General features: G+C 37.8%; 47 protein-coding genes, 4 riboswitches and 1 other annotated feature (2 of these 52 only partly in view). Of the genes, 13 read left to right on the forward strand and 34 right to left on the reverse strand.

What is annotated here, in order from left to right; all coding sequences use genetic code 11:
- Window positions 1-196, forward strand: the 3' portion of a protein-coding gene (locus MHH70_RS02650; protein ID WP_066164422.1) for a DUF2619 domain-containing protein. 47 nt of this gene lie to the left of the window's left edge; the window shows 196 of its 243 coding nt (coding positions 48-243); its start codon lies off the left edge, out of view; its stop codon occupies window positions 194-196.
- Window positions 197-200: 4 nt separating this feature from the next.
- Here MHH70_RS02650 and MHH70_RS02655 read toward each other — a convergent pair whose 3' ends face one another.
- The 3 genes from MHH70_RS02655 to MHH70_RS02665 all read right to left on the reverse strand — a co-directional run bounded on the left by MHH70_RS02655 (window position 201) and on the right by MHH70_RS02665 (window position 3,491).
- On the reverse strand, window positions 201-926 hold the full coding sequence (locus MHH70_RS02655; protein WP_342472479.1) for a metallophosphoesterase family protein: 726 nt from the start codon (window positions 924-926) through the stop codon (window positions 201-203).
- Window positions 927-941: 15 nt separating this feature from the next.
- Window positions 942-2,615 carry an arginine--tRNA ligase gene (gene argS / locus MHH70_RS02660; protein WP_107942727.1) on the reverse strand — a complete coding sequence of 558 codons (1,674 nt, stop codon included), beginning with the start codon at window positions 2,613-2,615 and terminating at the stop codon, window positions 942-944.
- 45 nt (window positions 2,616-2,660) lie between these two features.
- Window positions 2,661-2,878 (reverse strand) — a binding site (T-box leader).
- A 43-nt stretch (window positions 2,879-2,921) separates the two neighbouring features.
- Window positions 2,922-3,491: a hypothetical protein gene (locus MHH70_RS02665; RefSeq protein WP_342472480.1), complete on the reverse strand. Its 570-nt coding sequence runs from the start codon at window positions 3,489-3,491 to the stop codon at window positions 2,922-2,924.
- Window positions 3,492-3,658: 167 nt separating this feature from the next.
- Here MHH70_RS02665 and MHH70_RS02670 point away from each other — a divergent pair, with 167 nt between their 5' ends.
- Entirely contained in the window at window positions 3,659-4,123 is a 465-nt protein-coding gene (locus tag MHH70_RS02670) for a hypothetical protein (protein ID WP_066163151.1), read from the forward strand.
- Window positions 4,111-4,404, forward strand: coding sequence for a YxcD family protein (locus MHH70_RS02675; RefSeq protein WP_066163154.1), 294 nt, complete (start codon window positions 4,111-4,113; stop codon window positions 4,402-4,404). Before MHH70_RS02670 ends, MHH70_RS02675 begins: the two co-directional genes overlap by 13 nt.
- Window positions 4,405-4,601: 197 nt before the next feature.
- On the opposite strand, the gene MHH70_RS02680 is transcribed toward MHH70_RS02675, so the two are convergent.
- The 8 genes from MHH70_RS02680 to MHH70_RS02715 all read right to left on the reverse strand — a co-directional run bounded on the left by MHH70_RS02680 (window position 4,602) and on the right by MHH70_RS02715 (window position 17,453).
- Complete coding sequence (locus MHH70_RS02680) at window positions 4,602-6,287, reverse strand: methyl-accepting chemotaxis protein (protein WP_342472481.1); 1,686 nt, start codon at window positions 6,285-6,287, stop codon at window positions 4,602-4,604.
- 377 nt (window positions 6,288-6,664) lie between these two features.
- Window positions 6,665-8,866: a 5'-nucleotidase C-terminal domain-containing protein gene (locus MHH70_RS02685; protein WP_066163161.1), complete on the reverse strand. Its 2,202-nt coding sequence runs from the start codon at window positions 8,864-8,866 to the stop codon at window positions 6,665-6,667.
- A 204-nt stretch (window positions 8,867-9,070) separates the two neighbouring features.
- Window positions 9,071-9,715: an S-layer homology domain-containing protein gene (locus tag MHH70_RS02690; RefSeq protein WP_066163163.1), complete on the reverse strand. Its 645-nt coding sequence runs from the start codon at window positions 9,713-9,715 to the stop codon at window positions 9,071-9,073.
- Window positions 9,716-9,851: 136 nt separating this feature from the next.
- A complete protein-coding gene (locus tag MHH70_RS02695; protein WP_107942722.1) occupies window positions 9,852-11,210 on the reverse strand; it encodes an S-layer homology domain-containing protein in 1,359 nt (452 codons plus the stop codon).
- A 743-nt stretch (window positions 11,211-11,953) separates the two neighbouring features.
- Window positions 11,954-12,454, reverse strand: coding sequence for a DUF3267 domain-containing protein (locus tag MHH70_RS02700; protein WP_342472482.1), 501 nt, complete (start codon window positions 12,452-12,454; stop codon window positions 11,954-11,956).
- A 275-nt stretch (window positions 12,455-12,729) separates the two neighbouring features.
- Window positions 12,730-15,435 carry an aconitate hydratase AcnA gene (gene acnA / locus MHH70_RS02705; protein WP_066163168.1) on the reverse strand — a complete coding sequence of 902 codons (2,706 nt, stop codon included), beginning with the start codon at window positions 15,433-15,435 and terminating at the stop codon, window positions 12,730-12,732.
- Window positions 15,436-15,950: 515 nt separating this feature from the next.
- Window positions 15,951-16,580 (reverse strand): hypothetical protein, encoded by a 630-nt coding sequence (locus MHH70_RS02710; RefSeq protein ID WP_107942720.1) that lies wholly within the window; start codon window positions 16,578-16,580, stop codon window positions 15,951-15,953.
- Window positions 16,581-16,622: 42 nt separating this feature from the next.
- The gene (locus tag MHH70_RS02715; RefSeq protein WP_342472483.1) at window positions 16,623-17,453 is read right to left on the reverse strand and encodes a DUF2785 domain-containing protein; all 831 of its coding nucleotides are present in this window, start codon (window positions 17,451-17,453) and stop codon (window positions 16,623-16,625) included.
- A gap of 210 nt (window positions 17,454-17,663) precedes the next feature.
- Here MHH70_RS02715 and MHH70_RS02720 point away from each other — a divergent pair, with 210 nt between their 5' ends.
- Window positions 17,664-19,559 (forward strand): right-handed parallel beta-helix repeat-containing protein, encoded by a 1,896-nt coding sequence (locus MHH70_RS02720; RefSeq protein ID WP_342472484.1) that lies wholly within the window; start codon window positions 17,664-17,666, stop codon window positions 19,557-19,559.
- Window positions 19,560-19,851: 292 nt separating this feature from the next.
- On the opposite strand, the gene MHH70_RS02725 is transcribed toward MHH70_RS02720, so the two are convergent.
- The 4 genes from MHH70_RS02725 to MHH70_RS02740 form a co-directional block, all read right to left on the reverse strand.
- Window positions 19,852-21,294 carry an MDR family MFS transporter gene (locus MHH70_RS02725; RefSeq protein ID WP_066163176.1) on the reverse strand — a complete coding sequence of 481 codons (1,443 nt, stop codon included), beginning with the start codon at window positions 21,292-21,294 and terminating at the stop codon, window positions 19,852-19,854.
- Between the two features lie 516 nt (window positions 21,295-21,810).
- Entirely contained in the window at window positions 21,811-22,203 is a 393-nt protein-coding gene (locus MHH70_RS02730) for a nucleoside deaminase (RefSeq protein ID WP_107942717.1), read from the reverse strand.
- A gap of 33 nt (window positions 22,204-22,236) precedes the next feature.
- Window positions 22,237-23,358: a radical SAM/CxCxxxxC motif protein YfkAB gene (gene yfkAB / locus MHH70_RS02735; protein WP_066163178.1), complete on the reverse strand. Its 1,122-nt coding sequence runs from the start codon at window positions 23,356-23,358 to the stop codon at window positions 22,237-22,239.
- 61 nt (window positions 23,359-23,419) lie between these two features.
- Window positions 23,420-25,228: a dynamin family protein gene (locus MHH70_RS02740; RefSeq protein ID WP_107942716.1), complete on the reverse strand. Its 1,809-nt coding sequence runs from the start codon at window positions 25,226-25,228 to the stop codon at window positions 23,420-23,422.
- 353 nt (window positions 25,229-25,581) lie between these two features.
- On the opposite strand from MHH70_RS02740, the gene MHH70_RS02745 reads away from it, so the two are divergent.
- Complete coding sequence (locus MHH70_RS02745) at window positions 25,582-26,112, forward strand: GNAT family protein (RefSeq protein ID WP_107942715.1); 531 nt, start codon at window positions 25,582-25,584, stop codon at window positions 26,110-26,112.
- 118 nt (window positions 26,113-26,230) lie between these two features.
- Here MHH70_RS02745 and ribE (MHH70_RS02750) read toward each other — a convergent pair whose 3' ends face one another.
- From ribE (MHH70_RS02750) to MHH70_RS02775, 6 genes are all read right to left on the reverse strand, one after another.
- The gene (gene ribE, locus MHH70_RS02750; RefSeq protein WP_107942714.1) at window positions 26,231-26,695 is read right to left on the reverse strand and encodes a 6,7-dimethyl-8-ribityllumazine synthase; all 465 of its coding nucleotides are present in this window, start codon (window positions 26,693-26,695) and stop codon (window positions 26,231-26,233) included.
- 15 nt (window positions 26,696-26,710) lie between these two features.
- Window positions 26,711-27,898, reverse strand: a complete 1,188-nt coding sequence (locus MHH70_RS02755; protein ID WP_342472485.1) for a bifunctional 3,4-dihydroxy-2-butanone-4-phosphate synthase/GTP cyclohydrolase II — start codon at window positions 27,896-27,898, stop codon at window positions 26,711-26,713.
- Between the two features lie 15 nt (window positions 27,899-27,913).
- Window positions 27,914-28,546: a riboflavin synthase gene (gene ribE, locus MHH70_RS02760; protein WP_342472486.1), complete on the reverse strand. Its 633-nt coding sequence runs from the start codon at window positions 28,544-28,546 to the stop codon at window positions 27,914-27,916.
- Window positions 28,547-28,555: 9 nt separating this feature from the next.
- On the reverse strand, window positions 28,556-29,587 hold the full coding sequence (gene ribD / locus MHH70_RS02765; protein ID WP_342472487.1) for a bifunctional diaminohydroxyphosphoribosylaminopyrimidine deaminase/5-amino-6-(5-phosphoribosylamino)uracil reductase RibD: 1,032 nt from the start codon (window positions 29,585-29,587) through the stop codon (window positions 28,556-28,558).
- A gap of 99 nt (window positions 29,588-29,686) precedes the next feature.
- Window positions 29,687-29,804: riboswitch (FMN riboswitch) on the reverse strand.
- Window positions 29,805-29,887: 83 nt separating this feature from the next.
- Window positions 29,888-30,006: riboswitch (FMN riboswitch) on the reverse strand.
- An 82-nt stretch (window positions 30,007-30,088) separates the two neighbouring features.
- Window positions 30,089-30,206: riboswitch (FMN riboswitch) on the reverse strand.
- 82 nt (window positions 30,207-30,288) lie between these two features.
- Window positions 30,289-30,406, reverse strand: a riboswitch (FMN riboswitch).
- Between the two features lie 196 nt (window positions 30,407-30,602).
- Window positions 30,603-31,145 carry an NADPH-dependent FMN reductase gene (locus tag MHH70_RS02770; RefSeq protein ID WP_235616022.1) on the reverse strand — a complete coding sequence of 181 codons (543 nt, stop codon included), beginning with the start codon at window positions 31,143-31,145 and terminating at the stop codon, window positions 30,603-30,605.
- 272 nt (window positions 31,146-31,417) lie between these two features.
- The gene (locus MHH70_RS02775; protein WP_342472488.1) at window positions 31,418-32,068 is read right to left on the reverse strand and encodes an FMN-binding negative transcriptional regulator; all 651 of its coding nucleotides are present in this window, start codon (window positions 32,066-32,068) and stop codon (window positions 31,418-31,420) included.
- Between the two features lie 117 nt (window positions 32,069-32,185).
- On the opposite strand from MHH70_RS02775, the gene MHH70_RS02780 reads away from it, so the two are divergent.
- On the forward strand, window positions 32,186-33,571 hold the full coding sequence (locus MHH70_RS02780) for a PLP-dependent aminotransferase family protein (RefSeq protein WP_342472489.1): 1,386 nt from the start codon (window positions 32,186-32,188) through the stop codon (window positions 33,569-33,571).
- A 262-nt stretch (window positions 33,572-33,833) separates the two neighbouring features.
- On the opposite strand, the gene MHH70_RS02785 is transcribed toward MHH70_RS02780, so the two are convergent.
- Both MHH70_RS02785 and MHH70_RS02790 read right to left on the reverse strand, forming a co-directional pair.
- A complete protein-coding gene (locus MHH70_RS02785) occupies window positions 33,834-34,874 on the reverse strand; it encodes a serine hydrolase domain-containing protein (protein ID WP_342472490.1) in 1,041 nt (346 codons plus the stop codon).
- A gap of 142 nt (window positions 34,875-35,016) precedes the next feature.
- Window positions 35,017-35,775, reverse strand: a complete 759-nt coding sequence (locus MHH70_RS02790) for a class I SAM-dependent methyltransferase (RefSeq protein ID WP_342472491.1) — start codon at window positions 35,773-35,775, stop codon at window positions 35,017-35,019.
- 1,322 nt (window positions 35,776-37,097) lie between these two features.
- Here MHH70_RS02790 and asnB point away from each other — a divergent pair.
- The 4 genes from asnB to MHH70_RS02810 all read left to right on the forward strand — a co-directional run bounded on the left by asnB (window position 37,098) and on the right by MHH70_RS02810 (window position 41,386).
- On the forward strand, window positions 37,098-38,924 hold the full coding sequence (gene asnB, locus MHH70_RS02795; RefSeq protein ID WP_107942707.1) for an asparagine synthase (glutamine-hydrolyzing): 1,827 nt from the start codon (window positions 37,098-37,100) through the stop codon (window positions 38,922-38,924).
- Between the two features lie 23 nt (window positions 38,925-38,947).
- A complete protein-coding gene (locus tag MHH70_RS02800) occupies window positions 38,948-39,928 on the forward strand; it encodes a C39 family peptidase (RefSeq protein WP_342472492.1) in 981 nt (326 codons plus the stop codon).
- Between the two features lie 117 nt (window positions 39,929-40,045).
- Window positions 40,046-40,255 carry an HTH domain-containing protein gene (locus MHH70_RS02805; protein WP_342472493.1) on the forward strand — a complete coding sequence of 70 codons (210 nt, stop codon included), beginning with the start codon at window positions 40,046-40,048 and terminating at the stop codon, window positions 40,253-40,255.
- 366 nt (window positions 40,256-40,621) lie between these two features.
- Complete coding sequence (locus MHH70_RS02810) at window positions 40,622-41,386, forward strand: hypothetical protein (RefSeq protein ID WP_342472494.1); 765 nt, start codon at window positions 40,622-40,624, stop codon at window positions 41,384-41,386.
- Window positions 41,387-42,001: 615 nt separating this feature from the next.
- Here MHH70_RS02810 and leuD read toward each other — a convergent pair.
- The 10 genes from leuD to MHH70_RS02860 form a co-directional block, all read right to left on the reverse strand.
- Window positions 42,002-42,592, reverse strand: coding sequence for a 3-isopropylmalate dehydratase small subunit (gene leuD / locus MHH70_RS02815; RefSeq protein ID WP_066163205.1), 591 nt, complete (start codon window positions 42,590-42,592; stop codon window positions 42,002-42,004).
- Between the two features lie 13 nt (window positions 42,593-42,605).
- On the reverse strand, window positions 42,606-44,012 hold the full coding sequence (leuC, locus tag MHH70_RS02820) for a 3-isopropylmalate dehydratase large subunit (protein ID WP_342472495.1): 1,407 nt from the start codon (window positions 44,010-44,012) through the stop codon (window positions 42,606-42,608).
- 15 nt (window positions 44,013-44,027) lie between these two features.
- The gene (leuB, locus tag MHH70_RS02825) at window positions 44,028-45,128 is read right to left on the reverse strand and encodes a 3-isopropylmalate dehydrogenase (RefSeq protein ID WP_342472496.1); all 1,101 of its coding nucleotides are present in this window, start codon (window positions 45,126-45,128) and stop codon (window positions 44,028-44,030) included.
- A gap of 106 nt (window positions 45,129-45,234) precedes the next feature.
- The gene (locus MHH70_RS02830) at window positions 45,235-46,776 is read right to left on the reverse strand and encodes a 2-isopropylmalate synthase (RefSeq protein ID WP_342472497.1); all 1,542 of its coding nucleotides are present in this window, start codon (window positions 46,774-46,776) and stop codon (window positions 45,235-45,237) included.
- On the reverse strand, window positions 46,776-47,789 hold the full coding sequence (gene ilvC, locus MHH70_RS02835) for a ketol-acid reductoisomerase (protein WP_107942702.1): 1,014 nt from the start codon (window positions 47,787-47,789) through the stop codon (window positions 46,776-46,778). The genes MHH70_RS02830 and ilvC overlap by 1 nt, the downstream gene beginning before the upstream one ends.
- Window positions 47,790-47,839: 50 nt before the next feature.
- Complete coding sequence (ilvN, locus tag MHH70_RS02840) at window positions 47,840-48,355, reverse strand: acetolactate synthase small subunit (RefSeq protein ID WP_342472498.1); 516 nt, start codon at window positions 48,353-48,355, stop codon at window positions 47,840-47,842.
- The gene (gene ilvB, locus MHH70_RS02845; protein WP_342472499.1) at window positions 48,352-50,106 is read right to left on the reverse strand and encodes a biosynthetic-type acetolactate synthase large subunit; all 1,755 of its coding nucleotides are present in this window, start codon (window positions 50,104-50,106) and stop codon (window positions 48,352-48,354) included. Before ilvB ends, ilvN begins: the two co-directional genes overlap by 4 nt.
- A 369-nt stretch (window positions 50,107-50,475) precedes the next feature.
- Window positions 50,476-52,146 (reverse strand): dihydroxy-acid dehydratase, encoded by a 1,671-nt coding sequence (ilvD, locus tag MHH70_RS02850; RefSeq protein WP_066163223.1) that lies wholly within the window; start codon window positions 52,144-52,146, stop codon window positions 50,476-50,478.
- 326 nt (window positions 52,147-52,472) lie between these two features.
- A complete protein-coding gene (locus MHH70_RS02855) occupies window positions 52,473-53,789 on the reverse strand; it encodes a D-arabinono-1,4-lactone oxidase (RefSeq protein WP_342472500.1) in 1,317 nt (438 codons plus the stop codon).
- Window positions 53,777-54,964 carry an alanine racemase gene (locus MHH70_RS02860; protein ID WP_342472501.1) on the reverse strand — a complete coding sequence of 396 codons (1,188 nt, stop codon included), beginning with the start codon at window positions 54,962-54,964 and terminating at the stop codon, window positions 53,777-53,779. Before MHH70_RS02860 ends, MHH70_RS02855 begins: the two co-directional genes overlap by 13 nt.
- A 621-nt stretch (window positions 54,965-55,585) precedes the next feature.
- Here MHH70_RS02860 and MHH70_RS02865 point away from each other — a divergent pair.
- Window positions 55,586-56,140 (forward strand): isochorismatase family cysteine hydrolase, encoded by a 555-nt coding sequence (locus tag MHH70_RS02865; protein WP_342472502.1) that lies wholly within the window; start codon window positions 55,586-55,588, stop codon window positions 56,138-56,140.
- Between the two features lie 136 nt (window positions 56,141-56,276).
- A complete protein-coding gene (locus MHH70_RS02870; protein ID WP_066163232.1) occupies window positions 56,277-56,534 on the forward strand; it encodes a GlsB/YeaQ/YmgE family stress response membrane protein in 258 nt (85 codons plus the stop codon).
- Window positions 56,535-56,615: 81 nt separating this feature from the next.
- Here the strand turns inward: MHH70_RS02870 and MHH70_RS02875 are convergent, their stop codons facing one another.
- Window positions 56,616-57,326 carry a lytic transglycosylase domain-containing protein gene (locus MHH70_RS02875; RefSeq protein ID WP_342472503.1) on the reverse strand — a complete coding sequence of 237 codons (711 nt, stop codon included), beginning with the start codon at window positions 57,324-57,326 and terminating at the stop codon, window positions 56,616-56,618.
- 204 nt (window positions 57,327-57,530) lie between these two features.
- Here MHH70_RS02875 and mscL point away from each other — a divergent pair, with 204 nt between their 5' ends.
- On the forward strand, window positions 57,531-57,671 hold the start of the coding sequence (gene mscL, locus MHH70_RS02880) for a large conductance mechanosensitive channel protein MscL (RefSeq protein WP_066163236.1). 243 nt of this gene lie beyond the right edge of the window; 141 of the gene's 384 nt are visible here — the first part of the coding sequence; it begins with the start codon at window positions 57,531-57,533; its stop codon lies off the right edge, out of view.

The following is a 57,671-nucleotide window of genomic DNA, read 5'->3' on the forward strand; positions in this document are numbered from 1 at the left end:
ACTTATCATGTACAAGCTTGATAATTTAGAAAAGGCTTTTATTGTCAACACATCACTTGCACTAGTTGGTCCTATTATTTTCATCATTACAACAGGAATTGGCTTAGCTGGCATGCAGGATAAAATTTCACTTCCGAAAATGCTCTGCCTATTCAGTGGGATATTTCTTATTTTTATAAGCTTACGGATGAAGTAATTAATCACTGCTGATAAAATGCTTGTAAAATAAATTCTTTATCAGGTATATTTGTTTGCTTAAAATCCTCTATATATTGAGCATAATCATAGGCAACTTCGATAAAATCCCAATGAATACTTGTATCAATAGTACAAATTGCATATTTAGCTTTATTTTTATTGCTACACCCTAGCGCACCAGGGTTAATGTATATTGTTTTATTATTTTTAAAATAGTGCTGTGGATGGTGATGTCCAAAGCAAATACAATTATATATTGGATAACCCGAAAACATTTTTTCCATATTTTCGAGTGACGGCTCGTGAATTGATGCAAATGGGTCATGATGAAAAGGAATATTTGCTCCTTTTAAGGCATAGTGCGTAAATAAAAAGCGCTGTGAATTTAGCATTCGGTCAAGTGTCCTTGGCAGCTGCTGTAAAAACGGAATGAATGCCGTATCTAGCTGTTGTGCAATCCATTCATGATGCTCCCGAATCGCTGCATGGCTTTTAGGATATGGCTGTTTTCTTGCTATAGCTAACACCCCCTCATCATGATTACCACTGACAATCTCACAATGAGGCAGCATAGATAATAGCTGCAACACTTCATTTGTTTGATGACCGATACCTATGAGGTCCCCTGTGCAATAAATTTTCTCTATCCCGCGCTCTGCAATATTTTGTAAGACTGCTTGTAAAGCTTGAGCGTTGCCATGAATATCTGTCAAAAGTGCAAATTGCATTGGTGTACTGCCTCCTTACATCTCTTCAGGACTTTCAATACCTAGTAGACGCAAGCTTTCGCGTAACACAATCGCTACACAATCTACAACGGCTAAGCGGGCTTGCTGCAAATCGTCGCCACTCAGCAATTTCGTTTGGGCATAGTATTTATTAAAGTTGCGAGCTAATAGCAAGCTATATTTGGCAATTTGTGATGGATCAGCATCATTGAATGCCTTTTCCAAGTAAGCAGGGAAATCTTGCAATTGTTTAATTAGTGGCCAAGCAGTCTCATCTAGATAGCCTAGCGTTGGCTGTTGCGCTATATAAGCACCTTTCTTTAATAATGTTTGGATACGCGCATATGTATATTGTACATATGGACCTGTTTCTCCTTCAAATGTGACCATGTGCTCGATGTCAAAATCAATATCATGCATCCGGTCATTTTTCAAATCATTAAAAATCACTGCACCAATACCGACTTGCTTTGCGACCTGCTCTTTATTTGCAAGTGTTGGGTTTTTCTCCTCGATATTGTGTAATGCTGCGTCCATCGCTTCCTTTAATACATCGGCGAGCAGTACAACTTTGCCTTTTCGCGTCGACATCTTTTTACCAGCAACGAGCATCATTCCAAAAGGAATATGCTGATAATTTTCTGCCCACTGATGCCCCATTTTCTTTAACACTGTAAATAGTTGTTTAAAATGTAATGATTGCTCATTACCTACGACATAAAAAACCTTCGCTGGCTTATATGTTTCCTGACGATAAATAGCTGCTGCTAAATCACGTGTGGCATAAAGTGTTGCACCGTCATTTTTAGTAATCAAGCATGGGGGCATATCTTCTAACGATACGACCATAGCACCATCCGATTCTATTAATAGCTGCTTTGCTTCGAGCTCGACAACAACACTTGCCATTTTATCATTATAAAATGCTTCGCCATTATAGCTATCAAACGCTACACCGAGCAACTCATATATTGATTGGAATTCCTTCAAAGAAGCCTCTCTAAACCAGCGCCATAATGCATGCGTCTTTGCATCACCATCTTCTAATGCCTTAAATGCCTGGCGTGCCTGTTCATTTAATGCTTCATTTTGCTCCGCCTCCTGATGGAAACGGACATAGATTTTTAATAATTCCTCAATGGGATTGGCCTCAATTGCAGCTTTATTTCCCCATAGCTTATAAGCGACAATGAGCTTGCCAAATTGTGTTCCCCAATCGCCTAAGTGGTTAATGCGCTCTGTTTGATAGCCCATTTTTTCAGCAATATTGGCAAGCGCATGACCAATAACTGTTGAACGTAAATGGCCCATCGAAAATGGCTTAGCTATATTTGGCGAGGAAAAATCAAGTGCAATTGTTTCGTTATTTATTGCGCGTGAGCCGTATTTTTGCTGCTCTGCAAGTATTTGTGTGACAATTTGCTGTGCAATTGGTAGTTGTTGCAAATAAAAGTTTATATAGGCGCCCTCCACCCTTACCTCTTGAATAAAGTCTGCCTGAATGTGCTGAGCCAGCTCCGTCGCAATAAGCGTCGGTGCCTTTTTATATTTTTTTGCTAGTGAAAAGCAGGGAAAAGCAATATCACCTAAATGCTCATGCTTCGGCTTTTCAAGTAATGTCATTACCTCCTGCACAGATAAATCTCCCTGCGATGCTGCACTTAATAAAGCTGCTAACTGTTCTTTCATTTGTGTCTCTCCTTTTCTACATAAAAAAAGCCCTCGTCTCTATAAAATAGAGACGAGAGCTATTAATCCCGTGGTACCACTCTAGTTGTCACATGAAGTGACCGCTTTCTTGTTAATAACGGGGTAGCCTCCCCGATTTACCCTACTAGTCTTTCAGGCAATTTCTCCAAAGTGCGCTTCGCTATTCTTCTTGCATTAGGCTCACACCGTCCCTAACTCGCTTCGCATTGCCAAATAGCTACTGTCTTTTTCATCGAATATGAATATTAAAGTTAGGATTCATTCTAGCAACTAAAAAATTATCCGTCAAGCAAAAAAAGGATTGATTTTCTCCATATCCTGTAACACATTTTTACGATTTGCCATAATGCCTTCAAACCAATTTGCAATAATTTGCTGCAAGCTCAGTTCTATCTCTTCCTTACTGTATAGCGTATGTACTACAGCATCAATGAATTCGGTACGCTCCTTATAAAATTTTACGCGCATTTCAAAATCCTTTCCAACTTCTTTTTGAAATAGCTGTCCTAGGCGAAGTACTCCGGTATTCATTAATTGCTCACCGTATAAAGAAGAGCCGACAATCGAAAGCTTTTGTGCAAAGCTAAACGGCGGTTGTGGGAAATACCCATCCATTAAATGCTTTGTACTCATCGTTATTTCTTTCACTCGCTTTAACTGCGTATCTGTTAATTCACGTGTTTGCTCGAATAAAGGCATTATCATATTCAATTCATCCAAATAGTTTTTTGCTGCTTGTAAACGACTTGGATTTGTCTGCACACCAATGCGTTCGTTGATTTTTTCCGCTATATAAATACGTTGTATGTAGGATGTTAAAAGTATAAGACCATTGTATTGCTGCTGTGCTGACATCTCAATTCCCCCTTAAAAATGGTAGACATATTGTACAACGATACCATATTTCTCAGCGTGAGCATAGAGCTGAATGAAATTGTTAGCGCATTTATTTTTCTTCTAATCGTAATTTTGATATACTATTTCTGTAGAAAATTTTATTGTTAGAATAACGGAGGAAAAACATGAAAAAACTTGCAGCAGTATTTTTAGCATTTACACTTGTCTTTTCGAGTGTAGGCACAACATTATTTTTTGGTGGGGATCATCAAGTAGAAGCAAAGTCCTATAAATCAGGTAAAAAAGGCTTCAAAACTAATAATAATAATCAATCAAATATTCAGAAGAAAGACCAAGAAAATAACTCAACAGTTACAAATCAAAACAATAAAAATAACTCAAATAATGATACAACACAAACGAAAAAAGGTGGCTTTACATCTGGTGGCTTAATGAAAGGGTTATTCATCGGTGGTTTAGCAGGTCTATTATTTGGTAGTTTATTCGGTGACTTAGGTATTTTAGGCTCTATTTTAGGCTTTATGGTTAATGCCGCAGCAATCGCAGTAATTGTTTTCCTATGTATTAAAATTTATCAAGTAATGACGCGTAAAAAGAAAGAAGAGACATCAAAAACATGGAACAACTAACATTGTTTGAGCAAGATTTAATCAATGCCATTTGCCTTTTCCATGCACGCTTTAAAAATACGCAGCCTGAAAATGTAGAAGTAGAGTTAATGTATGACGATTTAGCAGGCTATACGGCTGAGGCCTATGTCAACGGACAAATGGAGCTTTATAATTCAGTAAATTTCGTTACCGCACTGCGCCTCTATATTGACGAGGAGCTACAACGCGATTCAATCAGCGCTAGAATTACCCTCGATATTGACGAAGAAGAAGGTATGATTGCTAACGTTTCATGGTAATCTTATAGGGAACGTCTGAAAAGCAATGCTTTTCAGACGTTCTTTTATATTTATCCTGTTTTATAAAAATCATATTCCTATTGTTTCAAGGATAACTTCCTCTTTACTAAAAAATGCTGATACTATCAATAAAAAGCAAAAATTGTTTGAAAAGCAGTGTCATTGCACACTTTTCAAACAATTTTCACTTTAATTTTTTATATTTTGAATTTCGCAATTGCTTGCGCAAGTTCCTCAGCTTTAATTTCAAGCTCTGTCGATACAGCATTAATCTCCTGAATTGACGCTACCTGCTCACCGATTTGCTGCGCGATTTCTTCTGTATTTCCAGCCACGCCACTTACATTTGATGCTAGCTCTGATACAGATGCCGATACTTCCTCAGTCGCGGCAGAAATTTGCTCTGTGACAGCAGATGCATCTGCAATACGCATTGTCATATTTTCTACAGCACCTGTAATTTGATTAAACGAATCACCGGCTACTTCAATTACTTTCACTCCTGCTTCAACGCGCTGCAAACTTTCCGCAACAGCGCCCTCTACATTTTTCGTTTCATGTAAAATTTCAGATGTTAAATTAACAATTAAATTAGCTGAGGATTTGGATTGCTCTGCTAGTTTACGCACCTCGTCTGCAACGACTGCAAAGCCTTTTCCATGCTCTCCAGCTCGAGCCGCTTCAATTGCTGCATTTAATGCTAATAAGTTCGTTTGATCTGTAATATCTGTTATTACATTTGAAATACTTTGAATTTGCTCAGAATGTGCAATTAATTTAGAAATCAATTCTGTCGTCAGCTTTGTTGAACTATAAATATCTTGCATTTGCTCCTTCGCATCCGCAATTGTTACAAGCCCCTTGCTTGCAACCGCTTGTGTATTTTGTGCTTCATTGTGTACAGTTTGCGTAGATTCAGCAATATTCTGAATTCCAAACGCAGTTTCATCCATTGCTACAGAGGTATCTATTGCAATTTGTGATGATCCTTGTGTGCTTTCTGTAATCTGTTCAATACTGCTGGCAACAGTTGTCGATGTTGATGATACTTGTGCTGTACTTGTTGTCAGTTCTCTCGAAATAACGGAAAGCTGCGCAGCGTTTTGATTGGCTACAGAAATTAATTCACGCAATGAGGATTTCATCACATTAAAGGATGTGGCAATCGTCGCTACCTCATCTTTTGATTTAACTACGACATCATCAACGGTTAAATCACCTGTTGCAATTTGGTCAACAGCGCCCGCTAATTTCTTTAACGGCATAATTACTACTCGAATAATAATAATAACACTTACAATACCTATTACTATACTAATAATTGAAATTGCCATTAAAATAATTGTCACTTGCTCTACTTGCTTACCAGTTTCGAGTTGAGTTTCTGTAAATCGTTCCTTATTATAAACAAGCATTTCATTCGCTGCTGTACTTAGTTTATTATGAACATTACGAACCTCAATATTTAGTATTGGAATTGCACTATCAACTTTTCCATCGTCAACTAAGCTTATTACACGTGCAACTGCATCACTATAATTAGCATTTGCTTCAATTAGCTCAGCTAGTAAATCTTGCATCGTCCCTGGCGAGGCAATCTCTTCTAATCTTTGTAAAGAAGTTGCAATTGCGGTCTGCTCTTTTTCCAAGCTTGATAACGCATCCGAGCCCTTCGCTAATACATATTGTCGTAAAAAAGCACCTTGGCCGCCAACGCTTGATTCGACCTCTGCTGCCAAATAGATTTGCTCTAAACGACTATCTATTAGTTCATTATATCTATTGTTTACATTCGATATTTGTAAATAGCTAAACACCGAAATACCAAATATAATTACGATTAATGTACCTAAAGATATGTATAATTTTTTCCCAATACTCAAACAAAAATACCCCCTTTTTGCGCACAATACCATTATATTCATTTCTTTTATACTATGTCAATGTTGCTATTCGAAAGTTGTAAATTTTCTAGCAATATGGACATGTAACCATTTCGAAAATTATATGACTTTATACTCTTTATAATAGTTCGAAATATAGAATTCTGATAATTTTATCGACAATTAAGAAAAATCAATAAAGGTATTTAATAGTTAAGAAGATGGAACAATTTTTGTTGCGATTGAAATTGTTGTTTTACTTGTTTGAATAAAGCATTGAATTCATGATTTGCTCTCTTAAATAGGGCAAATAAAAAAATTGTCTGAAAAGCAGTGCCTTCGCACACTTCTCAGACAATTTTTTATTTATATTTTAATTATTCTTCAACTGGTTTCCCAAGGTCAATAATGCGTCCCTCAGTTGTTGTTTTAATTTCTTTTAATGAAAGTAATTGCTCGCGGAAGTTTTCCCAGTCGGATAAACCTAGCTCTGTCGCACGCCCTTCATTGTACGCTTTCTCAAATACCGCATAGCTATCTCCACCTTTGGCAGTGTATGCGTTTGTTGCGATAGTATATGTTTTATCATCTTCTAGTGCGACATATTCGCCTGTTGCTTGATCGAAGTACTCAATTGATACAACACGTGAACCCGCTTCTTTTGATGAATCATATTGTAATTTCGCACCTGCAATGTGTAAGAAAGCACCGTTTGCACCTGGTATATCCTTGACAGACCATTCAAATGCCTCTTTCAATTCAGCACCTGTTAAATCCATAATCGCCAATGTATTCCCAAAAGGTAACACTTCAATAACATGACCTACACTAATGTCACCTGCTGGAATTGTTGCACGAATACCACCGCTATTTTGTAATGCCATTACAACCGTTTTATCTGTGTATTGTTGTGCCTTTGCCAGCATACCGTCTGTAATAATATTGCCAAGCGCTGTTTCACTAGTACGTGTTACTTCGCGCTCCCCTACTAAATCTTCTGTAATTGATACACCAATTTTATCATTCATTACTTCATCGACTTTGGCTTTATATGGTGCTAATAATTCAACTAATTTCTCGTCATCGGCAACTTCACCAAGCTTAATTAACTCACCGTCATATTTTGTAATTACACCGTTTTCATCGAAAGTTACGTCAAGCGTTCCTAAATAGTTTACGTATTCATGCGCTTGAACAATTAATGTCGGTGCATCACTTGCAGAATGCTCAGCATCTGGAGTTAATAATTCTGTATGATCATGTGCCCCTACAATAATATCGATACCAGGTACATTTTGCGCTAATACAATATCATTATCAATCAAAGCACTGTCTCTATACCCAATATGTGTTAAGGCAATAATTTTGTTTATGCCCATACCTTCAAATGCAGCTACTGCTTTCTTTGCCTCTTCAATATAGTTTGAGAATGTTACTTCATCCGGTGAAGAGATTCCTTTTGTCTCTTCTGTCGTAAGACCAAAAATCCCAATTTTTTCACCATTGATTTCTTTTACAATTCCATGATATATTTTACCGTTTTCAGGCTCACTTGAGATTAAATCTGTAAACAAACCAGTAAACTTATCATCATTAGAGAAGTCAACATTGGCATCGACAATCGGGAACTTCGCAGCTTTAATAAAATCAACTAATGCTTGATGTCCTTCCGGCGATGCCCCTAAATCAAATTCATGGTTACCAAGAACCATTGCATCGAAGCCAATTTCATTTAATAAATCAATATCAGCCTTCCCTTTAAATTCGCTAAAGTATAAAGTGCCTGTTAACGCATCACCCGCATGCAATGTTAAAACATTTTCCTTCTTCGCACGTTGTTCTTTTACTGCTGTTGCTAATTTAGGTAGTTTATCTGTATGAGAATGTGTATCGTTAACATGTAAAATTGATAAATTAAAAGTATCACCTGTTGTTACTTCTGGTGTTTCCTCAGGTGCTTCAGTCAAAGTGCCTACTGCATTTAAAATAAATGTTGCCAGCTGACCACGTTTTACATTGCTGTCAACACCGAATTCCGTTTCAGAAATACCTTGTGCAATGCCTGCTTCATATAATGCTGTGACAAAATATGCGTAATCATTGTCTGCTGGTACATCTGTAAATGGGCTATCGCCTTCTGCTTCTAAACCTAATGCTTGTGCAATCATGTAAGCCAATTCGCCACGTGTAATTGCCTCATTTGGTTCGATTGTGCTGTCTTCATAGATTTCCATAGCATCAAGCGCTGCCAATGCTGCAACAGGACCGTAATATTGGTGTGATGTTGGAATATCTGCAAAGTTAGGGTTTTCTACGTTTTTCGTATCAAGACCTAATACACCCGCAATAATTTTTGCAGCTTGTCCACGTGTTACATTTTGATTCGGCTTAAATGTACCGTCAGGATAACCGCTAATGATACCTGCTCCATGCAATGCTGTAATTCCTTCATAATGAGCATCTCCCGCTTTTACATCAGAAAAAGTACTCGCTGCTAGTGCTGGTGTTACAGCGACAACAGTAGCTGTAACCGCAACGGCTGCCGTTGCTGCATAAAATTTGTTTCGTTTGTTTTTCATTGGGCAAACTACCTCCATTTTTAGATTACTAAATAATCAGTACATTTAAATTTTACATGAAAGCGTTGTAGAATACTAGATAATTCACAGTATTCTTAACAAAAAAACAACATGCCCGTCATATTAGCATGTTGTATAAATGTATTTTTACATTAATTTAATGGCGTTTGTAGTTATTACTACAGATAAGCTTTCAACATCTCTTTATTTTTCTTTATCAAGTAGTATCATAACATTGTAAATCATTGTTGAGAATTGACCGCGTGTTACATTTTGCTCGACACCAAATTCCTTTGATGAAATGCCTTTAGCGATATTATTTTCATAAATGGCTGCAATGCATTGCTCAAGCGATATGTCTTCAAAGTCGTCGTATGTAATATTGATGTATTTATCATCAGTAAATGGACTTGTACCTTGTGCTTCCAATTCTAACGCTTGCGCAAGCATGAACGCGACTTCACCACGTGTGATTGTTTCATTTGGCTTTACTGTATAGAACAAAAAATCTTCTAGTTTAATAGCTTTGCGCTCCGCAAGTGCCGCAATCGCTCCATAATATTGATGTGTTTTTGGTAAATCAGAAAAGAATGGTTCTTTTACGTTTTTGGTATCAATAGCAAGTACTTTTGTAATTATATTTGCCGCTTGACCACGTGTTATATAATGAGCTGGCTTAAATGTGCCGTCCGGATAACCGCCAATAATTTTTGCTTTAGCAAGTGCTTTAATTGAAATGTAATGGGTATGTTTTTCTGAAACATCTAGGAACGCATTTGCTGCTGATGCAGGTGCTGCAATTGAAATAGCTGCTGCTATCATTATAGCTAAAAACATTTTGCTTTTCATAGAAAACACTCCTTACAATAATTAAAATTTTCCGTCAAAATAGTGGACTGTGACTTCTTTATTTTAATATTTATAGAGGTGAAATGACAACGTAAAGAAGAAGCATAGGAAATCTCCTACGCTTCTTTTAGATGTATTATTCTGCTTCTTCAACCGCAGATAAATCTAATTCATCCAGTGACTTTGCATTTTCTAATGCTTCACTAGGAATTGTAATTGTTGTTACTGCATTGAAATCTGAATATTTCATTGTTGATTTGTTTTTAATATTCATTACAACACCTTCAATATTCATGCCGATACCGAAGTCCATTACCATTTCTTCAATATCAAAAGTTTCTTTATTAATTTTGATTTCATAAGAGAATTTATCGAACTTTAAGTTTTGCATTTCAGCTAGTACTTCCTCATCTAGCCCTAAGTTCATTGCTGACATTTGCTCTTGAACTAGCTCAGTAAACTTATCACCAGTACCTGTTAATGATAAAACATAGTAATCATCAGCTTCTTTAATTGTGAAATCAGTTGCAAATTGTTGTAACATTTCTAATTGCTCAGCAGCATTGATTTGCGTACCAGCTTGTGCCAAGATTTCTTCAAACATGTCAGATGGATATTTAATCCAAGTTCCTGTCATGCCTTCATACATATACATGCCATCTTTTTCAGTCATGTACATCTTTAATGGCATATCAATTGTTTCACCTGTTGTTGGCTCAACCATAGACATCGTTCCTTCAACGAAGAACTGCATAGGTTTGTTAACAATTGACATATTCATTTTTCCAGTAGCATCGACTTTTACTCGTTCTTCACCTTCTTGAATATCCATCGATTGTGTCATTGTCATTGTTGCTTTCATGCTAGTTGTAGCTTGTTGTTTCTCAATCGCTTTTGTGAAAACAGTTTCTAGTAGCGCTGTATCAGCCGTTGTTTGCTCAACAGTAGCTGTATCTTCAGTTGTTGTTTGCTCTTCTTCATCTACGTCATGGCTTAACACTTCATAAATCAATGTTGCAACTTCACCACGTGTAATTGTGTTTTCTGCATTTTCAATTTCGTCCTCTGCATCAACACCAAGCCCTGCTGCTAACATAAACACAAATTCTTCACGTGTAATCGCTTCATTCGGCTCTACTGTATTATCTTCATAATATTCGATACCACCAAGCGCTGCTAATGCTGCGATAGGACCGTAGTATTGATGTGATACTGGAATATCTGCAAAGTTAGGGTTTTCTACATTTTTTGTATCAAGACCAAGTGCTCCAGCAAGCATTTTTGCTGCTTGTCCACGTGTTACGTCCTGTGCTGGTTTGAATGTACCGTCTGGATAACCGCTAATAACTCCAGCCGTTTGCAATGCTGTAATCGCCTCGAAATGTGCATTATCTTTAGCAACATCTGTAAAAGACCCCGCTGCTGAAGCTGGTGCTACTGCCACTGCTGTCGCTGCTAATGAAGCAACCGCTACTGTGTAAAACTTCTTTTTCATTCTAATATATCCTCCTCAAATCAATTCTACCTTAGCTAACCTTACATAGATTATACATAAAGTCGCCAAAGTCTATATCTTAATTTAGTAGCTGTTTGACACGGCTACTGAATAAGAAACAAAATAAGCTTTCATCTATTAAATTATTAGATGAAGGTGTTTCATATGTACTTAGTAGTACAATTTCACTGTACAAAGCTATTTATTAATTAAATCGTATAACTTTCATTTTACATAAATATTGTGCATAAATCCAGAAGTTTGGAATTGTTTTTTACAATTTCGACAAATTTCTTAAAATTATGGCTCGTTTCGACAGAATTTGATTTAGTGAGAAAGTGTATCCATTCATAGCTGATGCCTTGAAACGGAGGTGTCCGAAAAGTCCATTTTGTTTTGCCGCCGCATTGAAATCAATGTTTTCATCGCTTCCCTTTTACTGAAAGATAACACTGCTAAAGCCAATGTTCATCCCATTTTTAAAAGAGGTGTTTTCTGTTTATATGAATCAACATTTTGTGAAACATCATCGCTCCTGTCCAAAATGCCGGCTATGCACGGTTTTTTGGACAGCTCCAACTATTAATCAGAAATATAATTTTATAAAAATATACTGTTTAAAGCCCTTCTTTAACTAAGTTAGCAGATTAGCTTAATTAAGAAACTTCAAGCCTGTCTTAATATATGGATAGGTTTAAGGTTTTTATTTTTTTGTTTCATGGGTTTATATTTATGTAACGATTTTAATACTCTTTAACTCGATAATAGCCTCTGCAAAAAATAGCGTTTTTCGGCTTAATTGTAATCAAAAAAGAATTAATTATATCTGAGGAGGAAATCCATGCGTTTATCCAGCTTACAAATAATACGATTGATTTGATATTACTTGGGACATATAATGACATAATGGCTGGAATTACTGTTAATCCAATAAAAGGCAAACTCATAAAGAGCCAAAACCTCGTTTTGGATAGAATTGCGTTTGTATTGAGCCAAAAAAATATCCCACTAAAAGTTAAACTAATATCGCCCTTTTTGTTTATTGTAATAATATGAAGACATTCGTGAATGATGAAGACAAAAATACCGATTATAATGAGAGTAAAAATATTAATCTGAGTGAAATCTGTTTCGAAGAAAAAAGGTATTAGAAAAATGATGAGCTGAAGTAGATATACAAACTTCATATAATGTTTACGATACCAATTATTTTGTATGAACGGAGTCCAATCTGAAAAATTCATATCTGTTTGTGGTAAGTGCCGAAACCAATAAATTATAACAGTCCCTCCTTAAATCTTTTTAGTTTTATTTGCAAAAAAGCACTAATTCATCCTATTTATTTTAACATAAAACTTTATAAAAATAATCAAAGCACAATTGATTTTTTCCCACACACAATCGAAAACGTTATATGCTCCCTCTTTAACTAGCAGGCATTTTTATAAAATCATAAAAGCTGTCTGAAAAGCAGTGCTTTCGCATGCATTTCAGACAGCTTTCTTAATGTTTCATTTTATTACTCAGCTGCTTTTGCGCGAAGTACCATTTGTAGGATACCACCATGACGGTAGTAATCTACTTCTACTTCTGAGTCGAAGCGAGCTAATGCATCGAATGTTTTAACAGTACCATCTGGAGATGTAGCTGTAACTGTTAAAATATCACGTGGCTTCACTGCATCTGTAATGTTTACAGAAATTGTTTCTTCACCAGTTAAGCCTAATGAATCAGCAGAATCACCATTTAAGAATTGTAATGGTAACACACCCATCATTACTAAGTTAGAACGGTGAATACGCTCATAGCTTTGTGCGATAACTGTTTTAATACCAAGTAGGAATGTACCTTTCGCTGCCCAGTCACGAGAAGAGCCCATACCGTAGTCGTTACCAGCAAGAACCACTAAGCCAGTGCCTTGCTCTTGGTATTTCATACATGCATCATAAATGTACTCTACTTCACCTGTTGGCCAGTACGTAGTGAAACCACCTTCTGTACCTGGAGCGATTTGGTTGCGAATACGGATGTTCGCGAATGTACCGCGCATCATTACTTCATGGTTACCACGACGAGAACCGTAAGAGTTGAAGTCGCGAATTGCCACACCGTTTTCGATTAAATATTTACCTGCAGGTGTATCTTTACCGATTGCACCAGCTGGAGAAATATGGTCAGTCGTAATTGAATCGCCAAATTTCGCCATTACACGTAAGTCATTAAGACCTTGGATTGCACCAGGTTCTTTTGATAGACCCGTGAAGAATGGTGGGTTTTGGATATAAGTTGATTTTTCATCAAATGTATATAATGATTCAGTAGAAGTTTCAATTGCATTCCAAGCTTCGTTCGCTGTAAACACAGTTTCGTATTCTTTTTGGAATAGCTCACGTGTTACAACTTCGCCTAATACTGCATTTACTTCTTCAGTTGATGGCCAAATATCTGCGAAGAATACATCGTTGCCATCTTTATCTTTTGCGATTGCATCTTTTTGTAAGTCGATATCAACTGTACCAGCTAATGCATAAGCTACTACTAATGGTGGTGAAGCTAAGAAGTTTGCTTTTACTAATGGGTGAACGCGTCCTTCAAAGTTACGGTTACCAGAAAGTACAGAAGTAACAAATAAGTCATTATCTTTAATTGCATCTTCAATTTCAGGTAATAATGGACCTGAGTTACCGATACATGTTGTACAGCCGTATCCAACTGTGTTAAAGCCGATTTCGTCAAAGTATTTTTGTAAGCCAGATGCTTCTAAATAGCCTGTTACTACTTTAGAACCTGGTGCTAAAGATGTTTTAACCCATTTTGCAGGTTTGATACCGCGCTCTACTGCTTTTTTCGCTACTAAACCAGCTGCGATTAAAACGTATGGGTTAGATGTATTTGTACAAGATGTAATAGCTGCGATTGCTACCGCACCTGTTGGAATTTCAACATCACCTTCTGCAAATTTCGCTACAGAAGTTTTAGCAAACTCATCTTCAGTTAAGCCGAAGCCTTGAGTACCTTGTGGTGCTACTACAGAGCTACGGTAAGTTTCCTTCATTTTTGATAAAGGAATTAAGTCTTGTGGACGTTTTGGACCTGATAAGTTTGGTTCGATGTCCGCCAAGTTTAACTCAATTACATCTGTGTAAACTGGGTCAAGCTCAGGGTTAAACCACATATCGTTTGCTTTTAAGTAAGCTTCAACTACAGCGATATGCTCTTCATCACGACCAGTTAAACGCATATAGTTTAATGATTCTTCATCAATTGCGAAGAACCCACATGTTGCACCGTATTCTGGCGCCATGTTTGAAATTGTTGCACGGTCAGCTAATGGTAATTTTGTAATACCTGAACCGAAGAATTCTACAAATTTACCTACAACGCCACGTTGACGTAAGACTTGTGTTACTTTTAATGCTAAGTCAGTTGCTGTTGCACCGTTTGGTAATTCACCAATTAATTTCACACCAATAACTTCTGGAATTGGGAAGTATGAAGGTTGGCCAAGCATACCTGCTTCTGCCTCGATACCACCAACACCCCATCCAAGAACGCCAAGACCGTTAATCATTGTTGTATGAGAGTCAGTACCTACTACTGAGTCTGGGTAAGTTTCAAATGTACCATCTGTATTTTCTTTTACGTGTACAACTGGTGCTAAGTATTCTAAGTTTACTTGGTGAACAATCCCTGTTGCTGGTGGTACAGCACGGAAGTTGTCATAGGCAGTTTGTGCCCATTTCAAGAAGTTATAACGCTCAGCGTTACGCTCGAATTCTAAGTCCATATTCGCTTTTAAAGCGTTAGCATTTCCGTATTTGTCAACTTGTACAGAGTGGTCGATTACAAGATCAACTGGAATTGCAGGGTTAATCTTTGCAGGGTCACCGCCCATTTCTTTCATTGCTGAACGCAATGATGCAAGGTCAACAACTACTGGTACACCAGTGAAGTCCTGTAAAACTACACGCGATGGCTTGAATGGAACTTCAGCTTCCGTATTAACATCTTTGCCCCATTTTGCTAACTCATTAACATGCTCTTCTTTGATTACATAGTTGTCATATTGACGTAAAACAGATTCTAATAATACTTTAATTGAATAAGGTAGGCGTGAAACGTTTGCAATACCCGCTTCTTCAATTGCAGATAAACGGTAGTAATTATATGTTTTACCATTTACTTCGAACGAAGCGCGGCTGTTGTGTAAATTCTCTTGTGCCATTGTTGTTCCCCCTATATTTTCTTATTTGAAAAGATATTTATAAAGCTTCTTTTCTCCAGTTCTTATAATAACTTATTTTTATACATAAGTAAAATACATTAATATTATGTTTTGCGATAAGTTTTTTTTATGACCCTATGCAATAGCGTCAAGTGTATTGATTATCCTTTATTTTACAAAGAACACCTAAAATTTATTGATTTCCGTTACGGAGAATGCTTTCCTTGGGGTGCAGCCTCAACTAATTTATTTCGCTGAACGCCGAAATAAATGGATTCTCAGTTTGAAGCCTATACGATGTTGGTCAAGAAGGCGTTGCCACAGGACATGGCGACCTTAGCCTCCCTACCTTTAATCCCAATGGAGTCGCCTCCTTCACTGCCATCAACGAGCATTTGCCTAATAAAAAATATTCTCCCTATTAAAACATGCCAATAAATGGGCAAGCTTCACATAATCAACATACTTGCGCTAGTTTACTATTTTAGAGCCCCCATTAGAAAGTAATACCGGCATTAGCAAAGCTTGCTATAATACAGCTCTTTGCAATAGTATATTTCTTCTTGCTCATAAAACAGCTCATACAATTTTTTAGCTTTTTGCATTGCATTCATTAAACAGTAGTCAAGCTCCAATGATAAATTTGAGCCATTCGTCATTTGCTCCACTAAATCTGAGGACATTTTTAATAGCATATACTCTTGTCCCTTTTGTATACCTGCAGTACAGTTCGTCAGCAACATTGAAATCATTTGAAATTCATCTTTTTTAATATGAAGGCTTTGCTTGTACCAGTTTAGTACTTCCATCGCTATTGTAATTGCGGCAATATACGTATACTGTTCGCTATGCATTACTTCCTCCTTGCAATTTTGCATTAGCGGACGTTTCAGTAGCTCCCTGAACAGCGCACTTGTTGGATGATAGATATTGCTTTTTGAAGGGCAAATACGCAGCTCTGTATTTTCAGTAGAGAGAAATAGCCAATTACTGAACACCATGCGCCATTCCACATTTTCTGTAGGCTGATGTTCTATTAATGGTAATAAATATTGAAAGGTATCATATACTTGAAAAAACTCATCGATTTGTCCTTCTTCGATTGAAAAAATTGTATGATAATTTTGAATAGAATTACGTTTCATTTGGCACACCCTTTCTCTTTCGAAATATGCTTTTCTTTTGCATCACAATTTCGTCCACTTACCGATGAAAATTGAGACAACGCCTTGTAATTGGGGCATTTTATGCGAAAATTTCAATGTGAAGTACAATGTACGCATAAAGCGTAAAATATTTGTTCTTGCATGGAAAAACTGTGCAGTATAGCCTTCGTTATTACGTTGAAAAGCTAATTTATCAAATACTTGTTCCACCCATTCAATACATACTTCTTCTGGAAAATCAGTTGTGATTAATTGCTCAAAAACTTGCGCTAGGCGCTCTTCCTCATCATCAAGAAAAGCTGTCCCTTTCCAAAATGTTGCCTTAATCCCTTGTAAAATTACAGGAACTAAATGAGGTGGAAAATGTGGGTGTGCCAGCATCGTAGCAAGTAAATCAGCGCCATGCGCCACGCTATGTGCCCAGCCCTTGCCTTGGACAAAGCCTCGAACATCTTGCTCCTGCTCTAAATAACGGCTCGCTTCCACCATAACAAACTGCGCTTCCTCTTTTGTTAAAAATGAACGCTCGCGATCAAAATATAATAAATAAACGAGCCAAAGTGCTGAAAATGAACGTGTAAAAACGCTCTCCTGATCGCTATTTGTCATGTTTTTAAATAAATAATCATTTGTTGGCAATATAAGTGCCGTCCTCACTAGCTGTTCTTTCGACCAAAGTCGCTCGGTTAACAGCTCCCCAAAAAGCCGATACACGATTTTATCGTGATGCTCTTCATTTGCATAGCCTATATGCTGTAATAACTCGCTTAATACTTTCTCACTATGCTGTTGCATATATTGTTTTCTTTGCTCGTAATCCATTTGCAGCAATGGTTCGTAAATCGTTGTCATACTTGCGCCTCCGTGTATATCTACTTCTATTGTAATAGATGCCCAATTATTTTCATAGCATTAATCAAATAAAAGTTTGTTTTTTAAGAATTTTTAGATTTTTTGTTTTTTGACTAATCACACTTGAAACTTTTCATTATTCACTTGAAAATTCTTTACTATTTTTGGTCATACTGACAAGACAATTAGATGAAATGAGGTTTCGTTACAATGATACATAAAGTGTCTGCTTCAAAATTTGCTTTTTTTAAATCACTATCCACTACTTTAAAAAAGGCACAACATAACGATAGTTTAATTTTAATGCCCGGTCAATATAATACGCCGCTATGGATTGACCAGTCATTAACTTTAAAAGGAAAAAAAGATTCGACCGCCATTCTATCAGGAACTATAAACATTCCTAAAGGGGTTATCGTTCACTTTGAAAAGTTAACCTTTCGACATGATATTAAAATTATCGTTGAGGGCGCTGTTCTGTTTCAACAATGCTACTTTGAAGGAGACACACTTAACGAAGGTATAATCGTCTGTCATGGATTGTTGAAAATGACGGAATGCACTTTAGCAAATACGCCTATTTTATTAAAAAAGGGCAGTGAAGCGAGTTTGAGTCACTGTCACTTAACAGCATGTCCTGCCACACATATTACTGCAACAAACGCCCATCTAGAGCTTGTCTCATGTCAGCTTAAAGATGCGCAACATGCAATTGTACTAAAAGAAAGTGCCAAGGCGAGTATTCAACACAGTCATTTTACGAAACAGCGCTGTACACAGTTACTTATTGAAAGCACGAGTGAGCTTATTATAAATGATAGTACGATTGAGCATGGTGGAAACAGCGCTATAGATGCTAAGGATTGCTGTCAAATAAAGCTACAAAATACAACCATACAACATCATCGCGCTTCACAAATTGGGTTACAGGGCAGTGTATTGCATATGGACAATTGTAAAATCCAATACGGTCAAAAGTACGGCATACAACTCGCTTTGTTTTCTGAGGCCGCTATTTATAATTGTCATTTTTCACAAAATTATAATGCGCATATTTATGGTAATGACCAATCTGCATTATTCATTCAAACGAGTACTTTACATGGTTCTTCAAAAATTGGTGTGGAGCTACATAAACAAGCTGTTGCTCATTTTTCTCGTACAGCGTTTAAACATAACGAGCTTATCCAATTATTATTGTCAGAACGGTCAAGCGTTTCCGTTGAACAATGTACATTTTGCACCGGACAGCTAGGTATCGTAGCACAGCAACATTCACATTGCACTTTGCTACGTAGCGTTGTCAGCGGTCATATTCAATCAGCCATAACAATTGACAATAGCGAGCTTATTGCATTCGACAATCAATTCATAAGAAATGACGGCCATGGCTTAACAGCGCAGCAAGAAGCGGCGGTTATGATTGAAAATAACCACTTTTCAGATAACAACCTATCACATATTAATGCAACGCAAAAATCAAGTATTACTATTCATAAAAGTAAATTCATTCGTGGTAAAGGTATGTATATCGCAGATTCCTCTCTATTATATATGACAAAAAGTACAGTTTATGACGAAAATCATACACAAATTATAGGAAATAATTCGACAAAAATTTATATTGTCGACTCCAAGCTTAAAAATGGACGTTTTGAAGCCATTAAAGCGGCTAATAATTGCTTCGTCCACATTACACGTAGCATCATATCGGCGCACCTTTTGCAACAAATTGTGCTTCATCATAGCTCACTTGTCATGCTTGATAGTACCATTGAAAAGGGGCTCCGAAATGCACTTACGCTTACGGATTCTTGCGATGCTCGCATTGAAAATTGTCAAATTACAGAGCATAAAGACACACAAATTATCGCGACGCTACACACTAAGATTAAGCTGCTGCAAACACAGCTGTTAAACAAAAACACAATAAATATAGCTATTTCCCACTATTCTAAAGCTTCTATTGAGCACTGCAAGATAACGAATAATAAGCAATTAGCAAATGTGCAAGCAAGACATTTTTCTGAAATGACCATTCAGCATTCAAGGATTAACAATAAAGATAGTCAGCATCTTTTCATTGATGAGGCTAGTGGAAATTAAATATGAATATTCGTTCTGTATTTATTCGTCAGCTACGCCTTATCTAACCCTTTTCTAAATTTAGCTTTAGGTACACATTCTGTGGCTAGGTTAATAGTTGATGGATTTTCTTTCACCGTATGCATTTATTAGAGGTCTTGTCATCTATATGAGGGAGGGGGTTCTATACCTGTCTCCTTGCTATCGGTACGAAAACAATGTGCTCCTGCGGTTACCCGTCTCAGAAAAAATTACTGAAAGAAATTAAAAATGGCTGCCAGAAAAATAATACATTTTCTGAACAGCCTTTATTTTAAATCCGCATTTTTGACTTTGTCGCAATAAAGAACGAGAAAATAAATGCGCATACGGCGAATAATAGAGCCGCTATATAAATATAGCTAACCCCCCCAGCAATTGTTTGCTGTAAAAAGCTAACTTCATCTGCACTAAAGCCGCCCTTTGCAAATTCACCATTTAATTGAATTTCCCCTTTTCCTAACGAGGCCATCTTATCACTTGTAATCAGGTTAAAAATCATCCCGAAAAAAGCTGCACCGATAGCTTGGCTAAATGTATTTGTAAAGGAATTCAATCCAATTGATGTACCAAGCTGCCTCGGATCAGCCACTTTTTGAATGGAAATCATTAGCATAGGCATAATAAAGCCCATCCCAAGTCCGACTAATGAGGAGCCGATATAAACGCTCAAATCGCTAGAGCCGGCAGTTAATCTGGCAAGTAATATTGTACCAATAGTAAGCAATATCGTTCCCATTTGGATAATACGTTTATTCGTTAAGCGCCCGATTAAATGACCTGCCATAATCGAATTGACGGTCCAGAATATTGACATCGGCGTTAATAATAAACCAGCCTGTGTGGCATTTTTACCGAGTACACTTTGGGCGAATATCGGAATATATACTGTAACTCCAATCACAATTGACATCGCACAGAGCGTTAAACCGTTAATAACCATTAAACGCCCATTTTTAAACAATGTTAATGGAATGATTGGCTCCTCTGCCTTCAACTCCACTCTTATAAAAGCGGCTAAAAATCCAAGTGCTACTGCATACATAATAAGTGAGCTACTCTCGAACCAAGCCTGCGTTTTACTGTTGTCGATAATCACATATAAAAGCGCAACCATCCCAATTGTAAATAAGACAGCACCTAAATAATCAATTTTCCGCTTCACTACCTCCAATTGCTCACTGTAATGCTTGGCAATTAAATAAATAGAAGCTAACCCAAACGGCACATTGATGAAGAAAATAAAATGCCATGAAACTTGATCGACGATAAAGCCTCCACATAAAGGACCGATAACCCCAGATACGCCCCATACCATGCTTAAATAGCTTTGCCCTTTAGCGCGCTCTTTTTCCGTTTTAAATAACTCCCCAACCATCGTTAATGTAATTGGTAAAATGGAGCCAGCCCCAATCCCTTGAACGGCGCGGAAAACAATTAATTGCTCCATCGTTTGCGCTAACCCACATAAAATGGAGCCAACTAAGAAAATAATAATACCGATAATAATCATTCGTTTACGTCCAAATAAATCGGCCAGCTTACCAAATATAATTGCTGCAATTGCTGAAGCTAATAAATAGGCAGAATAAATCCAACTTATTAAATCAACGCCTAATAAATCAGCGGTTATACTCGGAATGGCTGTACTAACAATTGTTCCTTCAATTGCCGCTAATGCTGTTACGAGTAGCAATGCGATAAATACTTTATTCATTTTGTCACCTTTACCTTTCCTGCATGTCATACATTAACAATTTTAAGGAGAAAATGAAAGAGGAAAGATAAAAAAAAAACGCTAACAGCGATTTTTTACATTGCAGGATGTATATGCGGATTTCCAGCTTTCGTAAACTAAAAAGGAAATCTTTGTTTTGACAGTGTATTGACGGTAAGGTTTTTTATTTCTTTCTTTTTGCTACAACACTATCGCTACTGTCCGAGGGGCTGTCCAAAAAGCCGTGCATAGCCGGCATTTTGGATAGTAGCGATGATGTTTCGCAAAATGGAGATTCATATAAACAGAAAACGCCTCTTTTAAAAATGGGATGAACATTGGCTTTAGCAGTGTTATCCTTCAGTAAAAGGGAAGCAATGAAAACATTCATTTCAATGCGGTGGAAAAACAAAATGGACTTTTCGGACAACTCCATTGGACAGCGCCTAGTCTTCTCTATTTCAATAAGCTAAATTGGTGGTCAAAAACTAGCTATGTGCGACTTGCCTCTTAGCCCTATAGCTTACGAATTTGCATCATTGTCCGCTTTGCTTGGGGAAGCTTTAGCTCCTCATAAATAGCGGCAGATAGGCCACCTGGAACGCAAGGAGTTGCATAATATACTTCTGAAATATTTGTTAAGTACATTGTACCAAGACACATTGGGCAAGGCTCTCCGCTCGCATACATAATATAGCCCGATAAGTCGAATGTTTTTAGCTTTTGGCAAGCCTCCTTCACTGCCAATGTTTCTGCATGTGCTGTCGGATCAAATGTTGCTTCTACCTCATTTACCCCTACTGCAATTACTTCTCCATCCTTGACAAGCACCGCCCCATAAGGTTGCTTGCCTTGTGCGGCATTGTCTTCTGCAAGCTGAATCGCTTGTGCCATAAATTTTTCATGCATACAATTCTCTCCCTTCAATAGCGTTGAAATTTATTAGTGACCAACACCTACAGCTCGCACTGTTCCACTTGTAAATTCTTTTGTTGGATAGTACATATTTTTTACAATAATATTTGGCCCTAAGCATTTTACTGCTGGGCAATGGCAATTAATACTGGATGAAATATTCGTGCTTAGCCATTTCTCATAAATATCTTCCAATGAGGCAGTTTGAATATTGCCTAATGCGGAGCCATCATCAGCAAAGTCTGATACCGATACATCACCTGTGAAAATGTTCAAATTCATACGTGAACGACCGTCTACATCATTACGAATCGTAATATTTGACGCATTGCGGATACGTGCCAGCAAAGCTTGGTCAAGCTCATCTGTACTACATGGATAAAACGGCAATGTGCCAAATAAAATCCAAATATCTTCATTGCGGAAATCTAGAATTTGATTGACTGCAGCCCGGTACTCATTCAAATTAATCACATCGAGTGCGCTTGCAAAATCGCTTGCATACATTGGATGTATTTCGTGGCGCTTACAAAGCATTTCATTTGCCACTTCATCATGAATTTTCTCGATAAATGGTAATGTATTGCGATTTAGCATCGTTTCTGCTGATACGAATAACCCGCCCTTTGATAATTCACGGGCATTATCAAAAATATTACGATATAGCTCGGCTCTTTTTTCAACAGGTGGCTTTTGTTGCATCATCGCAAAGCCTGTTTCTACAAATTCCTTTTCATCGCACCAATTATGTGAAATGTGCATCACATCCAAATAAGGTGCTACTAGCTCATAATGCGACATCGGTAATGTTAAATTAGAATTGATTTGCGTTTTGATGCCGCGGTTTTTGGCATATTTTAGAAGCGGTAATAAATTATCTCGAATGCCTCGTTTTGTTAAAAGAGGTTCACCACCTGTAAAGCTCATCACACGTAGTGTTTCAACACGGTCAAGTTGTTTAATAATAATCTCACTAGGAATTGCAGGTGCTTCCTTTGTTTGTAGCGTGTAGCCAACAGCACAATGAGCACAGCGCATATTGCATAAGTTCGTCGTTGTGAACTCAATATTTGATAAGGTTAATTTGCCATAGCGATCAATATCATGATAACTCTCCCATTGATCATGAGGTTTATACAATGTATTCATAAAAAACTCCCTTTCTACATATACGATTTTCGCATAGTTTAGGGAGTTTATCAATTACGCCTTATAGTAGTTTTTCGGGAAGCTCTGGTAGCTCCGCTGATACGACATCCGCCTCCGTTAAATGCAATGGCTGCAATTTATACTTTGAATCAAAATCACATTTTATAATTGTATGCTCATTCAATAATGTTGGCATTTGCTCGTTAAGCTGCTGATGAGGTAATGATAGTGCCGCAATGGCATCAATTGTTGCTAGTGTGCTTTCAAGCTGCTCTGCTGATAGCAAAATATCCTCGCTCTGTAAAAATGGACGAATCGCATCGCGCACAAAGTTTTGTGCCTCAACAATGCAAGTAAATTCATTTAATTTATCGGAATAGGACTGCATAAATGTGCGCTCTCTTAGCTGTTGCCTGCTTAAATCATTCACTTGCTGCAAAATTGCTTGTAATCGCCCACCTGCTAGTGCAGTAATATGATTTTGCACTGTGTATAATTGACGGAAAATATCCTTTTCCTTTTCTTTAATTATTTCAAATAGCGTGGCACATTGCTGCTGTAGCTCATCAAGTCGGCCAATCTGCTCTGTAAAATAATCAGTTAGACTATTAGCGTTATGCAGCCCTTCTACAAGAGGTACACTGTATGTTTTTTCAAATTGCTTATCGACCTGTGCAAGTAACTGCGCATATTCTGCATGGCATTTTCGATAATCACGAACCGCCTCTTGATAAGCAATAGCCTGCCCCTCAAATTGTTCAATCCTGTCATCACGTAAATACAATTCAGTTGCTAAAACTTGTAATAACTGATATAAAGTTTGGACTGATTTTAACACTTGACTAGCTTGCTTGTACTCCTCTTCAAATTCAGCTAAAATCGCCATATCTCGCTGTTGCAATGAAAACTCTACATTCGCTTCCTCTACGTATTTCTTTATGCTTTCAAATGCAGATAAATAAGGCTCCCGCTCTGGAATCATTGCGAATTCACTATACAATCGAGTTAACCATCTACTAAAGCGCTCTGCCGTATGCTGCATTTTTTTTGCAGGATTGTGAGCAACCTCTTTCACTAGTTGAGCAAGCTGTGTAATATTTGAATCAATAAGAAGCTGTGTATTATTCGTTTTTTTCGCCTCAATTGCCTGCAAAGCAGAAACACTAAGCATTTCCTTACACAGCTCTCCGTATCGCGCTAGCTCCTCTTTCATAAAATTGCTAGTGGTCGCCGCACGCTCATCGACAGCATTAACAATAAAGTATGGCTTTATATTTTGTTCATTCATTTTAACTAATAAATTATATTCATCTAAGGTTGCAGCAGAGCCATTGCGCAATACCCAAAATACTTCTTGCACCCGCTCCAACATGACGTTGGAAAAATAAGCAGTATTATCCGCGCCTACTTGCAACGCAACCGTATCCACAATTGTTGCATGCTGCAATAACTCATGCTGAATATAAACTTCAATATAATCTAAATGCTCTCGAATAATTTGAGCACTAAAAGTGTCGCCTGTTGTTAGTAGCTGGATTTTATCAATATCGAATGTCGCAATCATGCCATCATAAAAATATGCCTTGACACATTCACGCTCACCGTACTTAATCAATGTATTAACACTAGTTGGATTTTTCGTACTTACAGACAGTAATTCTCTCCCTAATAAAGCATTAATAAGTGTCGTCTTTCCAACACGCTCTTTTCCTAAAAAAAGCAATGCTTCTTTCTCGCGAGCGTCCTCAATAATTAGCTTTAGGCGCTTCGTTGTATCAGTTATATATGTATTTTGTTCTAACATAACATGCAGTGGCTTCATGCGCTCAATAAGTTGATGTAATGAATTTGTTTCCATATTTCGCTCCACTCTCCCATCTCTTTTTAGTGCGGTGACGTAGCCCCTCTAGTTACTATTATTTATGGCTACTTTTAATGATAAGTCTAATTTGCTTAAAGATGAAAAGCAAAAAGACCTAAATATGAACCACGTAAATGATAATAATAAAATTTTAGTAGGACAATACGCATAAATGTACAAATTTTGATAATCATTCATTGTTTGCCAGCTTAAAAAGAATGCAGCAAAAGCAATTTTAATTAAAGGCTAAAAAAAATTTTATTTTTTGCTATAATACAATTATTCCAATTTGAAGGGACTGAACTATGCGCGGATGACAATATTTTTTATTCAACCTATAAAAAATATTGGAGGTAAAAGTATTGATAAAAGAATTAAACACCAAAAGACTGCATTTAAGAAGAATGCAAGTTTCAGACTCACACAGCTTATTTAAAATTTGGTCTGACCCGGATGTAACTAAATTTATGAACATTTCTAATTTCACAGACGAAACACAAGCAAAAGAAATGATTGAGCTCCTAGAAAATTTAGCTCAGGCTAATAAAGCAATTCGCTTCAGTATGATTGAAATTAAATCCCATGAAATAATTGGTACTTGCGGATTTAATTCAATAGACTTCGAAAACTCGAAAGCAGAAATCGGTTATGATATTGCTAAAGCCTATTGGGGCATGGGTTATGCTCCTGAAGGTATTAAAGCATTGGTTCATTATGCTTTTGAAAACTTAGGGTTGAACAGAATCGAAGCAAAGGTAGAGCCTAGCAATGCCAATTCAATCAAAGTACTACAAAAACTTAATTTCACATTTGAAGGAACGCTTAGACAATACGAAAAATCTAAAGCAAGCTTTATAGACATCAATATTTACTCGCTCTTAAAAACAGATTAAAATGAAATTTATTAGGCTGTCTAAAAAGTAGTGTCCTAACTTACTTTTTAGACAGCCTTACCGCTTGGTAATTCAGAGAATTAGAGACACAACGCTTACATATTGAAGTTATCCCAGCTTAAAACATTTTTGATAAATTAGCCATCTCAATTGCAGCAACTGCAGCATCATAGCCTTTATTACCAGCTTTCGTTCCAGCTCTCTCAATTGCTTGTTCGATTGTTTCGGTTGTAACAATTCCAAAAATAGTTGGAACACCCGTTTGCAGACCTACACTAGCAATTCCTTTTGCGGACTCGTTGCAAACGTAATCATAGTGCGTTGTAGCTCCACGAATAACTGTACCAAGTCCGATGACAGCATCATATTTTTGAGATTCTGCCATCTTTTTTGCTATAAAGGGTACTTCAAACGCTCCCGGTACCCAAGCCACATCAATAGCATCTTCCTCTACGCCATGGCGTTTTAAACCGTCAATTGCACCGGCTAATAGTTTATCATTAATAAATTCGTTAAAGCGTCCAACAACAATACCTATCTTTAATCCTGTACCTACAAGCTGTGCTTCAAATGTTTTTACCATCAATAATTCCTCCTTTTATAATAAATGTGCCATCTTCTCTTTTTTTGTATTTAGATAATTAGCATTTTCTTCTACTGACCCCGTAATAAGGGGTACACGTTCTACTACTTTTATACCGTATCGCTCCAGCTGCGCTACTTTATCTGGATTATTCGTTAATAAACGAATTTGTGTTACCCCCAATTCTATTAGCATTTGCGCACATAAACTGTAATTGCGTAGTTCACAAGCAAAGCCAAGCATTTCATTAGCTTCTACTGTGTCAAAGCCTTTTTCTTGTAATTCGTATGCTTTTAATTTATTTAATAACCCTATTCCTCGCCCCTCTTGCCGCATATAAAGGATGGCCCCTACTCCTTCCTGCTCGATTTTAGCAAGTGCCTGTTGTAACTGAGCTCCGCAATCACAGCGTTTTGAATTAAAAATATCGCCTGTTAAACATTCAGAGTGAACACGTATTAGCGGTGCTTCTACATTGGACAAATCCCCTTTAACAACAGCAACATGCTCCTTAAAATCAATTGGATTAGCATAGCCAATCATTGTAAAATCACCATAATGTGATGGCAGTTGAATTGCTGCTTCACGTGAGATAATTAGCTCTTTTTTAAGACGGTATTGAATTAAGCTTTCTATCGTAATAAGCTTCATATTAAAATCTAAGGCCATTTTTTTTAATTGGGGTAGACGAGCCATCGTGCCATCCTCATTCATTATTTCACAGATAACCGCAGCCTTTTTACTTTCACTAAGTATTGCTAAATCTACCGCTGCCTCTGTATGTCCAGGTCTTTCGAGTACCCCATTCTTTTTTGCGATTAAAGGAAAAACATGCCCCGGACGACGGAAGTGCTGTGGCTCCGCCTTATCATCAAGCATTTTTTCGATAGTTAATGCTCTTTGAAAAGCACTAATTCCTGTTGTAGTATCAATATAATCAATACTTACAGTAAATGCCGTTTGATGCTTATCCGTATTATTTGTAACCATTGGCTCAAGCTGAAGAGTTTGCGCTATTTGTAAATCAATCGGTGTACAAATTAACCCTTTTCCATACGTTGCCATAAAATTAACCACATCGGGCGTGGCATATTCAGCTAATGCAACAAAATCGCCTTCATTCTCACGATTCTCATCATCTACAACAATAATCACTTTCCCCTGCTTTAAGTCAGCAATTGCCTCTTCTATCGTATTAAACATAATATTATCCCGCCTTTAAAATCCATTTTGTTGTAAAAAATCCTCCGTTAACGTTGTTGATTTTGTTTGTAGCTGCTTGGCAATGTATTTTCCTAATAAATCTGTTTCTATATTGACTAGGTCACCTTCACGTTTAAATCCAAGTGTTGTCTGATTAAATGTATGTGGAATAATCGAAATCGTAACCATTTCTTTTTGTAAATCAAATATTGTTAAACTAATACCATCAATTGCGATTGACCCACGTGGTATACAAAGTGCAGTTGATTCATGAGATGTTTTTATATTAAAATAAACTGCATTCGCGAACGAACGTTTACGTAAAATAGTCCCTACCTCATCAATATGCCCCGATACGAAATGCCCCCCAAAACGCCCATTAGCAGCCATAGCACGCTCTAAGTTAACAACGGAACCTATTTGCAATTGCGATAGTGAGGTTGCATGGACCGTCTCAGGCATAACATCTGTCGTGAATTTCGTATTTGTAAAGCTTGTTACAGTTAAACATACTCCATTTACAGCAATGCTATCGCCAACTTTCAAATCTACTATAACTTTTTTAGCGCCAATTGTAAGAGCGATTGATTCCTGCCCTTTTGCCATTTTCTCAATCGTACCAAGCTCTTCAATAATTCCAGTAAACAACTGTACACCTCATTTCATCATCATCGTTAATTTAATATCTTCACCAATTTTTTCAACTTTAGTAAAAGTAAACGCTTCTTGCAAAGCAATTGTTGTCATTGAAAGCGCATTTGTTCCTAATAGCTTAGGCGCAATGTATATAATCATTTTTTGTACGAATTGCTGTTGTAAAAAGGCATCCGCCATTTTACAGCCAGCCTCAACATATAAAGTCATAATCCCTTCATCTGCTAGCTTTCTTAATACATTTCGCAAGGAACAATCCTCTATCACAAACGTACGAACACCTGCTAATTTACGAGATTTTGTTGTAAAAAGCCAAGTTAGAGCCGTTTTATCATTAAAAACTTTCGCTGAATTTGGTACTTTTCCATCACGATCAATAACAATTCGAATCGGTTGTTTGTTTGAGGTACTACAACGATTCGTTAAGCTTGGGTCATCAATGCAAATCGTATTTGAGCCTACTAAAATAGCATCATGTGTTGACCTTGTATAATGCACATCCTTTTGAACAAGCCTACCCGTGATTGCAGTTTGCTTCCCTATCTCAGCAGTAATTTTACCGTCCAACGAAATGGCTTGCTTTAATGTAACGTAAGGTAAACGATGTGAAATATAATAAAAAAATGCTTCATTTAATGCTTTTGCCTCTTCTTCACATAATCCTATACTTACCGTAATGCCCGCCTCCTCCAACCTTCGAACTCCCCGTCCAGCTACAAGTGGGTTCGGATCCAGCGTCGCAATAAAAACATGTGCAACCTGCGCTCTAATTAGTGCCTCAACACATGGACCTGTTTGCCCAACATGGCTACATGGCTCAAGTGTAACGTAAACCTTCGAACCCTCCGCTCTCTCACCTGCAATTTTTAAGGCATTAATTTCCGCGTGTGCCTCTCCGAATTTAAGATGAGCACCAAAACCTATAATCTCCTCATTTTTTGTAATAACACACCCAACAAGTGGATTAGGAGAAGTTTGATTACTACCTGATTTTGCCAAGCTCAAAGCAAATTGCATAACTTGTTCGTCACTCATTCAGTCACCTCCCTTTGAAAAATAAAAAGCCCCCTTAAATAGGGGGCTTTTACGAAGAAGGCGTCACTAAATAAACTAGCACCATAGCTAATTTTTTTCGCCTACCTTCTCTCATCCAGACTATTACTGTCGGCTCCGGAATTTCACCGAATCCTGCTTCATAAAGCTCGCGGGCTATACCGCCGATTGGGACTTGCACCCGACCCCGAAGGTATTTATTCAATTAAAAAGACCTCACTTAGAAATGTGGGGTCGTTAAGAGGCATCTTCAAAAAAAGCCACACGAATGTCGCTTTTTTTGCCTACCTTCTCTCATCCAGACTATTACTGTCGGCTCCGGAATTTCACCGAATCCTGCTTAAAAAAAGCTCGCGGGCTATACCGCCGATTGGGACTTGCACCCGACCCCGAAGGAATTTATTCAATTAAAAAGACCCCACTTTGAAATGCGGGGTCGTTAAAAGGCATCTTCAAATAAAGCCACACGAATGTCGCTTTTTTGCCTACCTTCTCTCATCCAGACTATTACTGTCGGCTTCGGAATTTCACCGAATCCTGCTTCATAAAGCTCGCGGGCTATACCGCCGATTGGGACTTGCACCCGACCCCGAAGGAATTTATTCAATTAAAAAGACCCCACTTTGAAATGTGGGGTCGTTAAAAGGCATCTTCAAATAAAGCCACACGAATGTCGCTTTTTTGCCTACCTTCTCTCATCCAGACTGTTACTGTCGGCTTCGGAATTTCACCGAATCCTGCTTAATAAAGCTCGCGGGCTATACCGCCGATTGGGATTTGCACCCGACCCCGAAGGTGATATTTATGTTGGCTTTAATTATACAGCAATAATGCAAAAAATCTAGTCTATCAAAAGAAACGTTTTTTATTTTATGAAATATTAAAAGAAAGATTTAAAAAATGTTTTTAGTCGAAGAAAATGCATGCGCTTCTCTATAAAAAGATTATATTTCAAAAAACAGCAATGTATTACGCTAACGTTCCCCTCATAGCAGACCTACCGAATTGTAGATAATGCTTTTGACCATGAAATTAATTGGTCTAACATCTGATTTACTGAATCTGCCTGAACATCTTTCGGTTTGAAATCTGTTCCGTTTTCGAAATCTGTAAATAATGAAAGAGCTGGATGAACACGCACATCTGCTACTAACAGCTCTCCCATAATACCGCGCAAATGCTCCGCAGCACGAGCACCACCTACAGAGCCATAGGAGACAATTCCTGCTGCCTTGTTATTCCATTCTACTCTTAAATAATCAATCGCATTTTTCAAAGCGCCTGTAATAGAATGATTGTACTCTTGAACGATAAATACAAACCCATCTTGTTTTGCAATAATTTCTGACCAGCCCTTTGCCCCAGATGCATCCTGCCCCGGCTCACCTAATAAAGGCAATTTGTAATTAGCAATATCGATTACTGTATAGTTTGCATCATTTCGTTGATTTGCAATTTCCTTTACCCATTGTGCTACCTGTGGGCTTACACGTCCTTCACGTGTTGAACCAATAATAATACCAATATTTAATGCTGTCATTGCTTGCTCCTCCTCATGTTTTGAAACGAAAAATTTGGCTAAAAACCCGATAAACAACGCCTCTCCTACGTCAAAAGACCCTATAACAGTGAGCGTACTTCCTATACATGCCACTTTGCTATTAGCACAAAAATAGTGCTGATAGAAGTTAAAAAATTATACCTATTCTATTTTCCCCAAATTCACTTTTTATATTCAAAAAACTTACATTGAGTAGGGGCTGTCAGAAAGGGTATTCCTTTTCTGACAGCCCCTATATGACATATTAGTTTTCACTGTTCTTTCTGAGCAGCATTTTTATTGCCTCTAAATTCCTCTCTTTTCTTCATTGCTTCTGCCATACGGTGTGAATCAGCGTTCGGCTCATTTTGTAGTTGCGCTACAATATTTCGATAATCCACTTCATTGCGATTCTGGCTCATTTTATACGAAGCTTGAACTTCTCTTATTTTAATTTTAAAGCCAACAATCCCTTTAAGTTCAGCTGCTAATAACTCAGGGGAAAGTGTATCCCATAAAATCGGATTTTCTCGATTAGCCTCGTATTTTTCAAGCAATAATGTTAAGTCCTGTACTAGCTCTTCTTTGTCTAAAATACTCGCCTTTCCATATACATGGACCGCTTGGTAATTCCAAGTAGGAACATTTTCATGTCCATACCAAGAGGAAGAAATATACGCATGAGGCCCTTGGAACATAACAAGCACTTCCTTGCATGCTTCAAAAGTTCTCCACGCGGGATTTCCATAAGCCATATGGCCAGTAATAAAATAATCTTCCCCTTCCTGATTTAGCAATAAAGGAATATGTGTCGCTATTGGTATTTCATTTTTTATTGTAACTAAAGTTCCAAATGAATTTTCATTAATAAAATTTGTAATTTCTTTAAAATCCGTAACCTTATAATACTTTGGTATAAACATGCTTTATTATCCCCTTTATCTATTTAATCTAAGCTATTAAAAAAATCATACATTGTTCACTGACATAAAAAAAGGTACAATTATAAACAAATATGCATGTCAGGGGTTATTATATAAATGAAAAATACTATATTTATCTTTAATAATACTTCACCTAAATATAAACAAATTTATGAGCAGTTCAAGTTGTATATTGAGAATGGTGACATTTCAATTAATGACCAGCTACCTTCTATTCGTGAACTCGCAAATTCACTTTCAGTAAGTAGGAATACTACACTTACAGCCTATGAACAGCTTATGGCTGAAGGCTATATTCGCAGCGAAGGTCGCAAAGGGTATTTTGTAAATAAAGTAGATTCATCTTTGTTTCAAAATAATTTGATGAACATCAATAATAAAGAGCTTGAATTAAAAGAAAGTAAACATATTCTGATTGATTTTCGTGCGGGAACAGTAGACCAACAGCATTTCCCCCTGAAAATTTGGCGAAGAATGACGAATCAAGTTTTATATACACAGCAAAGCTATTATTATGGAAACCCTTTTGGTGAACATTGTTTACGTGAACAAATTGCCACCTATTTATTTCAATCTCGTGGTGTGAGGACAAGTGTTGATTCGATAATTATTGGTAGTGGAACACAACAAATGTTAATCAATCTCATCGAAATTTTAAAAAGGGAATTTTCTAGTATTATTGTTGAAGACCCAGGCTATGATGGTGCAAGAGAAGCTTTTAAATTCCATAATTTGTCCATTGAAACAATCCCCGTCTTTAAATCAGGTGTCGATTTCTCAAAATTAAATGAACTGTTGTCTCACCTCATTTATGTTACTCCCTCCCATCAAAGCCCTCTTGGTGTTAGTATGTCGATAAAGGAAAGGTTAGAGCTCATCCAGTGGGCTAATAGTAGAGAAGGTTATGTAATAGAGGATGATTATGATAGTGAATTTCGCTATACGCAGCAACCATTTCCGGCTCTTGCCTCTATTGACTCAACAAGAGTTATTTATTTAGGTAATTTTTCTAAATCATTTCTTCCTGGAATACGTATTAGTTATATGGTACTTCCAGAAATGCTGCTATCGAACTATAAAAAACAGTGGTCAGCTTTCGAATGCACTGCCTCCCTTCTACACCAACTTGCGATGGCTAATTTTATGCAGGAAGGTGAATGGAATCGACATATTAAGCGAATGCGCCTCGTTTATAAGCGAAAAATGCAATGCATTACTACGGAATTAAGAAAACATTTCAAAGATACGATTTCAATTATAGGAGAGCAATCTGGTTTGTTTGTATTAGTGAAAATACACTTAAACCTTACTGAAGAATGTTTAATTAACCGCGCATCTTTACTAGGGGTGAAAGTGTATCCTACTTCCATTTATTCAGTACAAAATCATATAGTTGAACCAGCTATAAAGCTTGGATTTAGCAATCTCTCGTGTGAAGAAATTCAGTTAGGTATTCGGCTTTTAAAAGAAGCTTGGACTTAACCATTATGAAATCCGAATATTTCGATAATTACTTATGCTAAAGTTTGATTAAAAAAATCCTACAATCTAGTATTTAACAATAAACAGAAAGAATACAGCTTGAAAAAAAGATTAATCAAAATGGATTCTTTCTCAGCAAATCTTAGTTTTGCTTTTACAAAAAAAGTTGAATTATTTCGTAATGGTGTTGCTTAGCAATCGTTCCTCTTTGTGGAATTTCATATGCATTTGAGTATCTCTGCAACACCTTTTAATTATAATGCTATTGCATTGTTAATTTTATAGAACATTTATAAACAGTATCTCCAAAAGACCGAATGTCGCTTAAATAATCGTATCCTTTAGGTGAGCCGTAACGGTTGAGCATTCTTACTGCTACTACGTTTTCCTCTGGAATGACGAGCAAAGCTACATTGGTGTAGCCAAATAATTGATAGGAACCTTGTGGAACTGTATCGCCTATTTGGTTAAAACTATGGTTTGTGTCTTTTACAAACCATAAAAATCCATTCTTCTGAATAGGAAGTGTTAGGTTGGGAGTTTGAATGGATGTAGCCATTTGAATGATTTCTCTAGGAATAATCTGTTTTCCTCCCCATTTCCCTTCTGTTAAATGAATGTAACCCCATAAAGCAAGCTCCTGTGCAGACACATACATATTCATTCCAGAACCATCTACTACATCCGTCTTCGTCCAAAATGGGTTATCTGCATCTCGAATAGCGTTTGCAATTTTTGAATGAGGCTTACTCATCTTAATCCATTCTGTTGATTGAAAGCCTAGTGGTTCAATAACCTGTGATTTAATAATTTCAGCAACAGACTGTCCCGTTGTTTTTCGGATAATCATTGTCAATAAATCAATGCTTGGACCTCTATATGCCCATGATTCACCAGGTTTATATTCACTTACTAGTTTATTGCCGTCAACAATTTTTAATCCATGTGTATGGGTTAATAAGTGACGAATAGTTACCCCCTCATATGCAGCTAAATTCGAATCTTCAACAAACTGCTGAACTGTATCATCCATGGAAAAGTAACCATTGTATATAGCATAAGCCGCAGCAAAACCAATATAAGCTTTTCTTACAGATGCAATATGGAATTGAGTGTCTACTTGAACATCTCGAGCAAGTTTTGCATTAGACTGCTTACCAAAATAAGATTCTTTTGCGATTTTATCGTTCTGGATAATAAATAGAGCACCACCGCTAGCACCCAACTTTTCAGCACTTTCCATCACATGAGTACGTACATCTTCAAATAAGTTTGTGTAATCATTCACGTTCTTTAAAATCAATTTTTCACTCTCCTTAGAATATTAAAAGGGACTCATCATCTTTGGTGAGTCCCTCATTTTATTATTCTCATCTAGTTCACAGAGCGAAAAAATAACGCTCAGTTCTTTTGCAAACATCCCATTTCAGAAATGTACGATTAGATTATTTTCGTACAGCCTCAAATGTAATGAGTTGGCAATCTTTTGATGGTTGCCTTTTGAAAGAATAATCGGCAGAACAAGTAATATCAGAAAAACCAATGCTTTCTAAAATCAGTTTGAATTCTTCGATTCCATACCATCTCATTGCAAACTTCTGTAATTCTGTGTCTACGAGCTTACCATCTCTCCATTTTTCGTATTTTAAATAAGATAAGGTATATTGGTCAATCCAGTTGATTTCAATTGACTTGCTTTCTAATGTAATGCCTTCTTCATTAGAAAGAGGAAAGGTTGCAGTAGTAATTTCTTCTGTACGCCAATTACTCGGTAATAGCAAATCAACTATTAGACGTCCTTCGGGCATTAGATGATTATAAAAGCATTTCAGAGCGTCTTTAGCATCCGTAAAATTGTCGATTAAACAAAAGGAGCCAGTAGGTATAACGATCGCCTCATATTTTGATTCCAAAGAAAAACTACGTAAGTTCTCTTCATATAGCTTCGGATTTAAGCCTCTTTCTTTGCATCGTTTTCGACAAGAATCTAACATTTCAGTTGAATAGTCAATACCATCAACAATAAATCCATTTTCAAGTAGGGGAATTAAGAATCGGCCTGAACCGACAGCAGCTTCAAGTATTTTCCCTTTCGTTCCTTTTAATCTTTCAAGATAATATTCAATGTCACCGCCAATTGAATACCCCACAGGTTTGGTAAAATCATATACTTCCGTACTTAATGCACCATAATAACTAAACATTTCATTTCCTCCAATAGTATATGCGGAAGAATTTTATTGAGATTATTAAAGCTTCCGCACCTCAAGTTTGTTTTTTGATGTAGGTAAAGAGCTGACTATCATATTAAATCACTCACTTTCTATAGATTATTATTATATTATACACTTTTTTAGGATTCATCCAAATATTTCAATGTGTATTAAATCCATAAATATCTTATTGAATTAACCTGCCCCGTTAATTTAAAAGGAAGCATTTAAAATTAAATAACTTTATTTCCGTGGATTTGGTTTGAAAAGGTATATGGAACACTAGCGCAAGTTGATTTCTTAGCCATGGCAGTGTTTCGAGGATATTGCAGACTACAAAGTTGGCATCAACAACAAGATGAGCTTTAGCATATCTAGATATATTTTCTAAGTAATTTTTCTGATAAAAACTTTTTAGCTTTATCTCAACGATTTAACATTGTCATTAAATCTTCTAATTCCTACTTGTTATAAGAAAACCATTTCTTATACGCGCTCTTTTATCTATAATACTAAGTAACAACATATCTAAAATGGTTGTTGCCAAACTTCATAAAACTATTTTTTTCCTATTACATAGCACCAAGCTTGAAAGAAAAAATGGGAAAATGAAGATTTTTAAATCAAATAAGAATCCAAAAGTATATTGTTATTTCACAAAAAAATAAAAAGCATAGGGCTGTCCAAAAAGCAGTACATAGCCGGCATTTTGGACAGTAGCGATGATGTTTCGTAAAATGTTGATTCATATAAGCAGAGAACGCCTCTTTTAAAAATGGGATGAACATTGGCTTTAGCAGCGTTATGCTTCAGTAAAAGGGAAGCGATGAAAACATTGATTTCAATACGGTGTCAAAACAAAATGGACTTTTCGGACAACTCCTCTCTATTTTCCCGAGAGCCAATACTTTACTGTATAATTCATTAGTTAAGAAATACTCACGCAACAATACTAATGAATAATAGCTTTCTAGAGAAAGCTACTGCAGAGCGATTAGGTAATACATCTGAAATGATTCACACGGTACTAAAAAACTAAAGATGCCATTGTAAATGCTTTCACACTTGTTCTAAATGGAAAGTGGGACTAATGCATAATAAAACCCTTACATATCAAGCAGTTGACCAATAGCATAGTTTTTAGGCATAATACTTAAAGTAAGCTTTTAAAAATAAAAAATTGATTAAACTATAAAATTTCAAAATTAACTTGGAACGATTATTTTTATAGATTGCGAAAATTTGTTTGAAACGATACGGCTTGCAATATACGATGACTGACAACAATAAACATTAAGGGAGAATTAGTATTTATGTGTGGATTTACTGGATTTATCGGTGAGGTTGAAGGAGCCTCAGCCGTTTTAGAAAATATGATGAATCAAATTATCCATCGCGGTCCTGATAGCGGTGGTCAATTTAATGAAGGCATAGCTCACCTTGGCTTTCGCCGTCTAAGCATTATCGATTTAGAGCATGGCTCACAGCCTTTATTTAATGAGGACGAGTCACTCGTTTTAATTTTTAATGGGGAAATTTATAATTACCAAATGATTCGTGAAGATTTAATTGCTAAGGGACATGTGTTTAAAACCCAAACGGATAGCGAAATTTTACTCCATGGCTATGAGGAATATGGTTCAAAGCTTGTGCAAAAGCTACGTGGGATGTTTGCCTTCATCATTTGGGATCGTGAAAACCAAAAATTATTTGCGGCACGCGACCATTTTGGCATTAAGCCATTCTATTACGGACAAATGAATGGTACGCTATTTTTCGGGTCGGAAATTAAAAGCTTTTTACCGCATCCGCATTTTGTGAAGGAGCTAAATAAGGAAGCATTAAAGCCTTATTTAACATTTCAATACCCTGTATTAAATGAAACATTTTTTAAAGGCATTTTTAAATTGCCTGCAGCACATCATATGACGTATGAAAATGGTCATTTAACAATTGAGCGTTACTGGGAGCCAACATATGCTCCCGAAGAGCGTCCGCTCGAAAAAATTATTGAGGATATTGATGATGCTGTCCGTGAATCTGTGGCGGCACATACGATTGCCGATGTAAAAGTAGGCTCATTTTTATCAAGTGGTGTTGACTCTAGCTACGTAGCAAGTGTCCTTCGCCCAGATAAAACATTTACGGTAGGCTTTAGCGCTGAAAATTTCTCTGAAATTGACAATGCCGTGCAGCTTTCAAAGGAGCTCGGCATTGAAAATGTTAATGAAATTTTAAACTCCGATGAATGCTTTGCGGATTTAGGAAAAATTCAATATATGATGGATGAGCCGCATTCAAATCCATCGATTGTTCCTCTTTACTATTTAGCACGTCTCGCGAGCAAGCATGTAACAGTCGTTCTTTCTGGTGAAGGCGCTGATGAATTATTCGGTGGCTATGATGAATATACGGACACACCGAATATGAAGAAGTTTAAAAGCCTGCCTTCCCCAATCCGCGCTTTAGCCAATATTGCGGGAACGATTATGCCAAATAGCAAAATTGGTGGTTTGGCAAGACGTGCTAAGCTTCCAGTTGAGCAAACATTTATCGGTCAAGCTCGTATTTTTGAAGAGTACGAATCTACAGCGATTTTAACATCTGACTTTAATAAGGCTCCTTCTGTGGCAGATATCGTAGGTCCTTACTACAAAAAGTTCCAAGGTCATGATGATGTAACGAAAAAGCAGCTTTTAGACTTAAATTTATGGTTAGTAGATGATATTTTATTAAAAGCAGATAAAATGGCAATGGCTCATTCAATTGAACTGCGTGTACCGCTTCTTGACCGTGAAATGATGGATGTCGCGGCATCTGTACCAACACGCTACCGCGTGAATGAAGAAAATACAAAATATGCATTCCGTCAAGCGGCACGTGAGGCGCTACCTGAAGAATGGGCGAACCGTAAAAAAATCGGTTTCCCTGTGCCAATTCGCCATTGGCTGCGCGACGAAAAATATGTAGCACAAGTGCGAGCGCTATTTAGCAGTGAAGAAGCAGCACAATTTTTCAACCGTGATAAAATTTTAGCGCTACTTGACTCCCATGTAACAGGTACAACGAATAGCCAGCGCAAAATTTGGTCGATTTATATGTTCCTTGTTTGGTATAACGAATATTTTGTAAAGCAATAATCTTTTGAAAGGATGACTACGAATTGAAACGATTATTATTAGTGATGTTACTTTTCGCTCTAGTCATCCTTGCTAGCTGCCAAAATGCCGAACCTCTATTTAGAGCTGTAAAAAATCATGAGGCAGCAAATTTTTCTGATGAGTTAGTTGTTTATACGGTAGAATTTTATAGTCGTGTAGCTGTTCCTGAAGTGATAGTTGCGATAGAAAGTGAGTCAACTGGTGAAGAAATTGCGCGTACTGTAGCATCTACAGATGGAGTTGCTGCTTTTGAGCAGCTACAGGAGCATGAACGCTTTGAGGCTGTCGTTTATCATCCCAATGGGCGCGAACAGTCACGTCGAGCTTTTACTTTTGATAAAAGTAAACCTAATCTTATTATCGAAACATTTTATCCGCATTCTGAGGTAGGCTTAGCAGTTCCAACCGTGTTCCAAAATCCAGAGCTGCCAAATGGCTGTGAAATCACCTCTTTAACGGCTATGCTCAATTATTTCGGTGTCGAAAAAGATAAAATGACGATGAAGCGTGAATACTTGCCAAGAGAAATTACAGAAATTCGCGATGGTATAAGATACGGACCCGACCCAGAGCTTGCATATGCTGGTAACCCAGCTAGTGCAACAGATGGCTTTTATGTCTTTGCAAATCCTATTGCAGAAGCAGCTAATATTGTATTAGCTGAGCAATCCTCCAATTTACGTGCGGCGAATATTACTAATGCCACGAAAAAGGAAGTTTTAGCGCTTATAGATCAAGGCTACCCTGTTTTAACATGGGTTACAATTGATTGGCAACCACCGCGAACAAATCGCTTTTGGATTGTTGAAGAAACAGGTGAAAAGCACCCTATTTACAGCAATTTACACGCTGTCGTTTTAACAGGCTATGACCATAATAGCGTGACAATTATGAATCCGCTCTACGGCTATGAAACGATTGATATAAATGTCTTCTTTTCAAGCTATGAGGCACTTGGGGCGCATGCGGTTGTGATTCAATAATAAAAAGAAGCCACTTCTTTTCTAAAATGTACCCTATACGATAGACACTTTGAAAAAAGACTATCGTATAGGGTATTTTTCTTTATAATGAAAAAAAGATGTTGGAGCGGATGAGAGATGACAAAAAAATTATTTACTAAAGAAGAACAGAAACAGCTAAAACATAATCCAAATGTACAAGCAGTTAGCGAGAAAACAATTACGTGTACAGATGAATTCAAACATCATTTCATCGCTGAAAATGACAAAGGAAAATTGCCAATAGAAATTTTCCAAGAGGCGGGTCTAAATGTAGAACTAACCAATTCTAAGACAATTGTTAACTGAGCCAACGAACCACTTGGCACTATCTCTCTTCAAGAAAAACACCTCAATGCCGGCTGATATAATGTCTTTTGTTTGCGAATTATGCCTATAGAGATTCCAAGTAAAGCCTACCAAAATCATACTACTACATTTCGCATATACGAAATACAAACACTTAAAATCTTTATTTCGATTATTGTCTCTCACTATTTACTTACAAAAACACCTCTAATAACTCTCGAAATGAATATGGCGCAATATTCAATTATAGTAATATTATACTAAAAAAGTATAAAAAAACCAAAAATGTATTTACATTTATATTAAAGTAATATACTCTTATATATGTAACACAAGTAAAAAAAGTAAAATTAAGGAGTGGTTTTTTTGAAAAAGAAAATGTTGAAATTTTTATTTGTATTCACTTCTTGTATTTTAGTATTTGCTTCTTTGCCATTTGCAAAAAATGTTTCCGCTAGTACGATGCAAGCAGCTTATAGCGAACCTGATCTCGAAGCAATACTAAACAGCCAAAAAGAAGCGATTTTTAATGAAACTGGTGAAGTAATTGATTTTAATGTTCTATCTGATAATGAAATTGAAATAATTTCTGAAGGTTTAACATATGTAATTAATACGGATACTTATGAGTTGACACTAAATGGAGAAAGTCTAGGTGTTGTAGCTGAAACTGAAATTGAACATCACAACGATATATCCGCTGTAACTTCTTTTTCTGCATATACTCCAGTAAAAGTTACAACAATTACAACAACTGCTAAAGATTTAGCTGGTGATATAGCAAAAGCTGCCGTCTATCTTGCTGCTATAATAATTGTAGGAATAGCAATTTTATCGCAACTGGGTATAACTGCTCCAGCAATTTTAGCAACTGCAAAAACTGCGGCTGCAAGTTATGGGCTATCTCTTACTACAACTTTAATTGGTGATTTAGCCGATGTCGTATGGTCTTACTCGATATATAGAACTACTAGTCCTATTCCAACTGGATATGGTTCCAATCAAATTGCTTATCGTTATCAAGATGCCAAAATGACAGCACGCTTCCGTGTTGGTAATTATACTTCACCCCAATGGTCATACCAAAGTGCACAAATCGGTAATTGGTGGTTTAGTAGTAAACCATACTAATTTATAAAAAGTGGGGTGAAGTTCTTGGATTTAAAATACCTACCCTTGTTGCTCTCTTCTTTATTACTATTTATATATGCATATCGTGAAAGAAATAAAGAGCAAAAGGTCTTAAAAAATCCAATTTTACTAGGTATAATTGGGCTGTTCTATATCTCACTCATGTCTTTAGATTATAGTTTTATGGCAGTACTCATTGGTATAGCAGGTTTGATAATTTTAATTATTAATTTTTTTCGTAAATAAATGTTTTTTGGTTTCCATCTACATTTATCCATACGATTTGTCCTTTATAATGGATTGGGATAATTTTCTATCACAAACCAATATAAAGGATTTTTTATGTGAATTTATAATCAAACAACGCATATAAAACGCCAGATACGACCTATCTTTCAAAAGAGGTATCATTGTTCTGTTCATATGAATATGTATTCCAATAAAGATGCTATATAAATTCATTGATATGAAAATATTGACACTACCTCCAACTATCTTTCGCTAAATTATATCAATTCAATATTCTTGATGCTATTATATTTTTGCTCTCCTCTTTTATCCACAAAAAAATGAGCTTGACGTTACCATCAAGCTCATATCATTTCAGGTTTTCTTTTATTCAAACACAACACGCTTCGCTTCATAGGCTGCAATTGCATCTTCATACTTAAATGTTAAAGCAATTTCATCCCAGCCATTTAATAGCATTTCTTTGTAGTAAGGGTCAATATTGAAGCGATATACTTTTGAAGGTGTCGTGACAGTTTGTGCCTCTAAATTCACTTCGATTGACTGTGCCTCTTGCAAGCCTTGCGCTAGTAGCTCATCGCATTCTGCTTCCGTTAATTTAATTGGTAAAATGCCGTTTTTAAAGCAGTTATTATGGAAAATATCTGCAAAACTTGGTGCTATGACAACACGGAAACCATAATCTAAAATTGCCCAAGGTGCGTGCTCACGTGAGGAACCACAGCCGAAGTTGTCCTGCGCAACTAAAATTTCTGCATCCTTGTATTGTGCTTTATTTAACACAAAATCGGCTATTTCATTGCCCTCATTGTCAAAGCGCCAATGGTAAAACAAAAATTGGCCAAAGCCTGTGCGCTCGATGCGCTTTAAAAATTCCTTTGAAATAATTTGGTCTGTATCTACATTTTTTCGATCAAGCGGTGCATATACGCTTTTCACAATATTAATTGGTTCCATCGTCTTCTCTCCCCTACGCTTCTTGCTTCTCTAGTTGTCGCACATCTACGAAATGTCCATAAATGCCTGCTGCCGCTGCCATTGCAGGGCTTACTAAATGGGTGCGCGCCCCGGTGCCTTGACGCCCTTCAAAGTTACGGTTTGAGGTAGAAGCACAGCGCTCGCCAAACGGAATAATATCTTCATTCATGCCCAAGCATGCGGAGCAACCTGATTCACGCCATTCAAAGCCAGCCGCTGTGAATATTTTATCCAGTCCCTCTGCTTCTGCTGCCTTTTTCGTTGAATGGGAGCCTGGAACGACAATACCCTTTACATTCGGATGAAGCTTATTGCCTTGGACAATACTTGCTGCTGCACGTAAGTCCGATAGACGGGAGTTCGTACAAGAGCCGATAAAGACATGCTGGATGGCAATAGATGTAATTGGCTGACCTTCCTCTAAGCCCATATAAGCAAGCGCTTTTTTCAGCGCCTGTTTATCGGATTCGCTCGCGTAGTCAGCAGTTGTTGGTACAGTTTTTGATACCCCTGTTCCCATTGCTGGATTCGTTCCCCAAGTGACAACAGGCTCAATTTCATTCGCATCAATTTCCAATACAACATCATAGCTACAATTCGCATCTGATGCGAGGCTTAGCCAATAGGCTGCTGCCTCCTCAAATTGCTTTTGTGGTGCAAAGCGACGTCCGCGTAAAAACTCAACTGTCTTTTCATCGGGTGAAATTAAGCCCGCTTTTGCACCGGCTTCAATCGACATATTACAAATCGTCATGCGCTCTTCCATTGATAATGCGCGAATCGCCTCACCAGTGTATTCCACGATATGCCCTGTTCCTACACCAATTCCCCATTTCGCAATAATCGCTAAAATAATGTCCTTTGCGGTTACACCAGCACCAAGCTCACCTGTCACGCGAATTTCCATTGTTGGTGGCTTCGTCTGCCACAGTGTTTGCGTCGACAAGACATGCTCTACCTCCGATGTCCCTATACCAAAGGCGATTGCACCAAATGCTCCATGGGTAGATGTATGCGAGTCTCCACAAACAATTGTTTTGCCTGGCTGTGTTAAGCCTAGCTCAGGCCCAATTACATGGACAATCCCTTGATCTGGATGCCCCATATCTGCAAGCTGTACACCAAATTCCTTCGCATTATCCGCTAGTGTGGTAATCTGCTTTTTTGCAATAGGGTCGTTAATCGTCGACAAATTTTTCGTTGGTACATTGTGATCCATCGTTGCGAAACATAGATCTGTACGACGCACTTGACGATTATTTAAACGTAGCCCTTCAAATGCCTGCGGGCTTGTTACTTCATGAATTAAATGTAAATCAATATAAAGTAAATCAGGCTTGCCTTCTTCACGATGTACGATATGTGATTCCCAAATTTTTTCAATAATATTTTTTGCCATTGTAGTCACCAATCCTTAAATATACGAAATCATAATGCTTTCTGACACGAAGCTCGTATCAATTTCATTAATCACTTTATCTGTCCATTCATCTGTAGATAAAACGCGTGTACCATCCTGTGCTAAATCAGCTGTGAAATAACCGTCATCAAACACGGCACTTACCGCACGCTCAATTTCTGCAGCCTCTTCTTTTAAGCCGAAAGAATATTGCAGCATCATCGCAACAGATAAAATAGTTGCCGCTGGATTAGCAATTCCTTGCCCTGCAATTTCTGGTGCAGAGCCGTGTACAGGCTCATATAAACCAAAATTATCACCGCGAATCGAAGCGGATGGTAATACACCTAAAGAACCTGTAATAACAGACGCTTCATCGCTTAAAATATCACCGAACATATTTTCTGTTACAACAACATCATATTGACTTGGATTTGTAATAAGCTTCATCGCTACGGAGTCGACTAAATTGTGCTCCACTTGCACATCAGGGTAATTTTTCTTCTTTTCTTCTACAATTTCACGCCATAAACGTGAAGTATCTAATACATTCGCTTTATCTACAGAGCAAAGCTTACCTCGACGCAATCTCGCTAGCTCAAACGCATTCTCCACAATACGTTCAATTTCCTCACGTGAATACACGCATGTATCAACAGCAGCTAGCTCTGTTTTTTTACGTGGTTCACCGAAATAAATGCCGCCAGTTAGCTCCCGTACAATCATTAAATCAACATTTTCCGCAACCTCACGCTTTAATGGAGAAGAAGCTAGTAAACTAGGGAACGCCTTCACTGGACGGAGGTTAGCGAATAAGTCGAAATGCTTACGAATTTGTAGCAGGCCTTTTTCTGGTCGTAAATGTGGTGGATTATTATCCCATTTCGGTCCACCGACTGCACCTAATAAAATTGCGTCGCTTTGCTCGCACATTAAAATTGTTTCATTTGGCAGTGGGTTATTAAACTGATCAATTGCTGCACCACCAATTGCGCCGTAGCCTAAATGAAATGTATGATTGAAACGCTTGCCAATCACTTGTAATACTCGAACTGCTGAAGCAATTACTTCAGGTCCAATGCCGTCTCCAGGTAATACCGTAATTTTCTTTTCCATAAAAAACACCTATCCTTCTCGCGTATATCGTCGCGTTATTCTTTGAAGTTACATGGGGATGGTTTGTCAAACCCGTGTTCCTACAAATGCATCCCCATGGCATTTGTTACACGGTCGATTGGTGTGCGCGAATACTTTGCTGAATCAATTGTCGATTAATTGCATTTAAGTAGGCCTTTGCAGATGCTTCTAAAACATCCTGAGCAGCATCGCGCCCAGTTGTTGTATAGCCGTGATAGCGTAAATTAATGACTGCCTCCCCTAGAGCATCGCGCCCTTTGCCAACAGATGTAACACGATAATCTAAAACATTGACTGTGCCACCTACTAATTGCTCTAATGTGTTGAAAATTGCTTCGACCGAGCCGGAGCCAGTTGAAGCGCCTGTTGCAAGGTCGCCATTTGGTGTAGCAACAACAACAGTTGCAGTTGGAATATTTTCTGTTCCGTATTGCACTTGTACACTTTTCAACACATATAACGGAACATCCTCCACTAAAACTTGCTGCTCTGTTAATAAAGTAACTAAATCCTCTTCTGTAACCTCTTTTTTACGGTCCGCTAATTTTTTGAACTCAGCAAATGCTTTGTTTAGCTTTTCGTCCGATAGCTCATAGCCCATTTTCACTGCACGGTCGCGGAAGGCTGCACGTCCCGAATGCTTCCCTAATACTAATGGCACTTCATCCTCACCGATTAATGCAGGTGAAATGATTTCATAGGTTTCAGGGTTTTTCAGCACGCCATCTTGGTGAATGCCCGATTCATGCGCGAAAGCATTGCGACCAACTACCGCTTTATTTGGCTGGATAACGACACCTGTTAAACGGCTCACCATTTGTGATGTTCGTTTAATTTCCTTTAAGTTTAAGCCTGTTTCAAATGGATAAATATCTTTGCGAATATGTAACGCTACGCCTATTTCCTCAAGCGATGCGTTACCAGCTCGTTCTCCGATACCGTTTATTGTACACTCCACTTGGTCTGCACCGTTTTGAATTGCTGCAATCGAGTTTGCGGTTGCCATGCCTAAATCATCATGACAATGTGCAGAAAACTTTACATTGTCCGCCCCCCGCACATTTTCACGTAAAAATTTAAATAGTTCACCATATTCCTGTGGCGATGCATAGCCAACAGTATCTGGTACATTAATTGTCGTTGCTCCTGCTGCAACAACCTCGTTAATAATTTTCACAAGGAAGTCGCGCTCTGAACGGAAGCCATCCTCTGCTGACCATTGGACGAGCGGGAAAAACTTCTTCGCATATTTCACAGCTTCTACTGCTTGCTCCACAACTTGCTCAGGCGATTTTTTCAGTTTGTATTCCATATGAATAGGCGATGTTGCTAAAAATACGTGAATATGTGGTTGTTCCGCTACTTTAATCGCTTCCCAAGTAGCGTCAATATCCTTTTGAACACAGCGCGCTAAACCTGTTACAATTGAATTTTTTACCGTGCTAGCAATGCGATGCACCGCATCAAAATCGCCGGGTGAAGAAGCAGGAAACCCTGCTTCAATAATTGTTACACCTAACCGCTCTAGTTGCTTCGCGATTTCAATTTTTTCTGCTGTGTTTAAATTAATACCCGCTGACTGCTCTCCGTCTCGCAGCGTTGTATCAAAAATATCAATCTTTCGCACTATTTCACCACTACCTTCTCTTTACCTGCTTGAATGAATGGCATCATTGCACGCAGCTTACGCCCCACTTCTTCGATTTGATGATTCGCGCCTGCTTCCTTATATTTTGTATAGCGTGGACGACCTGTTTCATTTTCTTTAATCCAATCTTTTGCGAATGTACCGTCTTGAATATCTTTTAATACATCTTTCATGCTTGCTTTTACTTCATCCGTAATAATGCGTGGGCCACTCACATAATCGCCCCATTCCGCAGTATCTGAAACAGAGTAGCGCATTGTTTCCATTCCGCCTTCAAACATTAAGTCAACAATTAGCTTTAGCTCATGCAATGTTTCGAAATAAGCTAATTCTGGTTGGTAACCTGCTTCAACTAACGTTTCAAAGCCTGCTTGAACTAATGCTGTTGCCCCACCACAAAGTACTGCTTGCTCACCGAATAAATCAGTAACTGTTTCTTCAGCAAATGTTGTTTCTAGTAAACCACCACGTGCAGAGCCGATGCCTTTACCATAGGCAAGTGCTAAATCCTTCGCTTGGCCTGTCGCATCTTGATGGATTGCAAATAAGCCGGGTACGCCTGCTCCTTCTGTATATTGACGACGCACTAAATGACCTGGGCCCTTTGGAGCTACTAAAAATACGTCGACATCCGCTGGCGGTGTAATTTGCTCAAAGTGAATGTTAAAGCCATGTGCAAACATTAATGCTTTACCAGCTGTTAAGTGTGGTGCGATTTCTGCTTCATAAACAGCCTTTTGACGCTCGTCTGGTAATAGAATTTGGATAATATCTGCCGCCTTCGCTGCTTCTGCAACAGATGTTACAGCTACACCATCTTCTTTTGCTTGGTCAAATGACTTACCTGGGCGAACTCCTACAACTACATCAAATCCCGATTCTTTCAAGTTTAACGCGTGCGCATGACCTTGTGAACCATAGCCGATAATCGCGATTTTTTTACCTTTTAATACTGCATCATTGATATTTTGTTCATAGTACATTTTTGACATGGGAAATTCCTCCTGAAATTTAATTGTTTTTTATATGCTAAACTATTTTGTTATTTCAAAATAGAGAGCTGCGGTATATCTGTTTTTTGAATTTCACGTACAGCAGCAGATGCTCCAGTACGCGTTAATTCTTTAATGCCGTACGGTCGAATTAATTCGATAAAGGCATCAATCTTTTCTGGGTCACCGACAACTTGATAGGTCACTACATTTTTCGCTGTATCAACTACTTGTGGTCGAAATGGTTCAACAATCGCATTCATCTCTGCTCGCAAATTTGCTGGTGAGATGACTTTTACTAAAGCGAGCTCGCGTACGATAATGGCTTTTTCTGTAATATCATTAACCTTTAGCACATCGATTTGCTTTGATACTTGCTTAATCAGTTGCTCGATTTTACTTTCATCCTCCACATGTACGACAAATGTCATTTTTGAAAAATTTGGCTGCTCAGTGTGGCCAACTGTAATGGACTCAATATTAAATTGACGCTTCATTAAAAGTCCGGTGATGCGGTTTAACACACCACTTTGATTAATTACGGTTACAGTAATAACACGTCTCATCCTTTTTTCACTCCAATCATTTCATGCAGCCCTTTGCCCGGTGCTACCATCGGATACACATTTTCAATTTGCTTTACTCGGCAATCAATCAATGCTGGTTCGTCTGAGTTGATTGCTTCTGCAAAAATGCGCTCCGCCTCTTCTAATGTGTCGATGCGATATCCTTTAATGCCGTATGCATCCGCTAACTTAACGAAATCTGGCTGAACAGGCATTAATGATGAGGAATAACGCTCCTCATAAAATGTTTGCTGCCATTGTCGCACCATCCCTAAGCAGCTATTATTTAAAATGACGATTTTCACAGGTAATTCAAATTCCTTTAATAAAGAAAGCTCCTGTGCTGTCATTTGGAAGCCTGCATCGCCGCAAATGGCAATAACCTTTTTATCAGGCTCGGCAAACTGTGCACCAATTGCTGCCGGGAAGCCGAAGCCCATCGTCCCAAGCCCCCCCGATGTAATCCAGCTATGCCCATTGTTTAAAGCATAGTACTGCGCCGCCCACATTTGATGCTGTCCAACATCCGTCGTAACAATGGCATCGCCCTCCGTAATACGATGAATCATTTCAATTGCTTGCTGTGGCAATACCTCCTCACCAGCTTCCTCATACCATAATGGATATGCTTGTTTATTGCTTTCTAAATAAGCAATCCATTCTGTCGTATTCGGTGCATCAAAATCTTTTTTCAGTAGCGCGTTTAGCGCCTCTTTTGCATCCGCCACAATCGGAATGTCTGTCGGCACATTTTTACCGATTTCAGCAGGATCAATATCGATATGAACAACCGTCGCATTCGGTGCGAATGTTGCTAAATTTCCTGTTAGACGATCATCAAAGCGAGCGCCAATATTAATGAGTAAGTCGCAATTTGTAATCGCATCGTTCGCTGTAAATGTCCCATGCATACCTGCCATACCGTAAAACAGTTCATGCTGACCATGAATGCCGCCTAAGCCTAGCAATGTGTTAACGATTGGCAATTGGTACTTTTCAATGAATTCTGTTAATTCTTCGCGTGCATCTGCAAAAAGTACGCCAGCCCCTGCTAACACAAGTGGCTTTTTAGCATTGGAAATAGCTTGAATTGCCTTTTGAATTTGTAAATAATTCGGCTTATATGTTGGCTGGTAGCCTGGCAAATAAATTTCTTCAGGAGCCTTTGGCATATCACCTTCTGTGAAAATCGCTTGTGACACATTTTTTGGGAAATCGATAACAACTGGTCCTTTTCGCCCTGTATTAGCAATATGAAACGCCTCTTTAACAATGCGTGGTATATCACGAATATCTTGCACCTGATAGTTATGCTTCGTAATCGGTGTCGTAATGCCCATAATATCTGCTTCTTGGAAGGCATCTGTGCCAATGACAGATGTCGCCACCTGCCCTGTAAAAATAACGAGTGGTAAAGAATCCATCATTGCATCTGCAATACCTGTTACGAGGTTTGTTGCACCCGGTCCACTTGTTGCAATAACAACACCTGCTTTATTCGTTACACGCGCATACCCCTCTGCTGCATGAATAGCCCCTTGCTCATGACGTGTTAAAATGTGACGAATAGGATTGCGGTACATTGCATCATAAATTTGTAATACCGCACCACCTGGATAGCCAAATACAATTTCAACACCTTGGTCATGTAATGCTTGAATTAAAATATCTGCACCATCTTTTGGTTTTTTTATTTCTTCAACTTGTGTTTCCTCATGCCCCGTATCGCTTAGCGAAACATTTGCCGTCATAATAAACGCCTCCTAATGATTTTTAAATAAATAAAAAAGCCTTCTTTCTCCACACGCAAAAGAATTACTCTTTACGTAGGGATGAAAAAGACTTTCCATGGTACCACCCTTATTTATAGCATGACAAACTCATGCTACCTCAAGAATAGTGTGAGTTCCCTTCATTTCACAAAATTGTATGCAACTAAATGCAGGGACACTATTCATTCATAACGAGCACTTTGATTATGCCCGGAGCTATCTAATGGCAAATGCGTTTAATAGCTCACTCCGAGGGGATGTCGGAATTAGTTGTATCGTCGGCTTCCAGCAGCACCGACTCTCTGGTAGATACAAGTCTCTAATTCCTTTAACCTCATCAACGATTTATCATATTTTCATGACGCCGCCTTGGGAAGCATTTGTTACTAATGCTGAGTAACGTGCTAACCAGCCGCGCTTAATTTTTGGTTCAAATGGCTGTAATTTTTGCCTTCTTTCTGCTAATACTTCATCTGACACTTGCAAATTGATTGTGCGATTTGGTAAATCAATGACGATTATATCGCCATTTTCTACTAAAGCAATTGGCCCGCCTTCTGCAGCCTCTGGTGAAATGTGACCGATTGAAATGCCGCGTGATGCACCTGAAAAACGTCCATCTGTAATAAGTGCCACTTTTGTTCCTAAGCCTCTGCCTTGAATTGCAGAAGTCGGTGCTAACATTTCTGGCATACCCGGACCACCCTTCGGCCCTTCATAGCGAATTACTACAACATGCCCTTCCTTCACTGTTCCACTATCAATAGCAGCTTGTGCCTCTTCCTGAGAATCAAAGACGATTGCTTCACCAGTAAATTCTTTAATGGAAGGGTCTACAGCGCCGACTTTAATGACGGAGCCCTCTGGTGCAATATTGCCGAATAAGACAGATAACCCACCAACAGGTGAATATGGATTATCCTTTGTACGAATGACTTGCTCATCCGTAATATGGTCGTTTTTAACGAGCTCACCCATCGTTAAACCAGTAATTGTTAAACGATTTGGATGAATGGCACCTGGGATTTTTGTTAGCTCATTAATAATCGCTTGTACGCCACCCGCTTTATTAATATCATCCATCGAAATATCGCTCGCAGGCATAATTTTTGCTAGGTAAGGTACACGCTCTGCCACTTTGTTAATATCCTCGATGTTATAGTCAATTTCCGCTTCATTTGCAATTGCCAATGTGTGTAAAACTGTATTTGTTGAACCACCCATTGCCATATCTAATGCAAATGCATCATCAATCGCTTCCTTCGTAATAATATCGCGTGGCTTTATATCCTCTTTTATCATTCGCACTAAATGGTGCGCTGCTTCTTTAATTAAACGGTGACGCTCCTCGCTTGTTGCGACGATTGTTCCATTGCCTGGTAGTGCTACACCGAGCATTTCCATTAAGCAGTTCATCGAATTGGCTGTAAACATGCCTGAGCATGAGCCGCATGTTGGACATGCATTGTTTTCGATATCGAGCAACTCTTCTGCTGACATTTTGCCAGACTTATGTGCGCCGACACCCTCGAAAACAGAAGTTAGCGAAAGCTGTTTACCACTTGCTGAAGTTCCTGCTTCCATCGGACCACCTGATACAAAAACCGATGGTACATTTGTGCGGACAGCTGCCATTAGCATTCCTGGTGTAATTTTATCGCAGTTTGGAATATAAAATACTCCATCAAACCAGTGCGCATTTATTACTGTTTCAGCAGCATCTGCGATAATTTCTCGACTTGGTAGCGAATAACGCATCCCAATATGTCCCATCGCAATTCCATCGTCAACACCAATTGTATTAAATTCAAATGGAATGCCGCCTGCCTCGATAATCGCTTCCTTGACGACATCAGCAAATTCACGTAGATGCACATGTCCTGGAATGATATCAATATAGGAATTACAAACACCGATAAAAGGCTTATCTAAATCTTTCGCCTTCACTTTCCCCGTAGCATAAAGCAAACTACGATGAGGAGCACGGTCTACTCCTAGCTTAATCATATCACTTCTCATTTTTGAAACGCCCCTCACGTTTTTCCATTTGGTTATTTTGATTCAAATGTTATTGATTTATTTGATTGTCGCTATCATAGTACGAAAAAATAGGGACGTCAACAGGCTTTTTTTAATTTTTTAAACAATTCAAAAAAATCAAATAACTAGTAAGCGTTTTCATTGTGATAACGATGCGTTTTATTGTATTCCAATAATTTTTTCGTAATTATGACAAAATAAAGACAATTGTTTGTTGGGTCTGATTGCTTTTGGAGATGTTGGGAAAAAGTAGGCTACTACTACATTTCCCAACATTCGTTAATATGTTCTTAATACGGAGATATTTAATTAAAAATGCGGCAGAAATAACTTGTGACAAAAATATTGTTTGGGTCATGCTCATTTCTTAGCTCATTGAACGCAGCAAATTTTGGATAGTAATCACGTATATTAGTTGCGTCGTAATCATTTACTTTTCCCCAATGCGGTCTACCGTTATACTTTCTCATTAATACTCGAACCCAATCAAAATACGGCGTTTCATTCATTCCTTTATACATATGGAAAGCTAAAAAAGCGCTTTCCTCTCCTTGTGTGGGGCTTAACATCCCTTGCTCTCCTTTTGTTGTGCGACACTCAATCGGGAAATGAACAGTAAATTTCCCCTTCTTTAATACTGCATGTATTTCTTCCATACAAGCTTCAAAATGCTGTAATGGTATTGCATACTCCGTTTCAGTAAATTTGACGCTACGCGGTGAAGGAAACATACGGTAGCTTAAATCTGTGCGCACACCTTCAGACACGAGCTTTGAGCTAAGCTTACTGACAGAGCTGCTTGCTCGAGGCTGCCATTTGCAAAGCTCCGATATAACGTAAAATAAGCCATTTTCAACGAGTTGTAAATTCATTTCATTCAGATGGCGCTGCCACTTATTTTGCTCAACTGGTGCAACTTTATCCATTTTTTTCACTTGGATAAGGTCGCTGCCGGGGAAATAAAACCATTCTACATGACGATGTGTTCGAATAGTTTGTTGAAAATTTTTCAACGCATCCTCTAAATTCGTTTTTTCCGATACATAATGCAGACTATAAAGTGGCATAACTTGTATTGTGACAGTAACTAAAATACCGAGTAAGCCTATTGATACATGCAGTGCCTCCGATAAATCATCAGTACCTCGCTCATGTTCAATATATTCTCCTAAGCCATTGATAAAACCCCATTTTGTTACCATTGAAGAGAAGGAACCAAGTGTTACACCTGTACCATGTGTGCCTGTTGCAATTACACCTGCTAATGTTTGCGCTTGAATGTCGCCCATATTAATTAATGCGAGCTGGTGCTTTGCTAGTAATGGTCCTATTTCATATAAATAAGTACCGGCATAAAATGTAGCCGTTAAATTTTTAGTATCAACAGATAGTAAACCGCGCAAATTATGTAATGTTAGCGCTGTCTCTTCAGGCATTGCGACAGGGCTGAAGGAATGAGCAGCACCTGTAACGCGCAATGTTTGTTGTTTCTTCATATTTTTTATAATTTGCTGAATTGCCTCGATTGATGCAGGTGCATGATATGTAGATGGATATGAAACGATATTATTCGCCCAATTCGTCCATCTTTTTCCCTGCTGCCAATTATTCATAGAAAACATTGTCGCTCACCTCGATATGTCAGTATAGGTCCTGCATAGCACATGTTACGTGTACCGTGCAAAACAGTAAATCGTTCACATAGCTCGCCCGCTTTAGCATGTCTTAAATAAACTGTATCACCAATTGTTAAAGAACCGGTTGAATCAATAAAGGGTGTTTGTACTTCCCCAGCACCCTCCAATGGCAATAGCTGATAATTTTCATTTAAAAATACTGGTGCACGATCTTCACCGATAGCGCCTGAAGCGATATAGCCTCCTCCTTGGCAAACAAAGGTATGTGCATCAAATTGGCGTGTAACACGCAAGGCAAAGCCGACAGCGGGTTGCAAATTTAATGTATCATAATGATCAAATAACACAGGTGCAAAAAAGGCAGAGCCGACTGTTGCTTCAGTAATTTCCTGCTGCTCGCAGGTATAGGTAATGCTTCCTGAGCCACCACCATTGACAAAAGCCACTGGCGCAATTGATTTCACATGTGCAACAGCAAGCCGCCTAAAAGAAGTGATTTTCTCTATTGATTGCTTTTTTAGCTGACGCACTACTAAACCTTTCGCACGCATTTTTCGAGAGTTTGCCAATGATAAATCTGGCACACCGGCTATTTGTGCCTCATAACCCATGAGTGCATGAATACAAATATTCGGATAATCTGTTAATTTATCTGTAAAATTTTTTAATTTTTGCAGTGAATCGAGTGGCGAACGCTTAGTCCCAAAATAAATCCATTTAAAATTTGTAGAGATATTAATATCGATACATATTTTTGCCATCGTCTGCATCTGCTCAGCACAATTTTGTAAAAGCTGAACTTGCTCGTATGCATCAACCATAAAGGTAATATCTTTTCCAGCTCTACTGTAGGCCAGTAATTTTTTTATATTATTTTCTTCAAAGGTTGGGTAACCTAGCAACAAATGATTGAATCCTTGTTCAATTAAATAAACGCTTTCTGCTGCTGTAAATGTCATTAAACCTGCATAATTTACTAATTTCTCCTGAATGTATTTTAAAACGCTAACGGAACGTACAGATTTTGTTGCAATTCTTACTGGCTTTGTTGCCAATCGATTAACGAAATCAATATTTTGGTCAAGTGCATCATAATCTAACCAAGCAAATGGACGCTCAATATGTTGGAACACATTTTCATATTTCTCCAATAAATTCATCCCCCTTTTAAATGTAGATTCGACTTTAATGGAGAAAAATCCTACCGACAAAAAAAGTTGATGAAAAGCTTCAATAACAATCACTTTTCACCAACTTTTTCATCTATAATTTTTTATGATAAGAAAATAAAATCAACAGCAACGTTTAACAGTACAATGGTGTGAACCAACGCGAATAGCAAGCCTTGTCGATCAAGTTTCTTCATTAATTGTACATCCATATTCATCACTCCGTTGCTTTTCTTTTAGTATACTGTAAAAATATTAAATTAGCAAAATATTTCGAATAGTCGGAAAAATACTGCCCCCTGCAAGAGGAAGTTAAAGCCTTTGGCGTAATTCTTTAAAATACAAACAATTCAAAAATTCATGCGTGGCCGGCATGTTGGATACTGTCGGTAGTGCTTCTCAAAAAGCTCACCCATCAAAAAATTCTTTGAAAACGGGAGAAACACAAGGTTTAGTGGACTTTCTTCAGAATGAAAGTGAATAGATGTAATCTGAATTTCCATTGCACCGTAAGAGAAAGACACGATTTCGAGCAAACCCGTCCTCCTTATTTTACAGTTGTCATGACACATGGCATAATATTAGCTATAGCATTAAAGGAGGCTAATAAAATTGACAAAAGCATTACTCATTATTGATTATACGCATGATTTCGTAGCAGCTGATGGCAAATTAACATGCGGTGAGCCAGGACAGCAAATTGAAGGCAGAATGGTCGAGTTGATTGACAGCTTTTTAAAAAATGGCAATGTGGTAATTTTCGCCAATGATATTCATTATGAAGGTGATACTTTCCATCCGGAAACAAAATTATTCCCACCTCATAATATAGAAGGTACTAATGGGCGTGAGCTTTACGGTGCTGTAAAAACAATTTATGAAGCAAATAAGAAAAATTGCATTTCCTTCGACAAAACGCGCTACAGTGCTTTCGCTGGCACTAATTTAGCCATTTTATTGCGAGAACGTAAAATTCAAGAAGTTCATTTAACGGGGGTCTGTACTGATATTTGCGTACTGCATACGGCGATGGATGCCTACAATTTAGGCTTTGATATCGTCGTTCATGAAGATGCCGTGGCGAGCTTTAATCCTGAAGGGCATACATGGGCACTAAAGCATTTTACAGGCTCACTCGGGGCAAGGGTTGTGTCCAAGGAGAGATAAAAAAACTCATTTTAATTCAACGAATTTTGTACAGCATATAATGAAGAAAAAAATAGATGTTTAAATTCCGTTTAATTTGGTTATAACTAATTAAGCGCTATTATAACTTTAATGATCACAAAGGAGATGAACATCTATGATTAGCTTTATTTGGTATCTTATTATTGGCGGTCTTTTAGGTTGGTTAGCTGGGGTAATTTTAGGTAAGGATGTCCCTGGGGGCGTTATCGGTAATATTATCGCAGGTATTATCGGCTCTTGGATTGGCAGTATGATTCTTGGGAATTGGGGCTGGAGAGTTTCTGACTTTTACGTCTTCCCAGCACTAATTGGAGCTATTGTTTTAATATTCATTGTAAGCTTCATCATGAAATCGATGCGCAAAGCAATGTAAATTGTCTAGTTTACACAGCAAAGCAACCCTTTATAGAAACGAAAACTCAGCGCCTTTCGCAATATGGCTATGAGTTTTCGTTTATTTTTGTGTGCTTGCCTGCTGAAGAGCCACGCGCTCTAGCTCCTCGCTATGTGCACGATATTGCTTATAATAAAATAAAATATCTTCCACATATTTTTGACTATGATTATATTGATAGATAGCTTTTTTCAGCTCGCCTTTTGCCACACCTGCTTTCGATAAAAAATTAGCGGCTGAGTATACGGCATCTTCTAAGTCGTAAGGGTCTGCAATGCCATCATCATTCGCATCCACACCATAGCCACCGTATTTCTTTATTATTTTAGGATTTGTTTTTTCCTCCTGCTTTATATTACCTTGTCCTAAGCCCGTACATGTTGGATGCTGCCACCCAACAAATGTGCATGGCATAAATTGCATATGCCCTTCTGCTCCAACGGGGGATTCAAGTGTCGACATCGTGGAAAAGCGTGTTTCTACTCGATGATGTGCTGCCAACAACGTCCAAGGAACACTATATTTTTCACCAGCAGCCATATAAATGGGAATATACTCAATAGGTATTTCTAAATCAAAACTCACTTGCAACTGGGGGGGTTTTTCCTCTTCAATAGCTGCTTCAAAAGCTGGTATTGGCTGCAATTCCTTCCATGCTAAATAGACAAAAAAATAAACTGTTATCGCAACAGGTACTAACAGCACGATAATCCATATTTGAATTTTTTGAGAAAGTAGCGGGTCCTTCTTCCCCTTCTTCTTTTTCCCCATTTTTCTTATCCCCCATTTTAACAACACGCGAGTTTATCGCTTAATTTTGTTACAAGCTTATTATCGATAAAATATGAAATTTGTTTAATTTCATTTTAAGTGGTAATTTAATTATATTCTACTATTTCATTTATTTAGGTTGCGAAATAAAATAAAAGCATATAAAATACTTTTTTGGATAATACATAAGAGGAGTGTTGTGTCATGTGGAAGGATTTTAAAGAATTTGCTATGCGCGGTAATGTGATCGATTTAGCAGTAGCGGTTGTGATAGGTGCTGCATTCGGTAAAATCGTCTCATCATTAGTAGACGATATTATTATGCCATTGATTGGTGTATTAACA

Source organism: Metasolibacillus sp. FSL H7-0170 (assembly GCF_038593115.1).
GTDB classification, from domain to species: Bacteria; Bacillota; Bacilli; order Bacillales_A; family Planococcaceae; genus Metasolibacillus; species Metasolibacillus fluoroglycofenilyticus.

Excerpts from the sequence above, each read along its gene's own strand:
- MHH70_RS02655 (WP_342472479.1), bottom strand. The coding sequence starts at position 926 with ATGCAATTTGCACTTTTGACAGATATTCATGGCAACGCTCAAGCTTTA.
- argS (WP_107942727.1), bottom strand. The coding sequence starts at position 2,615 with ATGAAAGAACAGTTAGCAGCTTTATTAAGTGCAGCATCGCAGGGAGAT.
- MHH70_RS02665 (WP_342472480.1), bottom strand. The coding sequence starts at position 3,491 with ATGTCAGCACAGCAGCAATACAATGGTCTTATACTTTTAACATCCTAC.
- MHH70_RS02670 (WP_066163151.1), top strand. The coding sequence starts at position 3,659 with ATGAAAAAACTTGCAGCAGTATTTTTAGCATTTACACTTGTCTTTTCG.
- MHH70_RS02675 (WP_066163154.1), top strand. The coding sequence starts at position 4,111 with ATGGAACAACTAACATTGTTTGAGCAAGATTTAATCAATGCCATTTGC.
- MHH70_RS02685 (WP_066163161.1), bottom strand. The coding sequence starts at position 8,866 with ATGAAAAACAAACGAAACAAATTTTATGCAGCAACGGCAGCCGTTGCG.
- MHH70_RS02690 (WP_066163163.1), bottom strand. The coding sequence starts at position 9,715 with ATGAAAAGCAAAATGTTTTTAGCTATAATGATAGCAGCAGCTATTTCA.
- MHH70_RS02695 (WP_107942722.1), bottom strand. The coding sequence starts at position 11,210 with ATGAAAAAGAAGTTTTACACAGTAGCGGTTGCTTCATTAGCAGCGACA.
- MHH70_RS02700 (WP_342472482.1), bottom strand. The coding sequence starts at position 12,454 with ATGAATTTTTCAGATTGGACTCCGTTCATACAAAATAATTGGTATCGT.
- acnA (WP_066163168.1), bottom strand. The coding sequence starts at position 15,435 with ATGGCACAAGAGAATTTACACAACAGCCGCGCTTCGTTCGAAGTAAAT.
- MHH70_RS02710 (WP_107942720.1), bottom strand. The coding sequence starts at position 16,580 with ATGAAACGTAATTCTATTCAAAATTATCATACAATTTTTTCAATCGAA.
- MHH70_RS02715 (WP_342472483.1), bottom strand. The coding sequence starts at position 17,453 with ATGACAACGATTTACGAACCATTGCTGCAAATGGATTACGAGCAAAGA.
- MHH70_RS02720 (WP_342472484.1), top strand. The coding sequence starts at position 17,664 with ATGATACATAAAGTGTCTGCTTCAAAATTTGCTTTTTTTAAATCACTA.
- MHH70_RS02725 (WP_066163176.1), bottom strand. The coding sequence starts at position 21,294 with ATGAATAAAGTATTTATCGCATTGCTACTCGTAACAGCATTAGCGGCA.
- MHH70_RS02730 (WP_107942717.1), bottom strand. The coding sequence starts at position 22,203 with ATGCATGAAAAATTTATGGCACAAGCGATTCAGCTTGCAGAAGACAAT.
- yfkAB (WP_066163178.1), bottom strand. The coding sequence starts at position 23,358 with ATGAATACATTGTATAAACCTCATGATCAATGGGAGAGTTATCATGAT.
- ribE (WP_107942714.1), bottom strand. The coding sequence starts at position 26,695 with ATGGTAAAAACATTTGAAGCACAGCTTGTAGGTACAGGATTAAAGATA.
- MHH70_RS02755 (WP_342472485.1), bottom strand. The coding sequence starts at position 27,898 with ATGTTTAATACGATAGAAGAGGCAATTGCTGACTTAAAGCAGGGGAAA.
- ribD (WP_342472487.1), bottom strand. The coding sequence starts at position 29,587 with ATGAGTGACGAACAAGTTATGCAATTTGCTTTGAGCTTGGCAAAATCA.
- MHH70_RS02770 (WP_235616022.1), bottom strand. The coding sequence starts at position 31,145 with ATGACAGCATTAAATATTGGTATTATTATTGGTTCAACACGTGAAGGA.
- MHH70_RS02775 (WP_342472488.1), bottom strand. The coding sequence starts at position 32,068 with ATGTTTATACCAAAGTATTATAAGGTTACGGATTTTAAAGAAATTACA.
- MHH70_RS02780 (WP_342472489.1), top strand. The coding sequence starts at position 32,186 with ATGAAAAATACTATATTTATCTTTAATAATACTTCACCTAAATATAAA.
- MHH70_RS02790 (WP_342472491.1), bottom strand. The coding sequence starts at position 35,775 with ATGTTTAGTTATTATGGTGCATTAAGTACGGAAGTATATGATTTTACC.
- asnB (WP_107942707.1), top strand. The coding sequence starts at position 37,098 with ATGTGTGGATTTACTGGATTTATCGGTGAGGTTGAAGGAGCCTCAGCC.
- MHH70_RS02805 (WP_342472493.1), top strand. The coding sequence starts at position 40,046 with ATGACAAAAAAATTATTTACTAAAGAAGAACAGAAACAGCTAAAACAT.
- leuD (WP_066163205.1), bottom strand. The coding sequence starts at position 42,592 with ATGGAACCAATTAATATTGTGAAAAGCGTATATGCACCGCTTGATCGA.
- leuC (WP_342472495.1), bottom strand. The coding sequence starts at position 44,012 with ATGGCAAAAAATATTATTGAAAAAATTTGGGAATCACATATCGTACAT.
- leuB (WP_342472496.1), bottom strand. The coding sequence starts at position 45,128 with ATGGAAAAGAAAATTACGGTATTACCTGGAGACGGCATTGGACCTGAA.
- ilvC (WP_107942702.1), bottom strand. The coding sequence starts at position 47,789 with ATGTCAAAAATGTACTATGAACAAAATATCAATGATGCAGTATTAAAA.
- ilvN (WP_342472498.1), bottom strand. The coding sequence starts at position 48,355 with ATGAGACGTGTTATTACTGTAACCGTAATTAATCAAAGTGGTGTGTTA.
- ilvB (WP_342472499.1), bottom strand. The coding sequence starts at position 50,106 with ATGACGGCAAATGTTTCGCTAAGCGATACGGGGCATGAGGAAACACAA.
- ilvD (WP_066163223.1), bottom strand. The coding sequence starts at position 52,146 with ATGAGAAGTGATATGATTAAGCTAGGAGTAGACCGTGCTCCTCATCGT.
- MHH70_RS02855 (WP_342472500.1), bottom strand. The coding sequence starts at position 53,789 with ATGTTTTCTATGAATAATTGGCAGCAGGGAAAAAGATGGACGAATTGG.
- MHH70_RS02860 (WP_342472501.1), bottom strand. The coding sequence starts at position 54,964 with ATGAATTTATTGGAGAAATATGAAAATGTGTTCCAACATATTGAGCGT.
- MHH70_RS02870 (WP_066163232.1), top strand. The coding sequence starts at position 56,277 with ATGATTAGCTTTATTTGGTATCTTATTATTGGCGGTCTTTTAGGTTGG.
- MHH70_RS02875 (WP_342472503.1), bottom strand. The coding sequence starts at position 57,326 with ATGGGGAAAAAGAAGAAGGGGAAGAAGGACCCGCTACTTTCTCAAAAA.